Source organism: Natronomonas gomsonensis (assembly GCF_013391635.1).
In the GTDB taxonomy this organism is placed as follows: domain Archaea; phylum Halobacteriota; class Halobacteria; order Halobacteriales; family Haloarculaceae; genus Natronomonas; species Natronomonas gomsonensis_A.
In genome coordinates, this window is record NZ_JACAWU010000002.1 from 164913 (window position 1) to 219940 (window position 55028).

At 65.2% G+C, this 55028-nt stretch carries 61 protein-coding genes (2 of these 61 cut by a window edge); 35 read left to right on the top strand and 26 right to left on the bottom strand.

Going from position 1 to position 55028, the window contains the following annotated elements; genetic code table 11:
- On the bottom strand, positions 1 to 1528 hold the 5' portion of the coding sequence (locus HWX69_RS09070; RefSeq protein ID WP_178916804.1) for an MATE family efflux transporter. 50 nt of this gene lie to the left of the window's left edge; the window shows 1528 of its 1578 coding nt (coding positions 1-1528); it begins with the start codon at positions 1526 to 1528; its stop codon lies beyond the left edge, outside the window.
- 180 nt (positions 1529 to 1708) lie between these two features.
- On the opposite strand from HWX69_RS09070, the gene HWX69_RS09075 reads away from it, so the two are divergent.
- Positions 1709 to 2050 carry a DUF2249 domain-containing protein gene (locus HWX69_RS09075; RefSeq protein WP_178916805.1) on the top strand — a complete coding sequence of 114 codons (342 nt, stop codon included), beginning with the start codon at positions 1709 to 1711 and terminating at the stop codon, positions 2048 to 2050.
- An 84-nt stretch (positions 2051 to 2134) separates the two neighbouring features.
- Positions 2135 to 2806 (top strand): TMEM165/GDT1 family protein, encoded by a 672-nt coding sequence (locus tag HWX69_RS09080; protein ID WP_178916806.1) that lies wholly within the window; start codon positions 2135 to 2137, stop codon positions 2804 to 2806.
- Between the two features lie 27 nt (positions 2807 to 2833).
- Here the strand turns inward: HWX69_RS09080 and HWX69_RS09085 are convergent, their stop codons facing one another.
- Positions 2834 to 3667 (bottom strand): hypothetical protein, encoded by an 834-nt coding sequence (locus HWX69_RS09085; RefSeq protein WP_178916807.1) that lies wholly within the window; start codon positions 3665 to 3667, stop codon positions 2834 to 2836.
- 136 nt (positions 3668 to 3803) lie between these two features.
- Here HWX69_RS09085 and HWX69_RS09090 point away from each other — a divergent pair, with 136 nt between their 5' ends.
- Positions 3804 to 5600 (top strand): ATP-binding protein, encoded by a 1797-nt coding sequence (locus tag HWX69_RS09090; protein WP_178916808.1) that lies wholly within the window; start codon positions 3804 to 3806, stop codon positions 5598 to 5600.
- Between the two features lie 24 nt (positions 5601 to 5624).
- Here HWX69_RS09090 and HWX69_RS09095 read toward each other — a convergent pair whose 3' ends face one another.
- Both HWX69_RS09095 and HWX69_RS09100 read right to left on the bottom strand, forming a co-directional pair.
- The gene (locus HWX69_RS09095; RefSeq protein WP_178916809.1) at positions 5625 to 6506 is read right to left on the bottom strand and encodes a 3-hydroxyacyl-CoA dehydrogenase family protein; all 882 of its coding nucleotides are present in this window, start codon (positions 6504 to 6506) and stop codon (positions 5625 to 5627) included.
- A gap of 54 nt (positions 6507 to 6560) precedes the next feature.
- The gene (locus tag HWX69_RS09100; RefSeq protein ID WP_178916810.1) at positions 6561 to 7832 is read right to left on the bottom strand and encodes an MFS transporter; all 1272 of its coding nucleotides are present in this window, start codon (positions 7830 to 7832) and stop codon (positions 6561 to 6563) included.
- Positions 7833 to 7941: 109 nt separating this feature from the next.
- On the opposite strand from HWX69_RS09100, the gene HWX69_RS09105 reads away from it, so the two are divergent.
- The 6 genes from HWX69_RS09105 to HWX69_RS09130 all read left to right on the top strand — a co-directional run bounded on the left by HWX69_RS09105 (position 7942) and on the right by HWX69_RS09130 (position 14595).
- Entirely contained in the window at positions 7942 to 8361 is a 420-nt protein-coding gene (locus HWX69_RS09105; RefSeq protein ID WP_178916811.1) for a hypothetical protein, read from the top strand.
- Between the two features lie 47 nt (positions 8362 to 8408).
- Positions 8409 to 9500 (top strand): sensor histidine kinase, encoded by a 1092-nt coding sequence (locus HWX69_RS09110; RefSeq protein ID WP_178916812.1) that lies wholly within the window; start codon positions 8409 to 8411, stop codon positions 9498 to 9500.
- A 50-nt stretch (positions 9501 to 9550) separates the two neighbouring features.
- A complete protein-coding gene (locus tag HWX69_RS09115) occupies positions 9551 to 10729 on the top strand; it encodes an alpha-hydroxy-acid oxidizing protein (protein WP_178916813.1) in 1179 nt (392 codons plus the stop codon).
- A gap of 501 nt (positions 10730 to 11230) precedes the next feature.
- The gene (locus HWX69_RS09120; RefSeq protein WP_178916814.1) at positions 11231 to 11494 is read left to right on the top strand and encodes a hypothetical protein; all 264 of its coding nucleotides are present in this window, start codon (positions 11231 to 11233) and stop codon (positions 11492 to 11494) included.
- A 438-nt stretch (positions 11495 to 11932) separates the two neighbouring features.
- Positions 11933 to 12889, top strand: coding sequence for a transcription initiation factor IIB (locus HWX69_RS09125; RefSeq protein WP_156710402.1), 957 nt, complete (start codon positions 11933 to 11935; stop codon positions 12887 to 12889).
- Between the two features lie 122 nt (positions 12890 to 13011).
- Positions 13012 to 14595 carry a succinic semialdehyde dehydrogenase gene (locus tag HWX69_RS09130; RefSeq protein ID WP_178916815.1) on the top strand — a complete coding sequence of 528 codons (1584 nt, stop codon included), beginning with the start codon at positions 13012 to 13014 and terminating at the stop codon, positions 14593 to 14595.
- A 36-nt stretch (positions 14596 to 14631) separates the two neighbouring features.
- On the opposite strand, the gene HWX69_RS09135 is transcribed toward HWX69_RS09130, so the two are convergent.
- Positions 14632 to 16002, bottom strand: a complete 1371-nt coding sequence (locus HWX69_RS09135) for an adenylosuccinate synthase (RefSeq protein WP_178916816.1) — start codon at positions 16000 to 16002, stop codon at positions 14632 to 14634.
- Positions 16003 to 16260: 258 nt separating this feature from the next.
- Here HWX69_RS09135 and HWX69_RS09140 point away from each other — a divergent pair, with 258 nt between their 5' ends.
- Positions 16261 to 16566, top strand: coding sequence for a hypothetical protein (locus tag HWX69_RS09140; protein ID WP_156710406.1), 306 nt, complete (start codon positions 16261 to 16263; stop codon positions 16564 to 16566).
- A 30-nt stretch (positions 16567 to 16596) separates the two neighbouring features.
- Here the strand turns inward: HWX69_RS09140 and HWX69_RS09145 are convergent, their stop codons facing one another.
- The 3 genes from HWX69_RS09145 to HWX69_RS09155 form a co-directional block, all read right to left on the bottom strand.
- Positions 16597 to 18612, bottom strand: a complete 2016-nt coding sequence (locus tag HWX69_RS09145) for a DUF7527 domain-containing protein (RefSeq protein ID WP_178916817.1) — start codon at positions 18610 to 18612, stop codon at positions 16597 to 16599.
- A 263-nt stretch (positions 18613 to 18875) separates the two neighbouring features.
- Positions 18876 to 19418 (bottom strand): hypothetical protein, encoded by a 543-nt coding sequence (locus HWX69_RS18025; RefSeq protein ID WP_218644772.1) that lies wholly within the window; start codon positions 19416 to 19418, stop codon positions 18876 to 18878.
- Between the two features lie 154 nt (positions 19419 to 19572).
- Positions 19573 to 20160, bottom strand: a complete 588-nt coding sequence (locus HWX69_RS09155) for a sulfite oxidase-like oxidoreductase (protein WP_178916818.1) — start codon at positions 20158 to 20160, stop codon at positions 19573 to 19575.
- Positions 20161 to 20352: 192 nt separating this feature from the next.
- Between HWX69_RS09155 and HWX69_RS09160 the strand changes: the two genes are divergently transcribed.
- The 13 genes from HWX69_RS09160 to HWX69_RS09220 all read left to right on the top strand — a co-directional run bounded on the left by HWX69_RS09160 (position 20353) and on the right by HWX69_RS09220 (position 32001).
- Positions 20353 to 20565, top strand: a complete 213-nt coding sequence (locus HWX69_RS09160) for a ribbon-helix-helix domain-containing protein (protein WP_156710409.1) — start codon at positions 20353 to 20355, stop codon at positions 20563 to 20565.
- 75 nt (positions 20566 to 20640) lie between these two features.
- Entirely contained in the window at positions 20641 to 20919 is a 279-nt protein-coding gene (locus HWX69_RS09165; RefSeq protein WP_156710410.1) for a UPF0058 family protein, read from the top strand.
- A 96-nt stretch (positions 20920 to 21015) separates the two neighbouring features.
- Complete coding sequence (locus HWX69_RS09170) at positions 21016 to 22353, top strand: isochorismate synthase (RefSeq protein WP_178916819.1); 1338 nt, start codon at positions 21016 to 21018, stop codon at positions 22351 to 22353.
- Positions 22350 to 24119, top strand: coding sequence for a 2-succinyl-5-enolpyruvyl-6-hydroxy-3-cyclohexene-1-carboxylic-acid synthase (gene menD, locus HWX69_RS09175; RefSeq protein ID WP_178916820.1), 1770 nt, complete (start codon positions 22350 to 22352; stop codon positions 24117 to 24119). Before HWX69_RS09170 ends, menD begins: the two co-directional genes overlap by 4 nt.
- Positions 24116 to 24433 carry a hypothetical protein gene (locus HWX69_RS09180; RefSeq protein ID WP_178916821.1) on the top strand — a complete coding sequence of 106 codons (318 nt, stop codon included), beginning with the start codon at positions 24116 to 24118 and terminating at the stop codon, positions 24431 to 24433. The genes menD and HWX69_RS09180 overlap by 4 nt, the downstream gene beginning before the upstream one ends.
- A gap of 45 nt (positions 24434 to 24478) precedes the next feature.
- Positions 24479 to 25366, top strand: coding sequence for a 1,4-dihydroxy-2-naphthoyl-CoA synthase (locus HWX69_RS09185; RefSeq protein WP_178916822.1), 888 nt, complete (start codon positions 24479 to 24481; stop codon positions 25364 to 25366).
- A 206-nt stretch (positions 25367 to 25572) separates the two neighbouring features.
- Positions 25573 to 26241, top strand: a complete 669-nt coding sequence (locus tag HWX69_RS09190) for a hypothetical protein (RefSeq protein ID WP_178916823.1) — start codon at positions 25573 to 25575, stop codon at positions 26239 to 26241.
- 124 nt (positions 26242 to 26365) lie between these two features.
- Complete coding sequence (locus HWX69_RS09195; protein ID WP_178916824.1) at positions 26366 to 27307, top strand: 1,4-dihydroxy-2-naphthoate polyprenyltransferase; 942 nt, start codon at positions 26366 to 26368, stop codon at positions 27305 to 27307.
- Positions 27304 to 28302: a mandelate racemase/muconate lactonizing enzyme family protein gene (locus HWX69_RS09200; RefSeq protein WP_178916825.1), complete on the top strand. Its 999-nt coding sequence runs from the start codon at positions 27304 to 27306 to the stop codon at positions 28300 to 28302. Before HWX69_RS09195 ends, HWX69_RS09200 begins: the two co-directional genes overlap by 4 nt.
- Positions 28303 to 28317: 15 nt before the next feature.
- Positions 28318 to 29817, top strand: coding sequence for an o-succinylbenzoate--CoA ligase (gene menE, locus HWX69_RS09205; protein ID WP_178916826.1), 1500 nt, complete (start codon positions 28318 to 28320; stop codon positions 29815 to 29817).
- A 42-nt stretch (positions 29818 to 29859) separates the two neighbouring features.
- Positions 29860 to 30591, top strand: coding sequence for an NRDE family protein (locus HWX69_RS09210; protein ID WP_178916827.1), 732 nt, complete (start codon positions 29860 to 29862; stop codon positions 30589 to 30591).
- Positions 30592 to 30617: 26 nt separating this feature from the next.
- A complete protein-coding gene (locus HWX69_RS09215) occupies positions 30618 to 30980 on the top strand; it encodes a helix-turn-helix transcriptional regulator (protein WP_178916828.1) in 363 nt (120 codons plus the stop codon).
- A 91-nt stretch (positions 30981 to 31071) separates the two neighbouring features.
- A complete protein-coding gene (locus HWX69_RS09220; protein WP_178916829.1) occupies positions 31072 to 32001 on the top strand; it encodes a ribokinase in 930 nt (309 codons plus the stop codon).
- Here the strand turns inward: HWX69_RS09220 and HWX69_RS09225 are convergent, their stop codons facing one another.
- Genes HWX69_RS09225 through HWX69_RS09235 form a run of 3 tightly spaced genes read right to left on the bottom strand, consistent with a single transcriptional unit; the run spans position 32002 to position 34861 of the window.
- Positions 32002 to 32466, bottom strand: a complete 465-nt coding sequence (locus HWX69_RS09225) for a MaoC family dehydratase (protein WP_178916830.1) — start codon at positions 32464 to 32466, stop codon at positions 32002 to 32004.
- Positions 32463 to 32912, bottom strand: coding sequence for a PaaI family thioesterase (locus HWX69_RS09230; protein ID WP_178916831.1), 450 nt, complete (start codon positions 32910 to 32912; stop codon positions 32463 to 32465). The genes HWX69_RS09225 and HWX69_RS09230 overlap by 4 nt, the downstream gene beginning before the upstream one ends.
- A complete protein-coding gene (locus HWX69_RS09235; protein WP_178916832.1) occupies positions 32909 to 34861 on the bottom strand; it encodes a 3-hydroxyacyl-CoA dehydrogenase/enoyl-CoA hydratase family protein in 1953 nt (650 codons plus the stop codon). The genes HWX69_RS09230 and HWX69_RS09235 overlap by 4 nt, the downstream gene beginning before the upstream one ends.
- Positions 34862 to 35044: 183 nt before the next feature.
- Between HWX69_RS09235 and lrpA1 the strand changes: the two genes are divergently transcribed.
- Together lrpA1 and HWX69_RS09245 are read left to right on the top strand one after the other, a co-directional pair.
- Positions 35045 to 35470 (top strand): HTH-type transcriptional regulator LrpA1, encoded by a 426-nt coding sequence (lrpA1, locus tag HWX69_RS09240; protein ID WP_178916833.1) that lies wholly within the window; start codon positions 35045 to 35047, stop codon positions 35468 to 35470.
- 71 nt (positions 35471 to 35541) lie between these two features.
- On the top strand, positions 35542 to 36021 hold the full coding sequence (locus tag HWX69_RS09245) for an SRPBCC family protein (protein WP_178916834.1): 480 nt from the start codon (positions 35542 to 35544) through the stop codon (positions 36019 to 36021).
- On the opposite strand, the gene HWX69_RS09250 is transcribed toward HWX69_RS09245, so the two are convergent.
- Positions 36022 to 36915 (bottom strand): SDR family NAD(P)-dependent oxidoreductase, encoded by an 894-nt coding sequence (locus tag HWX69_RS09250; protein WP_178916835.1) that lies wholly within the window; start codon positions 36913 to 36915, stop codon positions 36022 to 36024. It lies immediately after the preceding gene.
- A gap of 72 nt (positions 36916 to 36987) precedes the next feature.
- Positions 36988 to 37848 (bottom strand): DMT family transporter, encoded by an 861-nt coding sequence (locus HWX69_RS09255; protein WP_178916836.1) that lies wholly within the window; start codon positions 37846 to 37848, stop codon positions 36988 to 36990.
- Positions 37849 to 37935: 87 nt separating this feature from the next.
- Here HWX69_RS09255 and HWX69_RS09260 point away from each other — a divergent pair, with 87 nt between their 5' ends.
- Entirely contained in the window at positions 37936 to 38829 is an 894-nt protein-coding gene (locus HWX69_RS09260; protein WP_178916837.1) for an EamA family transporter, read from the top strand.
- Between the two features lie 8 nt (positions 38830 to 38837).
- On the opposite strand, the gene HWX69_RS09265 is transcribed toward HWX69_RS09260, so the two are convergent.
- Positions 38838 to 39254 (bottom strand): GIY-YIG nuclease family protein, encoded by a 417-nt coding sequence (locus HWX69_RS09265; RefSeq protein ID WP_178916838.1) that lies wholly within the window; start codon positions 39252 to 39254, stop codon positions 38838 to 38840.
- An 86-nt stretch (positions 39255 to 39340) separates the two neighbouring features.
- Between HWX69_RS09265 and HWX69_RS09270 the strand changes: the two genes are divergently transcribed.
- Both HWX69_RS09270 and HWX69_RS09275 read left to right on the top strand, forming a co-directional pair.
- On the top strand, positions 39341 to 39535 hold the full coding sequence (locus HWX69_RS09270) for a methytransferase partner Trm112 (protein ID WP_156710009.1): 195 nt from the start codon (positions 39341 to 39343) through the stop codon (positions 39533 to 39535).
- A gap of 327 nt (positions 39536 to 39862) precedes the next feature.
- Positions 39863 to 40429 carry a DUF7524 family protein gene (locus HWX69_RS09275; protein WP_178916839.1) on the top strand — a complete coding sequence of 189 codons (567 nt, stop codon included), beginning with the start codon at positions 39863 to 39865 and terminating at the stop codon, positions 40427 to 40429.
- Here the strand turns inward: HWX69_RS09275 and HWX69_RS09280 are convergent.
- Complete coding sequence (locus HWX69_RS09280) at positions 40426 to 41517, bottom strand: DR2241 family protein (protein ID WP_178916840.1); 1092 nt, start codon at positions 41515 to 41517, stop codon at positions 40426 to 40428. The two genes, HWX69_RS09275 and HWX69_RS09280, sit on opposite strands and share 4 nt — an antisense overlap.
- A gap of 1 nt (position 41518) precedes the next feature.
- Entirely contained in the window at positions 41519 to 42409 is an 891-nt protein-coding gene (locus HWX69_RS09285; RefSeq protein WP_178916841.1) for a CbiX/SirB N-terminal domain-containing protein, read from the bottom strand.
- Between the two features lie 98 nt (positions 42410 to 42507).
- Between HWX69_RS09285 and HWX69_RS09290 the strand changes: the two genes are divergently transcribed.
- Positions 42508 to 42975, top strand: coding sequence for a DUF7523 family protein (locus HWX69_RS09290; protein WP_178916842.1), 468 nt, complete (start codon positions 42508 to 42510; stop codon positions 42973 to 42975).
- Positions 42976 to 43013: 38 nt separating this feature from the next.
- Complete coding sequence (gene cysS / locus HWX69_RS09295) at positions 43014 to 44495, top strand: cysteine--tRNA ligase (RefSeq protein WP_178916843.1); 1482 nt, start codon at positions 43014 to 43016, stop codon at positions 44493 to 44495.
- Positions 44496 to 44583: 88 nt separating this feature from the next.
- Here the strand turns inward: cysS and HWX69_RS09300 are convergent, their stop codons facing one another.
- Positions 44584 to 45069: a PadR family transcriptional regulator gene (locus tag HWX69_RS09300; protein WP_178916844.1), complete on the bottom strand. Its 486-nt coding sequence runs from the start codon at positions 45067 to 45069 to the stop codon at positions 44584 to 44586.
- A gap of 231 nt (positions 45070 to 45300) precedes the next feature.
- Here HWX69_RS09300 and HWX69_RS09305 point away from each other — a divergent pair, with 231 nt between their 5' ends.
- Positions 45301 to 45936 (top strand): DUF6517 family protein, encoded by a 636-nt coding sequence (locus HWX69_RS09305; protein WP_178916845.1) that lies wholly within the window; start codon positions 45301 to 45303, stop codon positions 45934 to 45936.
- 17 nt (positions 45937 to 45953) lie between these two features.
- Here HWX69_RS09305 and HWX69_RS09310 read toward each other — a convergent pair whose 3' ends face one another.
- The 8 genes from HWX69_RS09310 to HWX69_RS09345 form a co-directional block, all read right to left on the bottom strand.
- On the bottom strand, positions 45954 to 47177 hold the full coding sequence (locus tag HWX69_RS09310; protein WP_178916846.1) for a tripartite tricarboxylate transporter permease: 1224 nt from the start codon (positions 47175 to 47177) through the stop codon (positions 45954 to 45956).
- Positions 47178 to 47265: 88 nt separating this feature from the next.
- On the bottom strand, positions 47266 to 47604 hold the full coding sequence (rpl12p, locus tag HWX69_RS09315; RefSeq protein WP_178916847.1) for a 50S ribosomal protein P1: 339 nt from the start codon (positions 47602 to 47604) through the stop codon (positions 47266 to 47268).
- Between the two features lie 6 nt (positions 47605 to 47610).
- Positions 47611 to 48663, bottom strand: a complete 1053-nt coding sequence (locus HWX69_RS09320; RefSeq protein WP_178916848.1) for a 50S ribosomal protein L10 — start codon at positions 48661 to 48663, stop codon at positions 47611 to 47613.
- Entirely contained in the window at positions 48660 to 49298 is a 639-nt protein-coding gene (locus HWX69_RS09325; RefSeq protein WP_178916849.1) for a 50S ribosomal protein L1, read from the bottom strand. The genes HWX69_RS09320 and HWX69_RS09325 overlap by 4 nt, the downstream gene beginning before the upstream one ends.
- A gap of 126 nt (positions 49299 to 49424) precedes the next feature.
- A complete protein-coding gene (locus HWX69_RS09330; protein ID WP_348643001.1) occupies positions 49425 to 49853 on the bottom strand; it encodes a thiol-disulfide oxidoreductase DCC family protein in 429 nt (142 codons plus the stop codon).
- 69 nt (positions 49854 to 49922) lie between these two features.
- Complete coding sequence (locus HWX69_RS09335) at positions 49923 to 50414, bottom strand: 50S ribosomal protein L11 (protein WP_178916850.1); 492 nt, start codon at positions 50412 to 50414, stop codon at positions 49923 to 49925.
- An 84-nt stretch (positions 50415 to 50498) separates the two neighbouring features.
- Positions 50499 to 50699, bottom strand: a complete 201-nt coding sequence (locus HWX69_RS09340; protein ID WP_178916851.1) for a VNG_1110C family protein — start codon at positions 50697 to 50699, stop codon at positions 50499 to 50501.
- 62 nt (positions 50700 to 50761) lie between these two features.
- Positions 50762 to 50926 carry a hypothetical protein gene (locus HWX69_RS09345; RefSeq protein WP_178916852.1) on the bottom strand — a complete coding sequence of 55 codons (165 nt, stop codon included), beginning with the start codon at positions 50924 to 50926 and terminating at the stop codon, positions 50762 to 50764.
- A 96-nt stretch (positions 50927 to 51022) separates the two neighbouring features.
- Here HWX69_RS09345 and HWX69_RS09350 point away from each other — a divergent pair, with 96 nt between their 5' ends.
- Together HWX69_RS09350 and HWX69_RS09355 are read left to right on the top strand one after the other, a co-directional pair.
- Complete coding sequence (locus tag HWX69_RS09350) at positions 51023 to 52138, top strand: OBG GTPase family GTP-binding protein (RefSeq protein ID WP_178916853.1); 1116 nt, start codon at positions 51023 to 51025, stop codon at positions 52136 to 52138.
- Positions 52139 to 52143: 5 nt separating this feature from the next.
- Positions 52144 to 52608, top strand: coding sequence for a TIGR04206 family protein (locus HWX69_RS09355; RefSeq protein WP_178916854.1), 465 nt, complete (start codon positions 52144 to 52146; stop codon positions 52606 to 52608).
- On the opposite strand, the gene HWX69_RS09360 is transcribed toward HWX69_RS09355, so the two are convergent.
- Positions 52605 to 53705 (bottom strand): hypothetical protein, encoded by a 1101-nt coding sequence (locus tag HWX69_RS09360; protein ID WP_178916855.1) that lies wholly within the window; start codon positions 53703 to 53705, stop codon positions 52605 to 52607. The genes HWX69_RS09355 and HWX69_RS09360 overlap by 4 nt on opposite strands.
- Before the next feature lie 99 nt (positions 53706 to 53804).
- Between HWX69_RS09360 and HWX69_RS09365 the strand changes: the two genes are divergently transcribed.
- Complete coding sequence (locus HWX69_RS09365; RefSeq protein ID WP_178916856.1) at positions 53805 to 54566, top strand: VOC family protein; 762 nt, start codon at positions 53805 to 53807, stop codon at positions 54564 to 54566.
- A gap of 154 nt (positions 54567 to 54720) precedes the next feature.
- Positions 54721 to 55028, top strand: partial view of an archaeosortase A gene (gene artA / locus HWX69_RS09370; protein WP_218644773.1) — the 5' portion only. 646 nt of this gene lie beyond the right edge of the window; 308 of the gene's 954 nt are visible here — the first part of the coding sequence; its start codon is at positions 54721 to 54723; the stop codon falls past the right edge of the window.

The window sequence follows — 55028 nt, forward strand, 5'->3', positions numbered from 1 at the left end:
GTGGCCCGCCCCGTTCGGTGAGGTCCGCATCGCGCCACCCGCCGCGGATGTACCACCCGAAGGCGATGGCCGCCCCCGCGACGTTCGAGACGGCGAACGCCATCCAGATTCCCTCGTAGCCCATCGAGAACGCGGCGATGGCACCGAACAGCGCCCCGATGGGGTCGGCGACGACCGCCGGCAGCGTCGAGACCACGACATCGAGCAGCGTTCCCTCGTAGGTGAGTCGCTGGGAGGCCAGCGCCGCGACCGGCAACCGGATGACGCCGAGCATGGCGATGGAGACGACGGCGGCGGTCAGTGTCCGTCCGGCCCCGCGGAATCCGCCCTTGTAGGAGTGGAAGATGCCGGTGAAGCCGAACGTCGGCGCGACGTACCGGAGGAATAGCCGGCCGACCTCGACGACCTCGGGGTCATCGGAGAACACCGCGACGATGTTGCCGGCGCCGAGCCACGTCAACACGCCGACGCCCGCGAGGACGACGAACATCGAACGCGCCGCGAAGTGTGACGCCGATGCCGCCCTGTCCTCCTCTTTTGCGCCGATGTTCTGTCCGACCATCGTCTCGACGCCCCGACCGACGGCGATGGCGGGCAGGAAGATAACCGAGAACATCCGGACGCCGACGCCGTATGCAGCCACGACCACCGTCGGGAACGTCCCGACGATAACCAACATCAGGTTGACCGCGATGGCGTTGCCGGTGCCTTCGACGGACGCCGGAACCCCGATTCGGAGGAGCTTCTTGAAGTAACCGAAGTCCGGCGCCATCTGAGACAGATGTATCTCGACGCCGCGGGTGCCGCGGAACATGATACTCATTCCGATAACCGTCGCCATCGCCCGGGAGAACACGGTGGCGTAGGCGGCGCCGACGACGCCCAACTCCGGAAACACCCACCACCCGAAGATGAGAAACGGGTCGAGGATGAGATTGACGACCACCGTCACCAGCATGACGAGCATCGGGGTGATGGTGTCGCCGTATCCCCTCATTAGCGACATGAACACGAAGAAGGCGAACATGAACACCATTCCCAGCGAGATGATTTCGAGGTACGCTGTCGCCCCCGGTAGCACCTCCTCGGAGGCACCGAGCAACTCGAGGATGTCGCCGACGGCGAAGTAGCCGAACCCGCCCAACAGCACCGACGCGATGATGGCGAACGTCACCGTCTGGGAGGCGGCGAACTCCGCCTGGGCCTCCTCGCCGGCGCCGGTGTTTTGCGCGACGAGGATGCTCCCGGCGATGGAGATGCCCAACCCCAGCGAGATGAGGAAGAACACGACGGGGAATGCGAAGCTGATCGCCGCCAGCGCCTCCGTGCTGTAGCGACCCAGCCAGATGGTGTCGACGAGGTTGTACGCCGTCTGCAGCAGGTTCGTGATGACGATGGGCAAGGAGAGATAGAACAGCGGCTTGCCGATGCTCCCCGAGGTGAGGTCGAACTCCTCGCGGCTCTTGAACACCATCCCGACCCGCCGGCGAATCGCCGATACCAGTCGGGCCAGTCGGGAGTCGCCCATCAGCGCCTCACCCGCCGGTCATCGTCTGGTTCTGCGGTGGAGGCTCCGCACATTTCCTACCGTACCTAGCTGACCGTTCAGTCAAAAGGGTTGTGAACTGATTGAATAGTCAGTCAAACACGTCCCAGCGACTGAGACACGGTGGCTTCTTCTATGTGTGTCGCCGGCGACCCCTCGCGTATGCAAACGCTAGTCCGAAGGGGAGCGGCCGACGGCGAGGGGGCCGCCGAATCGACAGCCGAGGAAGACTCGGCAACGAAGAACACCCTCGATTTGCGGGAGCGGGAGGACCGACCGGTCGAAGCCGTCTTCGACGCCCTCGAAGACTGCGACGAAGGCGAGGGCCTCCTCGTTCTCGCGGCCGCGGCGCCGATTCCGCTGTACGACCGACTCGAAGAGCGTGGCTGGTCCTACGAGGCGGTTCGCTCCGATGCCGACGAGTGGCACATCCACGTCACCGCCGACAGCGAAGACCGGTCGGGCGAGCGACTTCGGCGCCCGCGCTGGAACGGCCACGAGTAGTGACCGAACTCAGTCGTCTGAGGGCACGTCACTTCGCGCCATCGTCTCGGTGTTTTCATACGGCGCCGTCTCGAAGCGCGGACGATGGCCGGGTGGATAGAGGTTGTCACGACTGCGTTTCTGCTGCAGTTGCTGGCGCTTCCCGGGGAGAAAGGACAGTTCGTTATCGCGGGACTCTCCACGCGGTACAACCCCTACTGGGTCGTCGCCGGCGCCGCCACCGCCTTCGGCGGATGGACGGCTCTCGAGATACTGCTCGGCGAAGCGCTCAAGGGCGCCCTTCTGGAGGTGTACCTCGACGCCATCACGGCCGGGCTGTTCGTCGTCTTCGCGGGGCTGATTCTCTACTCGCTGCACCGCGAGAGCGACTCCGGGGACCCGGCGACCCGCACCGACGGCGGCCCTCTCGGGGACGCTCCGGACGACGGTGGTGGTGGTGGCGACGACGAAGGGACCTTCGAGCAGGCTGGTGGCTACCTCACGGCGCTGTCGGTGATGGGCGTCGCCGAGTTCGGCGACAAGACCCAACTCGTCACCATCAGCCTCGCCGTCCAGTACGGCGCCCACCCCGGCATCTGGGTCGGCGAGATGCTCGCTATCGTCCCCGTGAGCCTGCTCACCGCACTCGTCTTTCACCGCGGGAGTCGGCGCTTCGACAGCGGATGGTTCCACTACGCCGCTGTCGTCGTCTTCCTGCTGTTCGCCGCCGACATCGTCTCCGGCTACGTCTTCGGGTTCTCGGTGCTTCCCATCTGAGACAGCATCACTCCGACTGAGACAGCATCACTCCGAGAGCCACGCTCCCGCTCGCGCGGCGACCGCCGAACGGAAGGCGCCAATCTCGACGGTCGATTCGGGGTGCAACAGCCGGTCGTGAACAGCCCGGAGAATCGACTCGACAGTTCGCTCGAGGAGGGCATCGACGGTCACCGGCCGCCCATCCGCCTTCAGCGCGGCTGCGACCCGGTCGAACCGACGATTGGTCGCGTAGCGCTCGGCCACCTCCTCGGCCGACATCGACAGCGGTTCGGGGTCGACGTCCAACTCGACATCGGGATTCGACACCATCGCCCGGTTGCCGGTCTTGTCACGGATCAGTAGCCCTGCGGCGGGGCCGTCGTAGTACGTGGAGTCCGGAATCGGCACCGTATCCGGGTCGAAACCGAGTGCTCTGACTTCCTTCTCGAAGGTGTTGACCGACTCCAGACCGAGCCGTTCGTACACGCCCTCCACTGCGTCCGGTGTCAGATAGCGGTCCCTGTCGGCGTCGAAGACGTCGACGCCCAGTACCGACGGCGTCCGATGCCAGTCGTAGTCGACCGCCTGGTGATGCATCGCGACGCCGAGAAACGTCACCGACGCCACGTCGTCGACGGCGCGCCGAAGCGCCTCGCGGTCGAGGGTCGCCCGGACGTGCCGAACGGCGTGTTCGTAGGGAAGCGGAACGTCGCCGTCGCCGAACCGTCGCTGGCCATCGCCGACCTCGACGACGCCGCTCGACTGGAGCCGAAACCGAAACGGCGCGCCGTCGAGCAACTCCTGTATCCAGAGGTGGCCGCCGTCGAGTAGCGCCTCGGGAGCGTCGCCGATTGCCGGCGTCGAGGGATGCGGCTTCACTGTCGGTCACTCTGCCGGCCGGCGTCTTGAGTTGTGGGGTCGACTCCACCTGTCGAACTTCCGCTGTCGATTCGGTCCGGTTTTTTATATGTGCGTGGTGGTAAGCGTTACCAGCGTGTCTCAGACGGTTCTGTGTGTGGGTGGGGAGGAATCGATTCGAGAGGGGTGTTCGTCCCTCCAGACCCATATTTCGGCTCGCGTGCTCTTCGAGCCGTCGCTGTCGGCGGCCCGCGGGGCGCTCCGAGAGCGGTCGGTCGACTGCGTTGTGTGTGAGACGCCCCTCCCTGACGGCGAGGGGATGGCGGTCGTCTCCGAAGTTCGAACCGAAGCCGCCGACGCTCCGGTGGTGCTGTTTCCATCTGAGGGTAGCGAACGCCTCGCGGTCCGAGCGCTTCGCACCGACGGCGTCGAGTACGTCCCCTCCGATGCAGACGACCGAGTCGAACGGCTCCTCGACGCCGTCGAGCGAGTGCTCACCGAGCAAGCGGCCGGAAGGGCGGACATCCGACTTCGGAGCTTCAAACGCGCCGTCGAACAGGCCGGCCACTCCATCTACATTACCGACACCGACGGGACGATACGGTACGTCAACCCGGCGTTCGAGGCGACGACGGGCTACAGCGCCGCGGAGGCGTTGGGTGCTCGGCCGGCGATACTGAAATCCGGCGAACACGACGATGCGTTCTACGAGAACCTCTGGGAGACGATTCTGGACGGCGACGTCTGGCAGAGCGAAATCGTCAACGAGCGCAAGGACGGCAGTCGATACGTCGTCAATCAGACTATCGCCCCGATTCACGTCGACGGCGAAATCGTCCGCTTCGTCGCGGTCAACGCCGACATCACCGACAGGCGGGCGTGGCGCCGCCGACTTCGAGCGCTCCACGACGCGACCCGTGAGTGGCTCGAACTCACCTCGCCGAACGACATCTCCGACCGCGCGCGTGACCAACTCGACGAACTGCTCGATGCCGAACTCGTCTCCGTGTACTGTACGACCGACGACGAGAGGACACTCGTCCCGGCCGCGAAGGTCGCCCGCGAGTCTTTCGCCGGATTCGAGCCATCCACCATCGACTCCACTGAGGACCGCCGATGGATCTCCTTCGAGAGCGGCGACCCACAACACCGCTCCGGCGTCGCCCATCCCGCCACGAGCGACGCCGTCGAGGAGTTGCTCCTTCCGGTCGGGGACTACGGACTGATACACGTCGCGACGACGGCGTCGTTCGACGACACCGACGTGGGAATCGCGCGCGTGTTCGCGGCGAACCTGGAAGCCGTCATCGACCGAATCGAGAACTACCGTGCCCTCGAACGGAAGAACGAACGGCTCGACGAGTTCGCCGGCGTGGTCTCTCACGACCTCCGGAACCCGCTTTCGGTCGCGCTCGGCTACCTCGATATCCTCGAAGAGCGCATCGGTGACGACGACGATGTAGACGAGATACGCCGCTCGCTGACGCACATGGACCGCATCATCGACGACGTGCTCTGGTTGGCCTCGGAAGGGAGAGAAATCGGAGAGGTGAGTCTGGTCTCGCTCCGGCAGAGCGCCGAGGAGTCGTGGGCGCTCGTCGACACCGCTGAGGCGACGCTTCGTGTCGAGTCGGACCTCCGGTTCGAGGCCGACGCCGACCGACTCCACCAACTGCTCGAGAACGCCTTCGCGAACGCGGTCACCCACGGCGGGTCGGACGTGACGGTAACCGTGAGCGCGCTCGACGACGAAATGGGGTTCTACGTCGCCGACGATGGGGCGGGCATTCCCCCGGAGAAGCGCGAAGCGGTGCTCGACCCTGGGTACACGACGAAGGAAGACGGGACTGGGTTCGGTCTCGCCATCATCCAGCGGGTCGCCGAGGGCCACGGCTGGTCGCTCGATATCGGCGAAAGCGAGGCCGGCGGCGCGCGACTCACCGTTCGGCTGTGAGGTTCGTACTCCGGAGACTCACTGTCAGTTCTCGGACTCGCCGCTGACGCCGACCGCTTCGCCGTCCTCCCAGACGTAGAACCCCTCGCCCGACTTCTTGCCGAGTTTCCCGGCTCGGACCTTCTTCTTGAGCAGCTGCGGCGGACGGAACCGCTCGCCCAACTCCTCGCGGAGGTACTCGGCGATGTCGAGTCGCACGTCCAACCCGACGAGGTCGGTGAGTTTCAGCGGTCCCATCGGGTGGCTGTACCCCTCCTCCATCGCGGTGTCTATGTCCTCGACGCTCGCGACGCCGCTTTCGACCATCCGAATGGCCTCGAGGCCGAGCGCGACCCCGAGCCGAGATGAGGCGAACCCGGCGCTGTCTCGAACCACAACGGCCTCCTTGCCCAGTCCCTCGACGTAGTCGACGGCGGTCGATTCCGTCACCGAACTGGTCTGTTCGGCGACGACGATTTCGACGAGGTCCATGATGTGCGGTGGGTTGAAGAAGTGGAGTCCGATCGCACGCTCGGGCGAGTCGAGGCAACTCGCCAACTCGGTGACCGACAGCGACGACGTGTTCGACCCGAGAATGGCGTCCTCAGGTGCGGCGGCCTCGACGTCACCGAACACGTTCTTTTTGAGGTCCATGTCCTCGGGGACGGCCTCGACGACGAGGTCGGCGGCCCCGACGGCCGACGCGAGGTCGGCGTCACCGGAGATACGCTCGAGCGTCTCTTCGCGTTCGCTTTCGGTCACTTTTCCGCGCTCGACCCCGCCGTCGAGGTTGGATTCGATGCCGTCGAGGCCGGCGGCGACCCGTTCGTCGTCGACGTCGTTCAACACCACGTCGTGGCCGGCCATCGCCGACACCTGTGCGATGCCGTGTCCCATGCTCCCTGCGCCGATGACGGTGACGTTCATGCTCGAACGCGGGAGTGCTGTCCCCGATAAACTTCCGTTCTCCGACGCAGCGTTTCAATCGGAGTCGGCGACACGGGCGGTGTCACTCGTCGGAGACCACAATAGGGGAAGCGAGACGACCAGCAGACACGCCGCCACGAGGCCGGCACAGAACAGATAGGTCGCTCGGTAGCCGGCGGTTTCGACGGCCGGAATCGCCACCAGCGGGCCGAGACTGAGCCCCACGTCACCCATCGTGTTGTAGACGCCGCCGAGTCGTCCCAACTCGTCGCCGGGCGTCACGTCACCCAGAATCGTCAACAGCGCCGGAGCGCCGGCACCGACGCCCGCGCCAGCTAACAGGATGCCGACGACCAGGGCGGGCAGGGCTGGAACGAGGGCGATGAGACCGAACCCGACGACCAAGGCGAGAAACGACGGTACGGTCAACAGTGCCCGGTTGCCGAGTTCGTCGGAGCGCTGTCCGGCCCACAGCGTCACGCCACCGGTGACGAGGACGCCGCCGCCCATGACGACACCGGCGACGCCAGCCGCCTCCAGCGGCCCGATTTCGAAGGCGAACGCCTCGGCGTACTTCGCGAGCGTCGTCAACAGGACGCCGCCCCACAGCAACTGCAGCGTGAAGTTCCCGACCCCGATGGGCAAGACGACGGGTCGACGGCGCAGGAGCGCGGGCACGTCACGGAGTCCGCCGCCCGAATCGTGGTCCGGCGTCACGTCGGGGAGGACGGCCGCAGCGACGACGCCTGCAATCAGCGCACAAGCGCCGGCGACGAGGAACGCCTCCTGGATCCCGACGAGGTCGGTCATGACGCCGCCGACGACCAGTCCAGTCGGGAAGCCAAGCGACTGGCCGCCGCGGACGTAGCCAATCCATTTCCCACGGTTGTCGGTCGTCGTGACGTGGGTGACGACGGCGAAGGCGCCGATGAAGACGAACGCCGATCCGACCCCCCACATCGTCCGCGCGAGGACGAACACGACGCCGGGGGCCGACACGTCTCCGAGCACCGGAAACGTGCCGACGGTAACCGGCGGCGTGTGTAAGCCGACGACGTAACCGAACGGGGCGAGCGCCTGCGTGAACAACCCGACTATCATCGGCGTGCGCGCGCCGACGCGGTCGATGATGCTTCCTGCGGGCGTGTTCATCACGAGACGAGCGATACGGTTGGCCGCGAGGACGAGCCCCAACATGACCGCCGTGATGCCGAGGAGGTCATCGAGCAGCGGCAGCGTCGGGAAGGCGACGCCGGTGGCGATACCGCCGAAGAACACGCCGCCGACGACGGCAAGCGACACCGCCCGCACGTCGTACTCGCCCATTCAGCGCCGCTCTGCGGCGCCCGGTCGCCGCACTGCGGTGAGGACCACCGCCGACACGACTGTTGAACTGTTCGCTGGATTCATATCGGTACACTGCCTCCCCGGGGTCATGGACTGTTCGGTGTGCGGCGCCGACAGCGAACTCCTCTACGAGTGTGAGCGATGCGACCAGCGCCTCTGTGCGACACACCTCGGCCATCGGTATCACGACTGTGCCCGCCGCCAGCCGGCCGACCGCCCCCCGAAGGACCGCACGGGGGAGCCGCTCGTCGAACGGCCCGACGCCCAACTGTACCCGGAGCGGTCGGTGCCGTCCGTCGAACCGCCCACGCCGCCCGGGGACATCGAACGCCCCGGCTACGAACCGAAGCGAACGTACGCGGGGTCGTCCGAACCGGCGGAGACGGTGGGCGAGTGGCTCCGCCGACAGACGTACCTCTCGCTGACGGTGAAAGTCGGTCTCCTCGCGGCCGGTCTGAACACGCTCGCGTTCGCACTCATCGGGGCGGCGCTGACGCTGCCGGCGTAGCGTCGTGTCGTATCTTTTAACTCAATTGGATATAATTGTGGCCTAAGATGGGTGGCTACTTCGGTGACCGAATCGACGGATCCGAACTCGTCGCTGCGTTGGGACTCGTGTTCGTCGTCGCCGGCGTGACTCTGTGGTCGCAGTCGGTGTTGCCGACCACGGTCTCGGTCGAGGCGGTGCTGTACGAACTCGTCGTTCACGTCCTCTTCGGCGGAATCGTCCTCGTTCTCGGCGTCCACATCGAGCGGAGCGAACTCTCCTCCGACGAACGGTTCACCGTCATGGTCTGGTGTTTCTCCGGCTTCCTGTTCTTCTTCGCGCTCGCCGTCTGGTCGGACCTCGGCTCGCTGCTCGCCGGTGAGTTCACCGCAGCCTTCGCGAGTCAGGTCGTCACGTTCGGTAGTATGGGCGGTGCCTTCGGCGTCATCGCCGGCGTCAATCACGGCCGCTCCGAGCGGAACCGCCGCCTCGCAGAGCGCAACGAAGACCAACGCGAGACGCTCGTGTTGCTCACGCGACTCCTGCGACACGACATCCGCAACGACATGATGGCCATCAACGGCCACGCCGACATCGTCGCCGACCACGTCGACCCCGAAGGGGAGTCCTCGCTGGAGATTATCCAGCGGCGAAGCGACGCTATCGTCCGTCTGCTCCGGGACACTGACACCCTCGTCGAGACGCTCGGCGCCGACCGGGAGTTCGAGCGGGTCGACCTCTCGACGGTACTCGACGACGAACTCGCCAGCATCGAAGACAGCTACCCCGAGGTCGACATCGATGCCGACGTGCCCGACGGGCTGTGGGTCGTCGCCGACGGACTCGTCCATCAGCTGTTCTCGAACCTGCTCGGCAACGCGGTCGCTCACAACGACCCCGAATCGTTGACCGTCCGCGTCGAAGCCGAACGGAACGGCAACACCGTCGAAACCGTCGTCGCCGACAACGGTGTCGGCATCCCCGAAGAGCACCGTGAGGAGTTCTTCGAGTTGGGCGAGCAGGGCGAGGGAAGCGACGGCGACGGCCTCGGGCTGTATCTCGTCTCGCGACTCGCGGACGTCTACGGCGGGAACGTGACCGTCGATGATGCCCCTGGAGGCGGCGCTCGGTTCCACGTCGAACTCCCGGCGGCCGACTGAGGGGGACCTGGCGGCCAAAGTATATTTCAGTCGGCTTCTACGGTCGGCCCATGAGCGAGTCAAACCGCGGCTCGGACAGACAGGTCGAGATTTTCATGGAGGGGATGGCCGGCGTGACGCCCGACGTGCCGCCATCGTTTGAGGAACTGGAGGAGGCCGCCCTGGCGGCCATGGACGAGAAGGCCTACGGCTACGTCGCGGGCGGGGCGGGTGGCGAACGAACCATCGGACACAACCGCGACGCCTTCGCGAAGTGGCGACTGTGGCCCCGAATGCTTCGGGATTACTCCGAGCGGGACCTCTCGACCGAGCTGTTCGGAACCGAACTGTCGGTGCCGGCGTTGCTCGCGCCCATCGGCGTCCAGTCTATCATCCACGACGAGGGCGAACTCGCGGTGGCCCGCGCCGCCGCCGACCTCGACGTGCCGATGGTCGTCTCCTCGGCGGCCTCCCACACGATGGAGGAGGTCGCCGAGGAACTGGGCGACACGCCCGGGTGGTTCCAACTGTACTGGTCGTCGAACGACGACGTGGCCAGGAGTTTCGTCTCCCGCGCCGAGGCGGCGGGCTACGAGGCGCTCGTCGTCACGCTGGACAACAACATCCTCGGGTGGCGCGAGCGGGACATCCGCGACGGCTATCTCCCCTTCCTCGACGGCGAGGGTGTCGCCAACTACTTTACAGACGAGGCGTTCCGGGATTTACTCGACGCCCCGCCGGAAGAGGCCGAACTGAGCGCGATTCGGACGTTCATCGACATCTTCGGCGACCCGTCGCTGACGTTCGACGACCTCGAGTGGCTCTGTGAGTACGCCGACATTCCCGTCGTCGTCAAGGGAGTGCTTCACCCCGACGACGCACGGGAGTGCATCGAACGCGGCGCCGAGGGCGTCATCGTCTCGAATCACGGCGGGCGACAGGTCGATAACGCGGTTACCGCCCTCGACGTGTTGCCGCGCATCGTCTCGGCGCTCGACGACGACGTGCCCGTCCTCTTCGATTCGGGCATCCGACGCGGCTCGGATGCACTCGTCGCCCTCGCACTCGGGGCTGACGCCGTCGGATTCGGCCGCCCCTACGCCTACGGCCTCGCCATCGACGGCGAGAACGGCGTCGAGTCGGTCGTGAAGAACTTCCTCGCCGACCTCGATTTGACGCTCGGCCTCATCGGCTACGACGACGTCGACGACGTCGACCGCGAGGCGGTCGTCCGAGCGAACGAACTGTGACGACAGGTAACTGAACACGCCATCGAATAACGTCCCTGTACGTCGTCGTACGAGACTGTACTCGCGCTATACGGGTGTCTGTGGTACACATAGCCACACAATTATTAATATCCATCCGATAGCTTGCTTTTCGTACACGGAGCGCAATCATGACCACCACCACTCACACTCCGCTGTATGCGGCCGCTTACGCCAAGCGGCGCGCCGCGAGTGTGAGCGGGTGGAACGCTCCGCTCGCATTCGGGATTCGCGCCGCATAACGAGCCTCCCCGGTTCGGCGGCGCGGCGGACTTCTTTCGACGCTACCTCCGGAGAGGTCCGTTCTCTCGGGTGCTTCCCGATTTTCCGCGCCGTCTTCGACCGGGAGCCACGGAGCCGTTCGCCGGTTCCGGGCCGGCTCGTCGCCGAATCGCGTAGTGGTGACGCTCCCCCGTTAGCCACGGCTGTGCCGTCCGCCGCCGACCGCGGCGGGCCTGTGGGTTCGACTCCCGCCGGGGGCCTATGTTAGCCCACGACCACCGAATCGAGTTGTCCGTCCGCGTCCCCCGGGGTGCGGCCGGCGATGTCGAAGGCGGCGTTCGCGAAGTCGTCGAGAAAGTCGACGGCGTCGCACGCGTCGAGAACGTCGAGCTCTGTGGCGTCCGTCCGGACGCCCTCGACCTCTACGTCGATGCCACGGCGACGGTCGCCATCGACGCCGACGTCGAGGCGCCCGAAGCCCACCTCGCCGACGGCTTCGGCGTCATCGAAGCCACCGTTCGATAGTTCCGTGCCGGCTGGGGCACGACGGGTTCGACCCCCGGCGGGACCCTTGGGGCGACAGCCCCGTGATTCGATGAGACATCCCGAACTTCGGCCCTCCGTTTCGCATCGCCCCGACGAACGTCCACCCCCTGGTACCGTCAGCACTGCGTTCGCCGTCGGTGTCGCGTTGCTGGCGCTGGGTGCGGTTGCACCGGTCGCCGCCGGCGCCTTTGCCGGTGTGTGTTTTGCAGCTGGCTGGCGCCAACGGAGGCGGTGACCGACCCACTCTTCGCAATAGACGACCCCGCCTGCGAACCGTCGGTTTCCCCGAGAATGACTGCTAGGTTGCCGCGTGAGGTGGCGAACACACTGTTTTGGAAGGATTTATAAACAATTTCGTGGCAACAAGCCGTGACTGCAAAGCATTTATATGTTGAACAAGCAAACCATATAAGCATAATGCCAGGGCCAACCCGTCAGCGAGAGCGCACCAGCGAAGACGAGGCAGAGACCGAACAAGAAACTGGCTGTCCCGAGTGTGAGTCCGATTCGCTGGTGCGGAGCGCCGACGGCGGGGGTGAACTCGTCTGCGAAGAATGCGGCCTCGTAGTGGAAGAGGAAAACATCGACCGTGGCCCGGAGTGGCGGGCGTTCAATCACTCCGAGCGGCAGTCGAAATCACGGGTCGGCGCGCCGACGACCCAGACGATGCACGACAAAGGACTGACAACGCAAATCGACTGGAAGGACAAAGACGCCTACGGTCGTTCGATTTCTTCGGAAAAGCGCTCCCAGATGCACCGCCTCCGGAAGTGGCAGGAGCGGATTCGAACGAAGGACGCCGGCGAGCGCAACCTCCAGTTCGCCCTCTCCGAAATCGACCGTATGTCCTCGGCACTCGGTGTGCCGCGGTCGGTTCGGGAGGTCGCTTCGGTTATCTACCGGCGCGCACTCGACGAGGACCTCATCCGGGGTCGCTCCATCGAGGGCGTCGCCACCGCCGCACTGTATGCGGCTTGCCGACAGGAGGGCATCCCCCGGAGCCTCGACGAGGTCGCCGAGGTCGCCCGCGTCGAACAGAAGGAAATCGGCCGAACCTACCGCTACATCGCCCAGGAACTGTCGCTCGGGCTGGAACCCGTCGACCCCGTTCAGTACGTTCCGCGGTTCTGCTCGGAACTCGGCCTCTCCGAGGAAGTCGAACAGAAGACCCGCGAGATAATCGAGGTCACGGCGGAGAAGGGCATGCTCTCCGGGAAGTCCCCGACGGGCTACGCCGCCGCCGCCATCTACGCCGCCTCGCTCCTGTGTAACGAAAAGAAGACCCAACGTGAGGTCGCCGAAGTCGCGCAGGTGACCGAGGTCACCATCCGGAATCGGTACCAGGAGCAAATCGAAGCACTCGGCATCCACTAATCGGCCACAGTCAACCGTTTTTTCGCTCGTTACGACAGTCAGCGGCTGCAACGGCCGAAAACACCCGAAGCGTTGTTTGAGGTTCCCGTACGGTTAACACGACGTAGCCTGTACGGGAGTGTATGACAGTATCGGAGACCGCAATAGACGGTGAAATAGATGTCGAACCCGACTTGCTGTCGGGGCTGGAATCGTACGTGACGCTGTCGGGGGCCCCCGAGGAACACTTCGACGTGGAGGCGCCGTACCGCGGCGTCGTCATCGGCGAACTGCCGGCGTGTGACGAGTCCGACATCGAGGTCGCCTTCGACCGCGCCGAGCAGGGTCAGAAAGCGTGGGAGGACCGAACCGTCGAGGAACGCGCCGAGGTGTTCAAGCGCTACCACGACATCGTCATCGACAACGCCGAGGAACTGCTCGACATCGTGCAACTGGAAAGCGGGAAGGCCCGCAAGCACGCCTACGAGGAGGTCCTCGACGTGGCGATGACGGCCCGCCACTACGCCTACCGCGCGGAGGGCTATCTCGAAACCGAACAGCGTGAAGGTGCCCTCCCAGGTCTCACCGAAACCGAGGTCAACCACCACCCCGTCGGCATCGTCGGGATGATTTCGCCGTGGAACTACCCCCTCTCGTTGGCCGTTTCCGACGCCATTCCCGCGCTGCTCGCCGGCAATAGCGTCGTCCTCAAGCCGGCCGAACAGACCTCCTACACAGCCCTGAAAGCAGTCGAGTTGCTTCAGGAGGCCGGATTGCCGCGGGACGTCTTCCAGGTGGTCACCGGCTTCGGACCGACGCTCGGCGAACCGCTTGTCGCCAACTCCGATTACGTTTGTTTTACCGGTTCCAGCGCGACGGGCCGCATCGTCGCCAGCCAAGCCGGCGAACACCTCACGAAGTGCTCGATGGAACTCGGTGGAAAGAACCCCGGCATCGTCTGTTCGGACGCCGACATCGACCGGACCGTCGAGGGACTCATCCGCGGCTGTTTCACCAACGCCGGCCAACTGTGTATCTCCCTCGAGCGGCTGTACGTCCACGAGGACGTCCACGGCCAGTTCGTCGAGGCGTTCGTCGACGCCATTGAGGACCTCCACCTCGGCACCGGCTACGAGTACGACGTAGACGTTGGGAGCCTCATCTCCGAGGAGCAACTGGAGAAGGTGACCGAACACGTAGAGGACGCCAAAGCCAACGGCGCGACGGTGCTGACCGGGGGAACGGGTCGACCCGATATCGGGCCGTACTTCTACGAACCGACGGTTCTCACCGACGTCGACGAGTCGATGGCGCTGTGTGCAAACGAGACGTTCGGTCCGGTCGTCGCCATCTACGAGTGGAGCGAGGAAGACGACGTCATCGAGCGCGCCAACGACTCCGAGTACGGTCTGAACGCCTCCATCTGGACCGAAGACCTCGATTACGGCCGCGAACTCGCAAAGCAAATCGAGACAGGGACGGTCAACGTCAACGAGGGCTACGCCGCCGCGTGGGCCTCCCTCGATGCCCCGATGGGCGGGATGAAGAACTCCGGTATCGGCCGTCGCCACGGTGACGAGGGCATTATGAAGTACACCGAATCCCAGACCGTCGCCGTCCAGAAACGGATGGGCATGACCGCACCGCCGGGTGTCCCTTACTGGCTGTACGCGAAACTGATGAACAAGACGCTGAAGTTCCAGCGACGGATTCCCGGGATGCGGTAGTTCGGGACCCGACCTTCGGGAGTAGCGACCGCGTTTTTAATACACGTCTTCGACTACGACGGTTTCCTCGCGGCCGGGACCGACACCGACCGCGTAGACGGGCGTGTCGAGTTCCGCGGCGATGTAGTCGAGGTACGCTCGAGCGTTCTCCGGAATCGCCTCGTACCCCTCCTCGGCGACGGCGGCCCAGTCGACGTCGTCCCACCCGTCGAAGGTTCTGAGGTTCGCTTCGCAGTCGCCCCACCGTTCGGTCGTCGTCGGCATCGTGAGCAGTTCCTCCCCGTCGAGCGTGTAGGAGTGGCCGACCTGCACCTCGTCGAGCCCAGCCAGCACGTCGATGTGGTTGATGGCGAGGCCCGTGAACCCGCTGACGCGGGCGGCGTGTCGGAGCATCGGCATGTCGAGCCAGCCGACGCGTCGTGGCCGGCCGGTGACCGTGCCGTACTCGCCGCCCTCGTCGCGGATGTACGTCGCGAGGTCGTCCTCGCCGGGGCGGCCGCCACCGTCGGGCGTCTGTCCGTCGACGGAGCCGAGTTCGGTCGGGAGCGGGCCGGTGCCGACGCGGGAGAGGTAGGCCTTGACGATGCCGACGACCTCCCCGTCGCCGACGACGCCGGGACCGACGCCGGTGCCGACGGACGCGGCACCAGCTGTCGGGTTCGAGGACGTAACGTACGGGTAGATACCGTGGTCGATGTCGATAGAGGTTCCCTGCGCCCCCTCGAACATGACATCCTCGCCCGACTCGAGGCGGTCGCTGAGGAACGCCCCGCAGTTGACGGTCATGTTCTCCTCGGCGAGCCGTTCGCCGTACTCGCGGTACTGTTCGAACAGCGCCTCGATATCGAAGGCGTCGGTGTCGACGTCCCCGCCGATTTCGAGGTCGTAGACGTCTTCGACGAGCGCGCGCTTCTGTGGGACGGCGTATTCCAGTCGCGTCCGCAACGTCTCGGCATCAAGCAGGTCACCGATGCGGATGCCGCGACGACCGGCCTTGTCCTCGTAGGTCGGGCCGATGCCGCGTCCTGTGGTGCCGGCCGCGAGGTCGTCGTCGGATTTCACGTCCTCTTCGAGGCCGTCGAGGACGCGGTGGTACGGCAGGATAGCGTGGGCGCGTTCGGCGACGCGCACGTCGGGGTCGAGGCCGCGCTCCCGGAGCGCGTCGAGTTCCTCGAACAGCGTCTCGGGGTTGACGACACAGCCGTTGCCGAGGACGCCCACTTTACCGCGGACGGCCCCCGACGGGACGAGCGAGAGTTTGTACTCGTCGCCCTCGAAGACGACGGTGTGGCCGGCGTTGTCGCCGCCCTGATAGCGCGCGACGACGTCGACGGCATCGCCGTACACGTCGACGATACCGCCTTTCCCCTCGTCGCCGAGCTGCGAACCGACGATGGTTACGGTCATCGAACGGCAGTTTCCGCCAGCGGGGTAAACAGATTACGGTCTGGTCAGCAGCGAAACCGAACGGGACGTTCCACGTGGACCGCCGCGTGCGTCAGACGGCGGTCGGACGTGACCGCGTTGACGCGCAGCGACGTGTGCCGTGGTCACAAGGGATTTATACTTTTACCGCAAAGATTCGTCAATCTCCCCGTTACACCGGGGTCATCCGCCGAACGGACAGCAACTTTTAAACCCTCCAAACACAAGTTAACAAATGCCATGATAGACCGGCTTGAGAAGGAAGTCGACATGTTGGAGCGCCATCTGCAGGTTTTGCGGATGGTCATCGAGAACGAGCCAATCGGCATCGTAAAGATGTCTAACGAGACTGGGTACCCCCACCACAAGGTCCGCTACTCGCTCCGCGTTCTCGAAGAAGAGAACCTCATCGAACCGTCGAGCCAGGGTGCGATTACGACCGAGGATACCGCGGACTTCGTCGACGACCTCGACGGCAAAATCGACGACATCGTCGAGAAGCTCGAAGGCATGAAGATTGACGACGTTCCGGAAATCGAGGGTTAAACGACCGCTTTTCTCTGTCTTCCAGCCAGCTTATAGCTCCGGTACCGTCAGGTGGAACGACTCCTCTCTCGACTCGACGAGACAGAGGTGAAACCCGTTCTTCCGTGCGAGTTTCACGTAACTCCGATACTTCTCGCGGCTGAGGAGGCTCCCGCTCGTGGCTTCTCGCGCCGTCGAGAGGGCATCCGGCTCGAAGAAACTCGACGTGACCGCGAAGGCGGCCGCCAGCGTCTCGTGTTCCTCACAGACGTCGGAAGCGTCGGTGACGAGCGGCCCCATCGACTCTCCACTTGTGGGGTCGCGACTTTCGTCGATGTTCGCGACGACGAGTGGGTCGCCCATCCGGTCGCGCGCGACGATGTCGAAGTCCACCTCGCGGCCCTCCTGGCCGTCCCCGACTCGTATCGTCTCGTCGAAGCCGATGCGGTCGATTTCGGGCAAGGCGTCGTAGAGGTGCCGCATCGCCCCCTCGGTTCCGGTAGACTGTATCTCGAAGAGGAGGTCCGTGACGAGCCACTCGACGAAGGCGTAGGGGACCGACGACCGCAGGAAGGAATCGAACGGCGTCCCCCCGACCGTCGCGCCCTCGCTCTCGAAGCGGGTGTGGTACTCGATGCGGAGGTTCTCCGCGAGCGCCTCGGGGTCGACGCTCCCGTCGTGGGCGTTTTCGAGGGTCGCACCACCGCGGGAATCCTCGCGAATGAAGAGGTTCGTCCCCTCGAAGGCCTCCATCGATGAGAGCGATACGGCGCCGCCATCCCTTCCGTCGGTGTCCTCCGTCTCCTGTTCCGCGATACGCTGCTGGAGTCGGTCCCGCTCGGCCTGTAGGGCATCTACTTTCGACCGAAGCGACGACAGCTCTGACTCGAACTCCTCGCGGAGCGCCTCGAGTTCGGCTTCGTTGCTGGAGGGTTCCGATTCGGTTTCCACCTCGTCGTCGGTTTCAGCCTCCGTCTTATCGGATTCGGTCTCTGCCTCGTCAGTGTCGGTCCCCGCCGCTCTCTCGTGTCGTCCGGCTTCCGAACCGGATTCGACCGACGTTTCCCTCTCGGACGCCACTTCGGAGTCGAATTCGGCGCGAGTCTCGGCGTCGACGGCGCTTTCGGTTCCCGACTCGACGATATGCGGGGTCGCTTCCCCGGCGCCGTCGCCGCTGTTTTCGGGGTCCACCGAGGGCACCGCATGCGTCGGCTCCTCGTCGGCGCCGTCGGCGTCGGTGTCCGTCGTCTCTGCGATTTCTGCAGTCTCCGGTTCGGAGTCGTCCTCGTCCGCCGACTGACCGTCGGTAGCGTCGACATAATCCCCGACCACTTCAGTGTCCTCGGGTTCGTCGTCAGTCGGTTCCCCGCCAACCGTGGTTTCTGCCTCGTGTTCGTCGCTCGCCTCGACGGCCTCGGCTTCGGTGTCCTCCGCTTCGAGTTCCTCGTCGGGGTCCGCCGTCTCGTCGCCATCGGCGCCCACGACCGCTGTCTCGTTCGGCTCCGGGGCGGGTTCCGGCAGTTCCACGGCGGGAAGTCGAACCGCGACCACGTCGTAGATACCGACCTCGCCTTCCGCTTTCGACTGTGCTTCCTCACCCGTTAGTAGGCGACCGCTCGGACCGAGATAGCCGAGATACGATGCCTCGCCGTCTTCGTACACCACGAAGTAATCGCCGCTGAGGACGTTCTTCGACAGTTCGACGTAGCCGGTGAATCCCCCCTCCGAAAGCGTCTCGTGGACCGTCGACAGCGGCGTCTCGTCGCTGAAATACTGGCCACGAACATCGCCGTCGAGAGTCAACATGGCCGCCAGTGCGGCGGTCGCCGGGTGGGGCGCTTCGTGTGTCCGTCCGCTCGCGTCCTCGAAGGCGTCGATGTCGCCCTCCCGAGGCGCTTCGTCGATGTCCGCTCGAACGGCCAGGGGGTCACCGTCTTCGAAGAACAGCCACGTCCCGTCGGCCTCGACGGCGCCGCTGAATCCACGGGAGCGCAACGAATCAATCCCCTCGAAGCCGCCGTCGAACGGCGACACCTCCCACTCCTCGATTACGGTGTGGGCATCCATACACGCCGAAAGCCACAGGAGGGGCATATAGCTACCGACCAACCTTTTTCTTCTTCGGGTTCGCGCTCCGCGCGAACCGCTCCTCGAAAAACGTTGATGAAAAAGGCGCGACCTCGGGCCTGCGGCCCTCGGCCGCGTGAACCGCGCGCCTGCGGCGCGCGGACGTTCTACTTACTCTTTTAGCTCTGGTGAAGCCCTCGTCGAGAGACATATCCGGACTTCGGCTCCGGTTAGTACAGAGCGTGAGTGTATCATACTCGCCGCTATTCAACGACCTCAAAGGGAGCGGCGAGTGCGATGCCTGCATCATGTTCGGAGAACCCCCAGTAGATGAACCGATACGTGGCTGGTGTGTGTATCGTACACCGTTGGAACGGGCCCGAGAATTCGTTGACGCTGAGTGTCATTTCCCATCGGAGTTCTTCGCCGGGCTCCAGAACCCGTTGAGACGGCGACCACTCGTACTCGTTGGGCACGCCAATGGTATTCCGCCACTTCCCGTCAGGGCTCAACCGCTGAATCATATATCGCGGTTTCCCCAGTGTGGTGAGTGGGTCAGTGGACTCGTTTGTGAGTGTCGCCACGAATTGCTCACCTGGCGAAATGGATTGTGGCACTGTCAACGACGCATACCGAAGATAGTCCACTATCAACCGTTTTCTGAACACCTCCCCGACGTGACGATAGCCCGAAGAGCAGACCTGCTGTTCGTTTCCTGTAATGGCATCAAGGCATCCAGCGAGGGCAATTGTCCCGGCTGAACCGCCGAGTGCGAGAAGCCGACGACGTGAGAGGGGAGGGCTCATAGCAGAATCAACTTCACCTCGTGGTATACCTTTTTTGCCACTACTCTCCCGTTGAACCGGATGTTAGACTCGCACTTCTATCGAACGATGGACTCGCTTCGCTGCGGCTGAAAACAACGTTCCGTACGTTCTGCGATACGCCAACACCAACTGTTTAGGCGTACCGCTCTTCCTCCCACGGATTCGCAGTGTTCGAGTAGCCGCGCTTCTCCCAGTAGCCGCGTTCGGATTCGGTGAGGAACTCGACGCCGGAGACCCACTTCGCACCTTTGTAGGCGTACTTGTGTGGCGTGACGACTCGGAGAGGGCCGCCGTGTTCGGCCGGAAGCGGCTCGCCGTCGAGCTCCCACGCGAACATGACCTCTTCGCGCGCACACTCGGAGAGCGGGAGGTTCGTCGTGTAGCCGTCGTGGGCGTGAAACATCACGTGGACGGCGTCGTCGTCGACGCCAGCGTGGTCGGTCAACGTCGGGAACGTAACGCCGTGGAACCCACAGTCGAAGCGCGACCACCCGGTGACGCAGTGGAAGTCCTGTTTCTGGGTCTGTGTGGGGAGTTCCTGTAGCTCCTCGAACGACAAGGAGAGTTCCTCGTCGACGGCGCCCCAGACCTCGAAGGTCCAGTCGTTCGGTATCGACGGGGTTCCGCCCTTCGAGAGCACTGGGAACCGACTCGTCTCGCGCTGTCCGGGCGGGAGCCGCTTGCCGTCGAACTCGACGTGGAGGTCCGTCACGTCTTTCATACTGGGTGATTCGGGGTCGCTTGTAGGTAGGCCTATCGCTCCGCAAGCGGTTTGCGAAACGGCTCGTCGAAACGATAAAATTGATGCTCATTTCGGTAAGGATTATTTGGGTAACCTGGGCTTCGGTTTTCGAGTAGCGAAAATTTCCCCGTCAGAGTTAAATACCCCATCCCCGAACGTTCGAACGTTCCGATGCCGAAGGTACAACTCACTGTCCCGGAACATCTCGAAATGCAAATCGCCCAACTGGTGGAGAAGGGCGAGTTCGTAAACCGGGAAGAAGCCATCGAAGAACTGCTGTCGACCGGGCTCCGAGCCTACAAGACGAGCGGTCCGATGGACGACGAAGAACCGGGCTTCGAAGAGGACGGGATGATGGGACACGACGACGAGTACGTCTTCTAGCAACCCGTTCGGCGCTGTTTTCGTGTGGCTGGTTCCCGCGAAAGCGTTAAACGGTCCCTAACAGTATCCACGAATATGCACAAAGACGAACTCCTCGAACTGCACGCGAAGATGGTATCGATAATGGGTCACTTCCAGGACATGGACGAAATCGATTCGTCTGTGTTCGACCCCTACGAATCACTCGACGTGACGCCCGACGATGTTCACAAATCGAAGAGCGAGCACAAACACGCCGTGTTCGTTCTCGGTAACGCCTTGGCTAACGTCATGAGCGAAGACGAGTTCTCCGATGCGGGCCGCATCGGCAAGCGGATGAAGGAACTCGCCGACGACGCGGAATCGAAGCTGTAAGCCGACTCTTCTCGAGCGTCGCGGGGCCGTCCGGGATTCCGGCCGGTGCGTGCCCGAACACGTAACCTAAAACGGTGGGGGTCTAACGTGGTGTCAATGGAACCGTTGCGGAGCGAAGAGACGGCCCCGGAATCGGCGGGGCTCGTCAGTCGGTCGAGGCGGGTTCGGGAAGCACCGACGCCCAGAGCGGCTCTAACGGCGGCAGAGTCACCACGGACGCTTTGGGCTGCCCCAGGCGAGTCGACGGTCGTCGGCAGCGGCGCGGCAGCGACCATCACGGCGGACGGCCCCGGCCGTTTCGACGCGATTCGAGAGGCGGCGACGGAACTCTTCTCCGTCGGCGACGTTCACGCCGGGACGCTCGCGGCCCGACCCCGCGTGTTCGGCGGGTTTTCGTTTCACGACGAACACGTCGGGGAGGGGCCGTGGGAGGGGTATCCCGGTGCCCGATTCGTGCTCCCTCGCGTGCAAGTCACCTACACCGACGACGAGGCGTGGGTGACGGTCAACGCGATCGACGCCGGCGCCGCCGACGTCGAACGCCGACTCGACACCGCCACCGAAGCGCTCCTCGACACGTCGGAGCCAGCCGTCTCCGCGGGACCGCCGGGCGTCGAAAGCCGGACACGGACCACCTCGAAGGCGGAGTGGCGCGACAGCGTCACGGCTGCTATCGACCGCATCGACGCCGGCGAGCTCCGAAAGGTCGTCCTCGCACAGGCACTGGAGGCTCGTCTCGACGCGCCGCTGTCGATTCCCGACGCGATTGCCCGACTCGGCGACACCTATCCGAACTGTTTTCGGTTCCTCTTCGAACCGGAGGTCGGCCGTTCGGGGTTTTTCGGTGCGACGCCGGAGCGACTCGTCGGCCTCCGGGGTCGAACGGTCGAAACGGGCGCCATCGCTGGCACGACCGGCCGCGGCGACACCCCGGAAGAAGACGAGTGGCTCGCCGAGGAACTGCTGGCAGACGAAAAGAACGTCCACGAACACGAACTCGTCGCCGACGCCATCCGGGAGCAACTGGAACCCTATGCAGCGTCCATCCGCGCGGGCGAGCGTGGCATCCGTCGGTTGGCGACCGTCCAGCACATCGAGACGCCGATTACCGCCGAGTTGGCCGTCGACGAACACGTCCTCTCGCTCGTCGAGGCGCTACACCCCACACCGGCGGTCGGCGGACTGCCCCCGGACCGCGCACTGGATACCATCCGCGACACCGAACCGTTCGAACGTGGCTGGTACGCCGCGCCTGTCGGGTGGTTCGACGCCGCCGGCTACGGCTCCTTTGCGGTTGCCATACGGTCGGCAGTCGCCCGTGAGGATGTCGCGACGCTGTTCGCTGGCGTCGGCATCGTCGGTGACTCCGACCCCGACCGCGAGTGGGACGAAGTGCAACTGAAGTACCGGCCCATCCTCGACGAACTCGAGTGACCGAGATGAACGTCAACACGCTGTGGGGGGAGGTCATCGCCGACGAACTGTCGAAGGCGGGTGTCGAGGCGGCAGTACTGGCGCCGGGAAGTCGTTCGACGCCGCTGACCGTCGCCGCCGCCGAACACGAGGGTATCGAGACGTACTCGCTTCTCGACGAGCGGTCGGCGGCGTTCTTCGCTCTGGGTCGAGCCAAACGGACCGGAACACCGACGGCGCTCGTCTGCACCTCCGGGACGGCGCTGGCGAACTTTCACCCGGCGGTCATCGAGGCCGACCGCTCCCGCGTTCCGTTGCTGTTGTTGACGGCGGACCGTCCGCCCGAACTGCAGGACAGCGGTGCCAACCAGACCATTGACCAGGAGCGACTGTACGGCGACGCGGTGCGTCAGTACCGGAAGCTTCCGGAACCGGAACCTGCGGACCGAAAGCTCCGGTCGCTTCGGACCGCACTCGCGCGGGCGGTCGGCACCGCGACGGGGGGCGAACCCGGACCCGTTCATCTCGATGTACCGCTCCGCAAGCCGCTGGAACCGACCGCTGGTGGGAAGGCGGCCCCGCTCGGCGTCCCCGACGGCGCGGTGCCTGGGGGGTTCGTCGACGACCACTCACTCGCCGTTGAGGGCCGCGAGGGGTCGTTCGTCGAAGTGACGCGTGGTCAATCGACGCTATCCGCTGCGGACCGACGAAACCTCGTCGAGGTAATCGAAACCGCGGATTCCGGAGTCGTCGTCTGCGGTCCCACCGACCGCTCGGCGCCCGCTGTCGATGCACTCGCCGAGTTGGCCCGGGCCAGTGGATTCCCCGTGTTTGCCGACCCGCTCTCGGGGATTCGGTTCGGCGGACACGTCGACAGCGATGGCGTAACCGTCTGCGGTGGGTACGATTCGTATCTCGCTGCAATCGAGGCGACGCCCGACGTGGTCGTCCGTTTCGGCGCCTCTCCGACCTCCAAGCCGCTCCGGAACTACCTCGCGCGGTCGGGGGCCCGTCAGTTCGTCGTCGACCCGGCCGGGGGATGGCGCGAGGCGACGTTTACCGCGACGGACCTCGTCGTCGCCGACGAGACGTGGGTCGCGAGTGACCTCGCGGCCCGAGTCGAACGCGAACCCGGACCGTACGCCGACCGACTCCGAGAGGCCGAGGCGGCGTACTGGCAACTCGTCGCCGGCGCGGAACCGGAGGAGGGTGCGGTCCTCACCGATGCCGTCGAGGCCGCACCGGATTCGACGACGCTGTTCGTCTCGAACTCGATGCCCGTCCGGGACCTCGACCGGTTCGGTCGTCCCCGACCGGCTGATTTGACCGTTCTCGGAAACCGCGGCGCCTCCGGCATCGACGGCATCACCTCGACGGCGCTCGGGGCGGGGTCGGTCTCCGACGACCCGCTCGTCCTCGTGACGGGTGACCTCGCGTACTACCACGACATGAACGGCCTGCTCGCCGTCGGTCGCTGCGATGTCGACGCGACCGTTGTCTGCATCAACAACGATGGGGGCGGCATCTTCCATCTGCTCCCAATCGAGGCCCACGGCACCTTCGAGGAGTGGTTCCGGACGCCGCACGGACTGGACTTCGAACATTCGGCGGAGTTGTACGACCTCGAGTTCGCGCGCACGGGCGACCGCGAAGGGTTCCGGGAACTGTACGCCGACTCCCTCGCGAGCGACGGGACGCAGGTCATCGAGGTCCGTACTGACAGCGACCGCAACCACGCCGACCGGACGGCACTGCAGGAACGCGTCGTCGAGGAGCTCTCGCAGTGAGCGACCCGCGCGTCGGTCCGTGGCTGTTCACGACGGTGACGGCGATGCTCGCTGGGTTCGCCGCGCTCGTCCTCTCGGGAATTCCGCTTGTGGTCGGCGCCGCAGTCATCGTGGCGACGGTGGCGGCGACGGCCGTCGGTCGTTCGGAGTTGCCCTCGCCGGCGCGGATGGGGGACCGCCGGGCGGTCGGGGCGGCGACGCTGTTCGCGGTCGTCCTCGGCGCCGGGGTTCTGGGCGGGGAGCCGACGACCGGGCTGCTCGTCGGGATGGGGCTGTACCTGACGGTGTGGCTGCTCGGCGTGAGCAGTTGGTGAGTTGCGGTCGGGTGGCTTTTTGCTGGCGCCGGTCCCACCTCCGGCATGGTATCGGACATCTTCGATTCCGCGCGCTGGGAACCGGTCACCGACGACTTCGAGGACCTCACCTACCACCGGGCGGAAGACAGCGGCGTCGTCCGCATCGCCTTCGACCGCCCCGAGGTCCGCAACGCCTTCCGACCGGAGACGGTCGACGAGCTGTACACCGCCTTAGAACACGCCAAACGGCAGACGGACGTGGGCTGTGTGCTGTTGACCGGCAACGGCCCGTCGCCGAAAGACGGCGGCTGGGCGTTCTGTTCCGGCGGCGACCAGCGCATTCGTGGCGAGGCCGGCTACGAGTACGAATCCGAACCCGAAGCCGAACAGCAGGACGCGCCGCGACTCCACATCCTCGAAGTCCAGCGGCTCATCCGTCACATTCCGAAGCCGGTCATCGCCGTCGTTCCCGGGTGGGCCGTCGGCGGCGGCCACTCCCTGCACGTCGTCTGTGACATGACGCTGGCCTCCGAGGAACATGCCAAGTTCCTCCAGACCGACCCGGACGTGGCGTCGTTCGACGCGGGCTTCGGGTCGGCGTACCTCGCCCATCAGGTCGGTCACAAGAAGGCCCGGGAGGTGTTCTTCCTCGGGAAAACCTACTCCGCCGAGGAGGCCGTCGAGATGGGGATGGCGAACGAGGCCGTCCCCCACGAGGAACTCGAGGAGACGGCCCTGGAGTGGGGCGAGCGTATCCTCTCGAAGTCGCCGATGGCGATTCGAATGTTGAAGTACGCGTTCAACCTCGACACCGACGGACTCGTCGGCCAGCAGGTGTTCGCGGGCGAAGCCACCCGACTCGGCTACATGACCGACGAGGCCCAGGAGGGACGTGACGCGTTCAACGAGAAACGGGACCCCGAATTCGAGAAGTTCGACTGGTACTACTGACGCGTCGTCCGTTCGTCACTCGGTGACACTCGGATGCAATAATTGGTTCTGACGTTGTTTTATCCTACCTGGCTGTGGAACGACGAGTCGAACAGGCCGTCGACGAGGTAACTGAACGCTCCATCCGTATTCTCAAACCATTTCTTGGTATTGAGTGGTATTTGGTGGTAAGAGTTATATAGTCGGGACGCGTTAGTTCAATTACAATGAGCCAAAACGACTCCGCGGTCAGCACGATGTTCAGTTTCCAGCGCAGCACCCTCGAACAGACCCAGAACGCCATCGAATCCGGCGTCGAGTTCCAGCAGAACGTCAACGAGCGTCTCGTCGAGAGCTTCGACACGACCCGAGAGTTCTCGGAACGCAGCAGCGATATCGTCCGCACGGGCATGGACGCCTACTTCGACGCCGTCGAAGCGGCCGTCCCCGGCGACCAGGACGTTCTCGTGGACATCCGTGAGACCCTCGACGAACAGCTCGACGAACTCGAAGCCAACCAGTCCGATGCCTTCGACGCCCTCGAGGAGAACCTCGACGACGGCCACGAGTCTGTCGACGAACTCCTCGAGGACTTCCTCGAAACCCTCGACGAGCAAGTCGCCCAACTGCTCGAGGCCAGCGAGGACCTCGAAGACCAGACCGTCGACGCCCTCGAGAACCTCCAGGAGTCCATCGAGGACCTTCAGGAGCAACTCGACGAGCGCTCCGAGGAGTTCCAAAACCAACTCGACGAGCAACTCGACAGCATCCAGGAACAACTCGAGGAAGGCGCCGACACGCTGCAGGAGCAGATCGACGACGTCTCCGAGCAGGTTCAGGACGCCGCCGAACAGGTCGAAGACGCGGCCGACGACGCGACCGGCAGCTCGGCGTAAGCGGTCTTCACGACTCCCGACACTTTCTCCGTTTTTTCACCGCAGATAGCGCTGCTGTCCGATGACCGCGAGCCATCGGCTCGGACCACCCGACATTATACCCCTCCCGGACGCAGCACCGACAATGACTGAGGCGGTTTCACCCGCGAAAGCGTGGCTGATGGCGGCCCGCCCGCAGACGTTGCCGGCGGGAGCGGCGCCGGTCATCGTCGGGACGGGGCTGGCGATTCACGACGATTTCTTCGCACCGGTGTCGGCTGCGTTCGCCCTCGTCGGGGCGTTACTCCTCCAAATCGGGACGAACTTTGCCAACGACTACTACGACGCCGTTCGCGGCGCCGACACCGAGGACCGCGAAGGGTTCACCCGCGTGACCGCCGGCGGCATCATCGCCCCGCAGTCGGTCAAGCGGGCGATGTACGCGACGTTCGGTCTCGCAATCCTCCTCGGCACGTACCTCGTCTACCTCGGCGGCGTCCCCATCCTCGTCATCGGCCTCGCCAGCGTAGCCGCGGGCATCACCTACACCGGTGGCCCGCTCCCCTACGGCTACCGTGGCCTCGGCGACGTGTTCGTGTTCGTCTTCTTCGGTCTCGTCGCTGTCGCGGGGACGTACTACGTTCAAGCAGTCACCTACGCCGCCGAGCCGTTCCCGCTGTGGCTTCCCGAGGGAACTGTGCCACTGGCGGCCGTGGTCGCCGCACTCCCTGTCGCGGGGCTGTCGACTGCCATCCTTGTCGTCAACAACATCCGTGACCGCGAGACCGACGCCGCGGCCGGAAAGCGGACGCTCGCCGTCATGCTCGGTTACCGACTCAGCCGCATCGAGTGGACCGCGTTGGTCGGAATGGCCTACGCCGTTCCGGTCGTCTTCTGGGCCGCCGGATACGGCCTCTCGGTCCTTCTTCCGCTGTTGACCGCACCGCTCGCCGTCTCCCTCGGCGGGACGGTCTGGACCCACACCGACGGTGAAGCGCTCAACCCGGCCTTAGAGCGGACGGGCCAACTCCTGTTTGCCCACTCGCTTGCCTTCGCCGTCGGCCTCGCGGCACCGGCGTTGGTATGAGAGTAGAGCGCTTTTCCCTCCCGCTTGCCCACCCGCTCGACACCGCCGCGGGCCGCATCGAGCGTCGAGACGGGTTCCTCCTCGAGGTCGATATCGACGGTATCGAGGGACTCGGAGAAGCGACACCGCTTGCCGGCTGGACCGAATCGCTTTCCGAATGTGCCGCCGCCCTGCGGTCGGTCGAAGACCCACTCGATGCTCTCACCTCGCTCGAAGCGAGGCCGGCCGCACGACACGGGGTTTCGCTGGCGGTCCTCGACGCTCGCGCGCGGACGGCCGGGAAACCGCTGTATCGCCATCTCGGTGGCGAAACGCGCGTCGAGAGCGTCCCGGTCAACGCGACTATCGGGGACGGAACACCGGCGGACACTGCCGCGGCCGCCCGCCGTGCTGTCGTCGAGGGGTATCCGGCGCTGAAAGTGAAGGTCGGCGCACGCTCGCTCGCAGTCGATATCGAGCGACTCGAGGCGGTCCGGGAATCCTGTCCCGATGTCGAACTCCGGGCCGACGCCAACGGCGCGTGGGACGAGCCGACCGCCGAGCGCGCCTTCGAGGCGTTCGAGGCTCTCGATGTCGCCTTCGTCGAACAGCCACTGCCCGCCGAGAATCTCGCAGGTCACGCTGGTCTCCGTGGCGGCGAGGTCGGCGTCGGCCTCGATGAGGGACTTCTCGAACACGGTCTCGCCGCCGTCCTCGAAGCGGATGCGGCGGACGTCGTCGTCTGCAAGCCGATGGCGCTGGGCGGCGTCGACCGAGCGCGGGAAACTGCCCTGAAGGCACGCGATGCCGGTGTCGACCCTGTCGTCACGACGACCATCGACGGGGCAGTCGCGCGTGCCGGTGCAGTCCACCTCGCGGCGTCGATACCCGATAGACGGCCCTGCGGGCTGGCGACCGGCGATTTACTCGCCGAGGACGTCCGGGCGGATATCGCAGTGGCCGAAGGTGGGTCGATATCCGTTCCACAGGGAAAAGGCAATATTCCCCCCTCGTGAATCGGGCGACGGACGATGCGAGATTGGCTGGCCACACGAGCGGATGGGACGCCCGAGGCGACGGCGGTAGCCGCCGGTGGCGACGTGGCGACGCCCCGGAGTTACGCCGACCTCAACGAGCGGGTGGAAGTGCTGGCCGGCCGCCTCGCCGCCCGTGGCGTCGGCGTCGACGACGCCCTCGCCGTGTGTGCCGAGACCCGCATCGAATTCCTCGAAGCCGTCCACGCCGCACAGCGACTGGGGGCAGTTCTCGTTCCGCTCAACGCACGGCTGACGGCCGACGAACTCGCCGTTCGTCTCGAACGAATCGACCCCGCGGCCGTCGCCTGCGAGACCGACACCGAGCGCCCCGTCACCGACGCCATAGAAGCGATTGAAGCGAACGACACCACTGTTCTATCATTCGACGAGCCGACCGCTGGAGCCGAACGCCTCGAGAGCGTCCGACCGGAACCGTTCGACCTCCCGGAGTGGGAACCCGACCACCCGCTGGTCGTCATGTTCACCTCGGGGACGACGGGCGACCCGAAGGGAGTCGTGCTCACACTGGCGAACGTGCTGGCGAGTGCGACCGCCTCCGCGTTCCGCCTCGGCGTCGGCGGCGCCGACTGTTGGCACGTCACGCTCCCGATGTATCACATGGGCGGGCTGGCACCCGTCTACCGGTCGGTGCTGTACGGTTCTTCTATCTCGGTCCAGCGCGGCTTCGACCCCGAGCGGACCGCCGAGGCGATGCGTCGAGCCGACGCCACGTGCGTCTCGCTGGTTCCGACGATGCTCGAGCGGATGCTCGACGCCGGTGAGTTCCCAGACTGCCGATTCGTGCTGTTGGGCGGGGCCGCCTGCCCACCCGAGTTGCTCGCTCGCGCCCACGACCGGGGTGTTCCGGTTGCTCCGACTTATGGGATGACCGAGGCGGCCTCCCAAATCGCCACCGCGACGCCCGAACAGTCACGCCAACACCCCGATACGGTCGGCAACCCGCTCATGTTCGCGGAGGTGACCGTCGTCGACGACGCCGGCGCGGTGTGTCGCCCCGGTGAGACGGGCGAACTCGTCGTCGCCGGGCCGATGGTGACGCCGGGGTACCTCGACGACGCGGCGACGCGAGAGGCGTTCACCAACGGCGGACTCCGGACTGGCGACGTGGGCCACCGCGACGAGGCCGGCCGAGTGTACGTCCACGCTCGCGTCGACGACACGATCGTCACCGGCGGGGAGAACGTCGACCCGAGCGAAGTCGTCGCCGCGCTCCGAGACCACCCGGCCGTCGACGACGCGGCCGTCGTCGGCATCGACGACGTGGAGTGGGGCGAACGCGTCGCTGCATTGGTCGTCCTCGTCGACGGCTCGGAGGTTGCACCCGACGCCCTCCGGGAGCAATGCCGGGAGCACCTCGCCGGCTACAAACTCCCGCGAACCGTTGGCTTCGCCGACTCGCTGCCGCGGACGGCCTCGGGTACCGTCGACCGCGAGGCGGTTCGAACGGCCCTGGAAGCGGTCGACGACGCCTGAACCGGAGGCGGCTTTATTTTCGAGGCGAACCTACCGCCTACCGTGTGTACACTCATCGTCGCGTGGCAGGTCTTCGAGGAGGCGCCCATCTGTGTCGCGGCCAACCGCGACGAGGCGTTCGGACGCCCGTCGACGCCGCCTGCGGTCCGGGAGGGCGACCCCCGAATCGTCGCCCCTCGCGACGAAGAGGCCGGCGGGACGTGGCTCGGCTACAACGAAGACGGCGTTCTCGTCGCCATCACGAACCGGTGGGTCGAGGGGGAAGGCGAACGCTCCCGTGGCCTCCTCGTCGACGACGCGCTCTCGGAACCGACCGCACGCGCCGCCATCGAGCGCGTCGAAAGCGAACTCGAGGCCCGCGAGTACGCCCCCTTCCATCTGCTCGCAGCCGACGGCGAAGATGCCCTGCTCATCGAGTGGGGCGACGTACACCGAGTGACGGAATTCGACCCCGGCGTCCACATCGTCGTCAACGTCGGCTTCGACGGCGAGTGGTTCGTCCCACCGATGCGACCCGAAGCGGGACGCCAGCAGGCGAACAACGCCGAACGCATCCGGGCGGAACTCCAGCCGAGAGACGGCGAAACAGCCGAAGCGTGGACGCATCGGGCCGGCGAGATACTCGGCGACCACGAGTTCGGCGCTTGTATCCACCGCGACGGCTTCGGCACCCGGTCGTCCTCGCTCGTCCGACTCGGCGACGAACGGGTCTTCGAGTTCGCCGACGGCCCGCCGTGTGAGACGCCGTTCGAACCGACCGAAAGCAGGATTTAAACGGCTCGCCGGCGGAAGGGAGTACAATGAGTACCACCGCCGACGAGGAGCAGGAGCTCACGGAGGCCGAACGAGCGGGGCTCGAACTGATTCGGTCGACCGGTGGCATCCACCAGAGCGACTTCTGGAAGGAACTCGACGTCGACTCCCGGAAGGGAAGCCGCATCATCGACTCACTCGAGGAGAAGGGCCTCGTCGAACGGGAGGACACTGTCTACGAGGGCCACAACACCTACTACATCACGCCGATTCGGGACCCGAAAGACCTCGATTTCTCGCTGCTGATGGCTGGCGACATGCTCTCCCCGTTCGTCGGCGACGAGGAGGCCGACGCCCAAAGCGACGCCTTCTCTCACTGGGTGATGAACCTGGCCTACGAGGAGTACTAACAACCCACTTTCTGCACACTCCGGCGCGGCAAACCGCTCGTATCGCGGGTCCCGTCATCACGCTTTTGAGCACCGCCGCTGTCGGTTCGGTATGACGGACGCCCCTCGAATCGCCGCCGTCGGCTCCTACAACCACGACATGTCGGTCACCGTGCCGTCGCTTCCGGTTCCCGGCGAGACGGCCTCCGGCGAGGATTTTCAGGAACACGCCGGTGGCAAAGGGTCGAATCAGGCCATCGCTGCCGCCCGCAGCGGTGGCGACGTAGCCTTCGTCGGATGCGTCGGTAACGACCGCTTCGGCGAGTCCGCCCGCGAGCTGTGGGTCGAGGAGGACATCGACGCCGCAGTCCGATCGGTCGAAACTGCAACCGGCGTCGCACTCATCCACGTCGACGAAGCCGGTGAAAACGCCATCGCCGTCGCCAGCGGGGCGAACGACGAACTGGACGCCGAGGCGGTCCGGTCGGCCGACGGCGACCTCGCGGGCAGTGACGTGTTCCTGTCACAGTTGGAGATACCGCTTGAAGCCGTGACCGAAGGAGTCGCTATCGCCACCGATGCCGGCGCCGACGTCGTCTTGGATCCTGCCCCGCCCCGTGACCTTCCCGACGACCTCCTGGCGAGAGTCTCCGTCCTCACGCCGAACGAAAGCGAGGTCCGCCTGCTGGCTGGCCACGAACCCGACGCCGATATCGGCGAGGAGACGGCCGCACGAGCCGTTCTCGCCCGCGGACCCGACGCAGTGGTGGTGACGCTGGGCGCCGACGGCGCGCTCGTGGTGACCGACGACGACGCCACAGCGGTCGACCCGATTCCCGTCGACGTGGTTGATACGACCGGCGCCGGCGACGCGTTCAACGGCGCCTTCGCGGTCGCTCGCGGGAACGGACTGAGTCTGCTTGCAGCGACCGAACGTGGTATCGCTGCCGGCGCACTCGCCTGTACCGAACGCGGCGTCGTGCCGTCGCTGCCCGAACGGAGCGCCATCGACGAACTGATAAAACGAGGGCGGTCGGCGTGACTACTTCATCAGCGAGGTCATCTCACAGGAGACGACCGTCTGGTCGCGCTGATTCTTGATTTCGACGGCGTTTTTGACCGTCCCGTTGCCGGGTCCGTCGGGCTTCTCGCGGGTCTCCAGCACCTCGGTTTCGACGCGGATGGTGTCGCCGATGTACACCGGCTGTCGGAACCGGAGTTCGTCCATACCGTAGAAGGCGACGACTGCCTCCCGCTCTTCGACGGTTCGAGACTGCCACAACAGCCCCGTCGCCGCACTGACGACGAGCATACCGTGGGCGATTCGCTCGCCGAACATGGAGTCACCCATCCGCTCCTCGTCGGTGTGAAGGTGGTTGAAGTCCCCCGAGACGCCGGCGAAGTTCGTCACGTCGGCCTCGGTGATGGTTCGTCCCTGCGTGACGTCCGTGTCTCCCTCTTCGATATCGGCGAAGACGCTCACGTCTTCGGTGTCTTGGTGGCTCATTCTCTGAACAGCCTGTAGCTGGTGCCGCCGGTGGCGACGGTTTTCGTTTCGCCCTGGTGGACGGTCGTGACCTCGCTTTCGGTGAATCCAATCGACCCGCCGGCCCTGACGACTTCGGCTTCGACGCGGAGGTCGTTGCGGGCGGGCCGGACGTATCGGACGTTGAGGTCGGTCGTCGTCAGCCGCGCGGTCGCGGGGTCGTCGAACCTCGACCGCAGGGCAAAGCCGGAGGCGGTGTCGATGACCGTCGCCGTGACGCCGCCGTGGACGGTACCGGAGGCGAGGTTGGCGAACTTCTCGTCGAACGGCAACTCGAAGACGACGCGGCCGGGTTCGACGACGTCGATGTCGAGGTTCAGCCACTCGAAGAGGCCGTGCTCCCGGAGCTCACGCTCTAGGGTGTCGTCGCGTTCGCCGTCCGACGCGCTCGCCTCGCAGTCGCTCATTTCCCCTCGAACTCGGGTTCGCGGTCCTCCATGAACGCGGAGGCGCCCTCCATCATGTCGTCGGTCGACAGCAGCAGGCCGAACGCCTGCGATTCGAGTTCGAGGCCCGCGGAGATGTCCTGGTCCCGACCCTCGTTCATCACCTTCTTGGCCTTCCGGAGGGCGATTGGCGGGCCGGAGACGAGGTCGGAGACGTACTCCTCGACGGTCTCCTCGAGTTCGTCGTCGTCGACCGCGCGGTTGATGAGACCCCACTCCTCGGCGAGTTCGCCGTCGATGCGGTGGCCGCGGAAGACGAGTTCCTTCGCGCGTGCCTCGGTGAGCATCCGCATCGCGCGCTGGGTGCCGCCGCCGCCCGGGATGAGGCCGAGGTTGATTTCGGGGAAGCCGAACTCCGAGTCCTCGGTGGCGATACGGAGGTCACAGGCGAGTGCGAGTTCGTTGCCGCCGCCGAGACAGTAGCCGTCGATCTTCGCCAGCGTCGGTCGCGGGAAGTCGTTGACCGTCTGGAAGACGGGCGTCACCTCGACCTCGTGGGGTTCGATACCCGCGAAGCCGGTGATGTCGGCGCCGGCACAGAACGCGCGGTCGCCCGCGCCTTCGAATGTGACCGCCCGGACCTCGTCGACGTCGACGTTCTCCAGGAGGTGGACGATTTCGTCCATCATGTCGGCGTTGAGCGCGTTCATCCGGGCCTGTCGGTCGAGTTCGATTTCCAGCAGGCCGTCGTCGTTCAGCGAGTGGTTGATGGTCGTGTAGTCGCGCTCGGCGGAGTCGCCGTAGTCGAAGAAGCCTGCTCCTGCGTCCTCGCCGGTGTTGCCCGCTTCGACGAGTTCGCGCAGGTAGTCGGCGGCATCGTAGCGTTCCTCGCCGTACTCCTCGTGGAGGTCGTCGAGTTTCTCGAGGACGGTGTCGAGACCGATTTTATCGGCCCGGCGACACGGCCCCTCGGGGAAGCCGGCGCCGAGTCGGAGACCCGTGTCGATGGCTTCCGCGGTGGCTACATCGTTGCCGATGAGTTTCGCGGCCTCGTTGACGATTCGGGATTCGATGCGGAGCCAGTCGACGTCCTCGCCCTGTCCGGCCTCGTAGGTCGTCCCCTCGCCGTCCTCGTAGTCGTAGTAGCCCTTCCCGGTCTTCTGGCCGAGTTCCTCGGCTTCGACCTTCTCCTCGACGATGGGCGGGATGGGTTTGCCGGCCTCCTTGCGGACGTGGTAGCCGATGTCGATACCCGTCATGTCCGACAGCTCGAACGGCCCCATCGGGTAGCCCCGCTGGTGGACCATCGCGGCGTCGATTTCTTCGACGCTCGCGACGCCCTCGCTTGCCATCCAGGCGGCCTCGTCGCCGAACGGACCGAGCACCGAGTTGACGACGAAGCCGTTGACGTCCTTGCGGACGTAGATCGGCGTCTTGTCGATAGATTCGACGAACTCGTAGGCCGTCTCGGCGGTGTCGTCGGTCGTCTCGTCGCCGTAGATGACCTCGACGAGTTCCATCTTCACCGGCGGGTTGAAGAAGTGCATCCCACAGACCTGCTCGGGGCGGTCGGTGGCGGTGGCGATTTCGGTAATCGACAGCGAGGAGGTGTTCGACGCGAGGATGGCACCCTCGGGTGTGTACTCGTCGAGTTGCCCGAAGATGTCCTTCTTGATTTCCATCTGCTCGGGGGCGGCCTCGATGACGAGGTCGGCGTCCTCGGTAGCGGTTTCGAGGTCGACTGCGGTGTCGATTCGGTCCATCACGTCCGCAGGTGCCTGGTCGATGAGGCCCTTCTCGGCGAGCTTTTCGAGGGACCACTCGATGTCATCGTAGCCGTCGTCGACCAACTCCTGTTCGATGTCGCGCATCGTAACCTGATACCCCGCCAAGGCAACGACCTCAGTGATACCGTGTCCCATGCTCCCCGCGCCGAGAACCGTCACGCGGTCGATGTCGTCGATAGTCATACGGCCGATTCTGCTGTCGGCAGGGACTTAAGGATACCCCATGCTGTTACCGTTGTTAGGAATTATTCCTGACTGGTCAATAGTTGTAAACAGAAAACGAGTGTTGTTTCGACCTTGCTTCGCCACGCCGGACCGGTTTTCTTCTTCGGAAGATATTTTTTCACGGACAGAAAAGATACCCCCATGAGCGCGGAGACGGAGGACCGAATACTCGCCGTCCTCGAGGACGACGCCCAGGCCTCCTACGCCGAAATCGCAGACCGTGCGGAGGTATCGAAGCCGACGGTTAGAAAGTACATCGAGAAACTGGAGTCCGAGGGGGTCATCGTCGGCTACTCGGCCGACATCGACCCGAAGAAGCTCTCCGGGAAATCCATCGCCTTGGTCGGTATCGACGTGGCGAGCGAACGCTACGTCGAGGTGACCCAAGAGCTGAAAAACCTCGATGCGGTCGAGTCGCTGTACACCTCCAGTGGCGACCACATGCTGATGGCCGAGGTGCGTGCCTCGGATGGCGACGCAGTCGGCGATGTTATCCGCGAGGACATACTCGCACTCGATGGCGTCGAAGCAGCCCACCCCTCCTTCCTCCAGGAACGGCTGAAGTGACCGGCTCTCTCGGTCAATCCGTCGATTTCCGCCGCCCGTGCCGTTTTGCCGTTGGCGCCCCTCTGTAAGGTATGGCTACGTACCGACGCGAGACGTTCGTCGACGCCCCCTTCGAGGACGTGTGGGCGTTTCACTCCACTATCGACGGGCTCGACGCACTGACGCCCGGCTTCATGAACCTCGAAATCGAGCGCGTCACCGGTCCCGACGGCGAACCGGACCCCGAGATTCTGGAGGTCGGTTCCCGAATCGAGCTGTCCATTCGCCCCTTCGGCGTCGGTCCGCGACAACACTGGACCTCGGTCGTCACCGAACGCACCGAGGAAGACGGTGCTGCGATGTTCCACGACGCCATGGAGGAAGGACCGTTCCCGACGTGGGAACACACCCACCGGTTCTTCGCCGACGGCGACGGAACCATCGTCTCCGACCGCGTGGAGTACGAACTCCCCGGCGGTGCCCTCGGACGTGCGGCGTCGCCGCTCGGGTGGGTCGGTTTCGAGCCGATGTTCCGGGGTCGACACAAGAAGACGAAGGAACTGCTGGAGTAGCTACCAGCCGCTGTTCAGCCGCGTCGTCTCGAAGCCGTCGGTCAACTCCGACCAGCGCTCGGCTAACTCCGTAGCCGACCAGCCGTCGTCGCTGTCCGTCGACAGAGTTCGCTCACGCTCGGGGTCCGAGACGATGGAGACGCGGTCGCCGGCGACGGCCAGCGTACAGCCCGTGACGCCTTCGGCGGCCTCACTCGACAGGAAAACGGGAACGCCCGTAACGTGTTGGGGGCCGAGGTCCTCGGGGTCTGCGGCGGCCATCGCCGGCAGGTCCTCGGTCATCCGAGTGACCGCCGTCGGCCACATCGCGTTGACGCGAACGTCGTACTGGTCGAGTTCCAGCGCCGCGGTTCGCATCAGGCCGAGAATCCCCGCCTTCGCCGCCGAGTAGTTCGCCTGCCCGACGTTGCCGACGGAGACGCCGCTGGAGAGACAGACGAACGACCGCTCCCGGTCGAAGCCGCCCTTGGCCTTGTGTCGCTGCCGCCAGTGGCTGGCGGCGTTCCGAAGCAGCGAGAAGTGGCCCTTCAGGTGAACGTCGACGACCGTGTCGAACTGTTCTTCGGACATCTTGAACAACATCCCGTCGCGCAACACGCCCGCGAAGTTGACGATGCCGTGGACGGCGCCGTACTCCGAGACGGTGTCCGCGATGAGTTCTTCGGTGTAATCGAGGTCGGTCACGTCCCCGAAGTGGGCGGTCGCCTCGCCGCCGGCGGCTTCGATGCGTTCGACGGTTTCCTCGGCTGGCTGTTCGTCGCTACCCTTTCCGGAAACGTCGACGCCGAGGTCGTTGACGACGACCGAGGCTCCCTCATCGGCCATCGCAACGGCCGTCTCTTCGCCGAGTCCGTGTCCGCCGCCGCAGACGATACACACCGTGTCTTCGAGCATGTGCAGGCGGTTCTCCCCGCGGTGTCTATAGCGTACTGCCGCGGACTGCCGGTTCGTTATGCCGGCGGTCGGCTACCGTCTCGTGACGAGGACGACGCCGACCAACACCAACCCACCGCCGACCAACACGACGACCGAGACCGGTTCGGCGAGGAACGCCGCCCCCAGCGCGACCGTCACGACCGGTTCGACGGCGCTGAGAATCGACGCCGGCCCGGCGCCGATTCTGGACAGTCCCGCGAAGAACGCGAAGATGGGAATCGCCGTCGCCACGACGGCGATGCCGACGACGGCTCCCCATCCCACGCTCGTCGACGGAACCGAGAGGCTGTTCGTCGCGAGGCCGATACCGAGGAAGGTCACCGCGGCCGCCGGCAGGACGTGTGCGGTCAGCGTCGGCGCGCTCACGTCCGTGAGCGTCGTTCGACTCACCGTGATGTACGTCGCGTAGACGACGGCCGCCACGAGGACGATACCGACGCCGCGGGGGTCGGCCGCCGCGGGGTCAGCCCCCGTGATGAGTGCGATGCCCCCTAGCGTGACCAACAGGGCGGCGACGCGCTGTCTGTCGACCGGTTCGTCGAGAAACGCGGCCGCCAACACGAGGACGAAGACGGGGTAGGTGTAGAGGACGATGCCGACCATTCCGGCGGTCATGAACTCCAGTCCGACGAAGTACAGGCCGCTCATCGCGGCGTAGCCGAACGCGCCGAGTGCGACCCCGACCAGCAGGTTCCGCCCGGATAGTAGCTGCAGCTCGCCTCGAATCGCGAGAATGCTCCAGACGAGGACCGTCGCGAGAGCGAACCGGAAGAACAGCACGGTCGGTATCGACAGCCCCTCCTCGCCCGCGACGACGCCGAGGACGCCCAGCGTACCGAAGCCGGCCCCCGAGCAGAGTACGAACAGCGCGCCGACGCGGGAGTCGTCCATACCGTCGTCTTCAGTCGACCCCGCAAATCGGTTGCGGAACCGTCGCCGTCCCGGAACCGACAAGTCGGCTCCCCCACCACGTCGAGTGTGCTCGCGCGACTCGAATCACGGACGCCTCCACTGGCCGCCCTCGCCGTCGCCATCCTCGCGGTGTCGACGAGTGCCGTTCTGGTCCGGTGGAGTACGGCCCCGTCGGTCGTCCTCGCGTTCTACCGAGTCCTGCTCACGACGCTTCTCGTCGCGCCCTTCCTCCTGACGCGGTACCGGGGTGAGTTCGCGCGATTTCGCCCTCGTGACCTTCTCGTTGCGACCCTGACTGGCGCCGCACTCGCCTTGCACTTCGCCGCGTACTTCGAGAGCCTCTCGTGGACCAGCGTCGCCGCCAGCGTCACGCTCGTCCAATCCCAACCGCTGTTCGTCGCGGTTGGTGCGGCGCTGGTGTTGAGCGAGCGAATCGGCGCGCGGAAAGCCCTCGGTATCGCCGTCGCCGTCCTCGGAATCGTCGCCATGTCGGCTGCGGAGTTCCTTTCTGGCGCCGCAGTCGCGGGGTCCCGTCCGCTGTACGGCAACTCCCTCGCCGTCCTCGGTGCGGTGATGGCCGCCATCTACGTCCTCGTCGGGCGGTCGCTCCGTCAACGCGTCGCACTCGTTCCGTACGTCCTCGTCGTCTACACCGCCTGTACGATTACGCTCCTGGTCGTCGCGTTGGTCGACGGCCAGCAGTTGACTGGCTACGGGCGACGGGAGTGGCTTATCTTCCTCGCGATGGCGGTCGGTCCGGGTCTCTTCGGCCACACCGTCGTCAACTGGGCACTCGAACACGTCGAGTCTTCGGTCGTGAGCGTCTCGCTGCTCGGCGAACCCGTCGGCGCAACAGTGCTGGCACTCGTTTTTCTCGGCGAAGCGCCGGGCGTGACGACGGTCCTCGGCGGTGTCGTGGTGCTTTTCGGCATCTACGTCACGTCCTCCGCGCGGGCATGAGTCGAGATTCACTCCTCGGATACGTCACGGTGGACGCTGGCAACCGTCCGTTGTAACTCGCCACCGTCGGCCCCGTAGGCGAGGTGACTGGGACAGTCACAGTCCGACGCTCCGAACCCCTCGACGGGGCCGTCGGGCAGGCGCTCGGCGACGGCACACTCCACGTCCGCACCGACCGTCCGAACGTCACCCCGGAGCGCTGCCGCCTCCTCTCCTAGCAGGTAGTCGACGTGCCAGTGGCGGGTCTCCCGGTCGCCCGCCGCGAGTTCGTAGTGGCGGTCGACCCGCGAGAACCCGCCCGACCCGAGTGCGCTGCCGGTGTAGGCGTACCAGCCGGGCCGAAAGCGGTGTTCGCCGAGGGCGCCGACCTCGATGGTCGCGGCCTCGGGGAGTTCGACGAGGAGCGTGTAGGTGCCGTCGGCCATGAGCGAGTTTCGACGGCCGGAGGCAAAACCCCCGCGGACGGCCGGGACCCGCCATACTTTTGGCCGGTCCCCACGCAGGTAGGTTCATGAAGGAGTCGCTGATGGACATCCTGTGCTGTCCGCTGGACAAGAGCGACCTCGAACTGGAGGTCATCCGCGAGAACGACGACGAGATTCTGGAGGGTCGACTCGTCTGTACCGAATGCGGCGAGGAGTATCCCATCGAGGACGGCATCCCGAACCTGCTGCCGCCGGACATGCGGGACGAAGCGGCCGCGTAGGTCCCTTTTCCAATCGACGTTCTTCGACACAGTATCAGCCGAAGTGATGTTTACTGTCCGCGCGAGCGCAGCGAGCGCGGTTCTCCGAGCCGACCGGAGGGAGGCGTCGGTAGCGCGCACGGACTGACGCGAGCGAAGCGAGCGGAAGGAGTACGCGCTATTTTCCCCCACGTTTTTGCCGTCATCAAATCGCGTAGCGATTTGATTGCCCATCAGATTCCACAGGAATCTGATGACCGCGGAGGCGTGTTCGCCCTCGGCGCACCGCCGGAGCGTGCAAAAAGTGGGAGGCGAGTATTTTTAACCTCACCGGCCGACCCCCTGCCCGTGACTCGAACGCTCGGCGTCGACATCAATCGGTCGGGCCTCCACACGCTGGACGCGCCGACGACGTTCGAAGCCGACGGGCCGTTCGTCGTCGAACTGCGGAACCACGGTGAGGCCTCCCACGTCCACCTCCATCTCGACGATACGCTCTCGGAGATCGCACGCATCGAGGCGTCGAACCACTACGTCGAATCCGAGGAGGCTCGCGGCGTCCAAGTCGAGGTTCGACCGCGACCGGAGTGGCCACGCGAGAGCATCCGCGGGAAGTTGAAAGTCGTCACCGCCCACGGCGGTGAAACCCACTTCGTCGACGTGATTTTCGACCGGACGCCGGAGAAAGAGCCGGTCGAAGTCGACCCGGACCTCTCGAAGCCGCAGCAGACCGACGATTCGTCGACGCCGTCGACGAACCTCCGGGCGTTGCCGGTCGTCGTCCTCGCGGCAATCGCGCTGCTGTTGGCCGTCGCTGCGCTGATTACGGCCGACGGAATCAACTTCGTGATGGGCGCCTTCGCCGTCCTCGCGGGCGGTCTGTGCGCCGTCGCGGCGTACTATCTCCTCGGTTAGTTCTCCTCGTCATCGGTCGGGACGCCACAGAGCCGTCCCTCGTCGTCGAACCGCTTGGCTCTGAGGAACCGCGTCCGATAGCGGTTGGCGCCCTCGTACACGTCGGCCTCGCGGATGTCGTCGGCCTCCCCGTCGGCGACGGCGTCGATGATGTCCTCGATTTGTTCCTTCTCGGAGGGCGTCAACTCGAACTCGTAGGTTTTCGACTGTTCGCCCTCGAGTTTCGTCCACTGGCGGGCCGCCGCGATGACGAGCGAGCAGGGTTCCCGGCAGGGGAAGGCGCCGTCGCCGCCGTCGACCGCGAGGTCGGTGTCGTCGTCGTACTCCCACTCCCGACGCTTGAGACACTGAGAATCCGCACAGCAGGCCTCCGCCACCCAGTCGACGTGTTCGTGGCCTTCACCTCGGTCCCACGTCTCGACGACGCCGTAGATGCCCGTCTGTCGCTCCATCGTCTCCGTCCAGTTCGAGACGTCGAGGTCGCCTTTTCGCTCGAGATACCAGTTGGCGACCGTCGCAGGGTAGACGATGTCGACGGTCCGGGCCAACGCCCGACCGTCGAGGTCGAGAAACGCCCACCCAGTCGGGAGCGTCGGAGCGGTCTTCAGCGGCCGGTATCGGCCTCTGTCGTCGCGTTTGACGAGTTCGCGCGCTTCAAGCGGGTCGGTGTGGACATCGAGGGACGCGGTGTCGGCGTCGGCGTCGTCCTCGTGGCGGAGCGTGTAGGTCCGGTCGCCGTCGTCGCCGAGACCGATTTCGATGGCGAGTTCTCCCCACGATGCCTCGATGCCGCCGTCGGCGAGTGCCTCGTACCGTTCGGGCACCGGGCGGTCGTCGGCGCCTTCGAGCCATCGGAGGTACGCCGTCTCCGCTTCGGGCCGGTCGCGCTCGTTCCAGTAGTGCCAGTTCGAGACGAACCACGGGTTCTCGGTCGCATGCTCGCGGAGTCCCGATTCGGCGAGTCCCTCGTGGGTCTCGCCGGGCAGTTCGAACGTGTAGGCGTCGCCGTCGGCGGTGACGCGGAGGCCGTCGCAGTCGACGCCCTCGTCGGCGGCCGCCACCAGGGCGTCGAGTTGTGCGTCGTTCACGTCAGTCCCCCACGCTCGCGTTGCTGTCGGCACCCGCCACGCGCGTCCGGCGGCGGATTTCCTCGATTGCGTTCCCGACGTTGGCGCCGGCGTCGGCGGCCCGCTCGATGATGACGTCGGCGGTCAGCGCCTCGGTGCCGACGGCGCCGGCGTACCAGATGCGGTGGCCATCGACTTCGGCGGGCGTCTCCCACCCCGTCCGGTAGTCTTCGGTCAGCCCCATGTCCTCGGGGATGTCCTCCTGGGTGTGATAGCCGTCGGCGACGAACAGCGGGACGACGACGATGTCTTCGCTCTCGAAGAAGTCGGTCACGTCGTCGATTTCGGGGTCCTCGTCCATGAACAGCGCCTTCACCTCGTCGAAGCGGCCCATCTCGCCGATGCGCTCGGCGTGGTACTCGATCGCCTTCGCGGAGTTCTCGTTGCGCTCGGTGCCGTGGCCGACGACGGCCAGTCCGAACCCCTCTCCCACGTCGGGGTCGTCGGTCACCGTCTCGGCTCTGCGGACGATGACGTCGCTCATCGCGTCGTGGGTGCCGACGGGACCGCAGTAGTGGACCGTCTTCTCCACGTCGCCGGCCTCCAGCGTGCTGTGGGTCGCACTCGTGCCGTCGGAGTCCCACTCGGCTACGTCCCAGTCGTCGAGGCGGAGCTCTCGGGGGATGACCTGCTCGGTGAAGTACCCCTCCGAGATGAACAGCGGGACGACGTACACTTCCTCGCTTTCGATGGTCCGAAGCACCTCGCGGAACGACGGCTCTTCCTTCCAGAAGGCGGTCCGGACCTCGTCGAAGACGCCGGCCGCACGCACGGTATCGGCGTGCTCGTAGGTGGGCGTACTCGCGTCCGGGTTCAGATGCGACCCGTGGGCGACGATGACGAGCGCTTGCATACCCGAAGGCACGGCCAGCGCGCTCTTAGGGGCTTCGCAACCCGAAGGTCGGGTTCGGGGACCGACATCGGTTTGTCGCCGCGCCGAGTGCGACCGACATGACCGTCGCTGCCGACACCCGCGAGGCCGTCCGCGAACACCCCTTTCTGGAGACTGCCCTCCGGGCCGGCGTCGTCAACTACACCGCCGCCGCACGCTTCCTCAACGTGGGGGACGTCGAGGCCGTCACCGCCGCGCTCCGACGGTACGCCGAGGAGTTAGCGGAGTACGAACCCCCGAACCGCCGCGCCAGCGTCTCGATGAAGTCGGGTGTCGGTCCCGCCGACGGGGACACCGAGGCCTTGCTCGTCGTCGGCGACACCGCCTTCGCTGCGGACGGCGGCGACAGCACCGCCGTCGTCGCGTCGGGTGATGTCGATGCCGATGCTCTCGCCGACGTACTCGGACGGCTCCGGACCGCCGAAGTCGGTGTCGAGGCGGCCGCCGGCACGGAGGGAACGCTCGTCGTCGTGGTCGGCCACCGGGACGGCGCCAACGCCGTCCGGGCCGTCGAGGACGCGTTATAACGACGCATTGAAACCGACCCGGGGAGTTCCCTCCGACAATGACTCTTCGTGTGCTGAACACGCTCTCCGGGGAGCGCGAACCGTTCGAGCCGGCCGACCCCGACGACGTACTGCTGTACTACTGTGGACTGACCGTCTCGGATGCGGCCCACCTCGGACACGCACGCACGTGGACGCACGTCGACGTCATCCACCGCTGGCTCGAACACCTCGGCTACGGCGTCCGCCACGTCGAGAACATCACCGACGTGAACGAGAAAATCGTCGCCCGAATCGGCGAGGACGACCTCGGCGACAGCGAAGGCGCGGTCGCCGAACGGTTCGTCGGCCAGTTGCTCTCGGATATGCGCGCGCTGAATCTCAAGCGGGCGGAGGTGTACCCGCGGGTTTCCGAACACGTCCCCGAAATCATCGACCTCATCGAGACGCTGGTCGAGAAGGGCTACGCCTACGAGTCCAACGGGTCGGTGTACTTCGACGTGACCGAGTTCCCCGACTACGGCAAACTCTCGAATCAGCGACTCGAGGACGTCGAGGCACAGGGCGTCGACGAGGAGCGCTCGGAGAAACGCCACCCGGCGGACTTCGCGCTGTGGAAGGCCGACGGCGTCAGCGAGTCCGCCGTCGCGGAACACCGCCACGACGACCGCACCTACGCCGTCGACTCGCCGGCCGGCGAGACGTGGGAGTCGCCGTGGGGCGAGGGTCGTCCCGGCTGGCACATCGAGTGTTCGGCGATGTCGATGACCCACCTCGACAGTTCCATCGACATTCACATGGGTGGTCGGGACCTCGTCTTCCCACACCACGAGAACGAAATCGCTCAAAGCGAGGCGGCCACCGGCGAGCAGTTCGCGAAGTACTGGCTGCACGCCGACCTCTTCCAGATGGGCGACGAGAAGATGTCCTCCAGCCTCGGCAACTTCATTCCCGTCTCGGAGGCCGTCGACCGCTTCGGGACGAACGCCCTGCGGATGTTCTTCGTCTCGGCGTCGTACAACTCCACGCAGACCTACAGCGACGACGCCATCGAGGAAGCCATCGAACGCTGGGAACGGCTCGAAAACGCCTACAGACGCGTCGTCGATGCCGTCGACTCGCCGGACGCCCACACGAAAGTCGAAAGCGACCTCCGCGGCGCAGTCGAGGAGACTCACGAGGCGTTCACGGAGGCGATGAACGACGATTTCAACACTCGCGAGGCGCTGGCGGCGCTGTTCGACCTCGCCTCCGCCGCCAACGCACACCTCGACGAACGCGACGACTACGACTACCGGGCGCTCCGTCGGACCGTCGAGACCTTCGAGGAACTGGGCGGGGACGTGTTCGGCTTCGATTTCACCGGCGACGGCGATGGCGAGGCGACGCTGGCGGGCGAACTCGTCGAACTCGTCCTCGACGTGCGGGAAGCCGAACGGGAGGCCGGAAACTACGAACGCGCCGACGAACTCCGTGACGACCTCGAAGCTCTCGGCGTCGAGGTACAGGACACCGACGACGGGCCGACGTATCGGCTCTGAACTCGCGCGCCTTCGGCTCACGACTGTCGAAACATCGTAGCGAAAGCAGAAGTCGGTTTCCGCACCGAATCCGGAGGAGGGTTGGAGGTTATTCGTCAGTCGGGTCGATTTCGTCGAGCGCCTGTTGGAACACGAAGCCCAACGCGAGGTGCTGTTGCATCGCGTCTTCGAGCGTCTCTCGGACCGCTTCGCGGTCGTCGATGCGGTACTCTTTGGTCTGGATGAGTTCGTGCATCTCGAGGAGGCCATCCTCGTCGAGGTCGTGAAGCGCCGGGTAGACGGTTCCCGGACTCAGATCGGCACCGAAGAATCGGGTGAGGTCCTCCATGATGCCCTTCCCGTGGGCGTCGTCGGTTCGAAGCCCGACGAGCAACAGGAGCAGCGGGGAGAGGGACTGTTTCACGAGTCCATCGTCGATGTTCAGACAGCCTTCGGGCGCGAGCGTCCCGGAGGTGTCGGTCACGAGCTGTTCGGTGCGTGCAGCGGGGTCGCCCGTACCGTTGCCGCCGCCGTCTTTTGATAGTTTTCCAACCAGTTCCTGTAACTCCGCCTCGGACTGCTTTCGAGAACTCATGCGGCCACCTCCGGTGTGCAAAGCATATTCTTCACTAGTTATGATGGTATATAAATTCCCGGAAATTTCTCATTATTTGTTCATAACTTGTGTTTGCTATCATCGTCTCCGTCCGCTGGAGACAACGGACCGTCGGGTTTGGCGGCGTGTGACCGCTGAGAACGCGTGCCGTGAAATACGTTGCCACGACGGCCACGTAACTTATACACCACCGACATGATACCGTCGAGTATGAAACGACGCACGGTGCTTGCCGGCGTTCCCTCGGCACTGCTCGTGGGTAGTATGGCAGGTTGTACCGACCTCATCACCGGCGACGAGGCCCGGTTCGAGGCGGCAACGGCGACGGTTTCCGAGCAGGCCCGCTCGGACACGGACTACGAAGAACAGTCCGTCGAAGAGGACGTACGAGAGCGGAACTTCGAGCAGGTCGACCGAACCGTTAAGGTTGTGAACATGCTCGCGGAGTACTCCCGGTCGGTCGACATCGGCCTCGGTCTCAGTGGGGAACTCGCTCGGTTCACCGTCCTCTCCACCCCGCAAGTCGAAATCGCCGGCAAGGCGTTCAACCCCATCGACGATTTGGACAACAAGGAACTCGCTTTGCGGCTCCAAGAGCAGTACGACGGCATCGACAACGTCCAGCCCGTCGACGAGCGCGACGGGTCACTGCTCGGCGAGACGGTTACCGTCTCTCGGTTCGAGGCCGAAGCACAGACGAACGGCGAGAGCGTCGAGGTCTTCATCCACATCGCACAGACCCAAAGCGAGAGCGATTTCGTCGTCGCGCTGGGCGTCCACCCGAAGGATATCGAGGAAACCGACCGAATCGACCGCCTCCTGGAAGGCGTCCAGCACCCGGCCTGAAACTCTGACGGCTCTTTTCACCCGACTACGATTGGCCCGATGAGTACGCCCATCAAATTCGCCCGTCTGGCACCGAACCGCGCGGGAACCAACCCGACAATCGTCGCGGCGACGTAGGCAGCCACGCCAAGCCCTCCTGCGAACAGCCACGAGAGTCCGGCGAGTCCGACCAACACGGCCACCGAAAGACGTGTTGGGTCCATTCGACCGACGGCCAACAGATACCGGTCGCCCACCGCCGGGACGGCGACGAATCCGACGGCCGCCGCGACGCCCACGGCGACGAGCAGGTGCGGAAGCGACAGCGGGACGCCGGCCGATTCGACAGCCACGAGGACGCCCGTTCGTGGGGCACCGAGTGCGACCAGCGCGAACAGCGCGAAGACGCAGTTCGCCGTGTTAACACCCGAAGTCGTGACGACGAACCCGCGGGCACCGTGACGGCCCGGAACGGCGAGCAACGACAGCGTCGACGCGATAGCGCTCGACACTGCGGGAACGTAGCCCACGACGGCACCGGAAAGCGTTCCGAGGCCCGCCAGCCCGGCGACAGACCCCTTCGACAGCGCGACGCCGGCGTCGTCCTGCGGTGGTACGCCGTCCCCGTCGAGCGCATCGAGCAGTACTGGCGCCCCGAACAGGCCGGCGAACAGCGGCGCCAACATGCCGCCCGCCGACAGCGGTGCCTCCGGAGAGAGTTCCAAGGTTCCGAGCCCGAGTAACGCACTCGCCGTCAGCGAACCCACGGCGACACCTTTCGCGAGGAGGCCGCGCTCGGTGAGCACCAACGCCGCGACTACGCCGAGCAAGACGACCGTGAGGTTCGAACGCAGCGTCGGCCAGACCGCGGCCATCGCTCTCGTCACCGGAATCGCCAGCGGTGCCGCGAGTGCCACTGCAGCGCCGCTGCCGAGCGCCGAGAGTCGCAACGCCTCGTGGCCTCGCCCCTCCAACACGAGTCGATGCCCCGGGAGTGCAGTAACGGCCATCGCAGCGTCGGGGACACCGAGGGCCAACGCGGGTACGATGTCGAGAAACGTGTGGACGACGCCGGCCGACAGCATCGCCATCCCGACGTACAGCGGCGGCCCCGGAACCGACGGGGCGACGCCCGCGAGGACGAGCGCCATGTTGTTGGCGTGGAGGCCTGGAACGAGACCGCTCGTAGTTCCCAGGGCGACGCCACCCAACACGAAGCCGAGCGCGACGGCGGTTTCACGGGGCGTGAAGACGAGTTCCATCGCGGAGAGTTGGTCGCGTCCCGATAGGTAAACCCTCGGCCGGTGCTGCCGCTGTGCAGTCGATAAAATGAAGAAGGTGTGTCCGGAGTTAGCCGAACAGCTCGCCGAGGCCTTCGCCGCCGTCGTCGTCGTCCTCGTCTTCCTCTTCCGCTTCGGCCTCTTCGGCTTCTTCTTCGGCGTCCTCGTCGGCCTCGTCGGCGGACTCTTCCGCCGCACCGCCCGCGGCGCCACCGGCACCGCCGGCGGGAACGGCCGCGGCCGTCTCGATGGCCTCTTCGATGTCGACGTCCTCCAGCGCGGCGACGAGCGCCTTGACGCGGGATTCCTCGACATCGACGCCCGCTGCGTCGAGTACGTCCGTCAGATTGTCTTCGTTGAGCTCTTCACCGGTCTCGTGCAGGATGAGTGCTGCGTAAACGTATTCCATTGTAAGTCACCCGAACATGTCGCCAAGGGCGTCGCCGCCGTCACCGTCTTCGGTGTCGTCGGCGTCCTCGGCATCGCTTTCGTCAGTTTCCGCTTCCGTTTCGTCTTCGTCGGCCGTCTCCTCGCCCTCGCTTTCGGGCTCGCTACCCGTGTCGGCAGGCTCTTCGACGCCGCGGAGTTCCTCCGGGAGGGCCTCCTCGTCGTCGATGACCGCTGCGAGCGCGCGGACCTGTGCGTCCGCCTTCGAGACGAGGTCGTCGGCGAGGTCGGGGCTCTCCACTGCGGCAGAGATGCCCACGGACTTGGCCTCGCCGGCGGCCTTCGCCAGCATCGACGGCGCCGTCTGGGCCGTCGGGTACTCGGCGTTGAGCGAGAGGTTCCGCGCCGCTGCGGCAGCGGACTGGATGTCCGCTTCGTACTCCTCGACGTCGATGGCGAGTTCCTCCGGCGCGAACAGCACGCCGTCGGAGAACACGCCGCGGAGGTCGAGACCGACCTCTTTCGGCTCGATGCCGAGTTCGCCGAGCACGTTCGCGAGGTCCTGTGAGACCTCCTCGCCGGCCGACAGCACCGTCGAGTCCTCCATCACCTTGATGGAGCCCTCGTCGATGCGGGCGTTGGCGCCGATGGACTGGAGTTCACCCACGAATGGACCCGGGTCGACACCCGTGTCGCCTTCGGGGATGACGATGTCGTTCGGCGCGACTTCTCCGGCGTTGATGGGTGCCGGCGTCTTCGACTCCTCGAGCTGTTTGTACAGCCCGAAGGGGTTGTCGTTCGTGCCGATGAGTCCGACCTGCCCGGCGACGTGCTCGGTCAGGTCCTCGAGGCCGTCGTCGACCTCTTCGAGCGCCCGCTCCATGAGCGTGTTCCGCGAGACGCGCAGGGCTGCGGTGCCGTGCAGTTCACGGCGCATGTCCTGCAGTTGGCGGCTCGGGATGCCGGTGACGTCGACGATGCCGACGGAGTCGTAGCGTTCGAGGAACGCGACGATGTCGTCGACTTCCTCCCGTTTCCACTCCGGAATCGTCTCGGTTTTGCGTTCGGCTTCGGCGCTCATGCGGGCACCTCCACGGCCGGCCCCATCGTCGTCTTCACGTAAATCGCGTCGATGTTCTGCGGGCCCTTCTCGAGGTCCGTGAACAGTCGACGGATGATGACGTCGATGTTGTCGGAAATGTCCTCGGCAGACATGTCCTCCGCGCCGACGCGCGTGTGGAACGTCCGTCGGTCGCGGGAGCGAACCTGAACGGTGTTCTTCATCCGGTTGACCGTCTCGACGACGTCGTCGTCGGGCTGCAGGGGCGTCGGCATCTTACCACGGGGACCGAGTACGGTACCCAGATAGCGACCGATGTCCTGCATCATGTCGGCCTCGGCGATGAAGAAGTCAGTGTCGTCCGCCAAGTCTTTCGCCGCGTCGTCGTCGTCTCCGAGGTCTTCCAGCTCGTCGCCGTCCAGGACGTCGTCTGCGACGTCCTGGGCGCGAATCGCTGTCTCACCTTCGGCGAACACGACGATACGCGTGTCCTGGCCCGTACCCGACGGTAGGACGATGCTCTCGTCTACCCGGTTGTTGGGGTCGTCTAGGTCTAGGTCGCGCAGGTTGATAGCGAGGTCGACCGTCTCACGGAAGTTCCGCTCGGGTGCCTCGTCGAGTGCGCGAGATACTGCGTCCTGTATCGAATCTGCCATCGTTCACCTCCGTAGTCGCAGCCACGTGGGCTACTACGGTGTGAAACAGGCTACGCCTGTCTCGTATCGAGCGAGGAGTATGACGCACTTAAGGCCGTCGAACCGCTTTCGGCGTGCCGACGCCTCTCACTCCTCGAGGAACCGCGATTCGAGGCTCTCGTCGGGCATCATACAGGACTCGCGCTTCCCGAACCATCCGTAGCGGTGGTCGGCGACGAAGTCGTAGATACGGTCTCGAACGAAGCGCGGCAGGACCACTGCGGGATACAGCGCCGAGTACGGAAGCCCGAGGCCCTTCAGAACACGTAACGCTGCGGTCGACTTGGTGTAGTAGTTCTCACCATCGACGAGGACGAAGGTGTCGAAATCTTCGGTGGGCAGGTCGTGGGCTTCAAGCAGTCGCTGGCCGGCGTCGGATTGCAGGGCCGAAAACTGGAACCGCCCCTCCGGGTCACGCTCGATGACCCACTGGACGAGGCCGTTACAGAGGTTACAGACCCCATCGAACAGCAAAACCGGGTGACCCTCCAGAGCTGTCGCTTCGTCGTCGTTCACGTCTCTATCGAGGAGTGGCGCAGTCAAAAGTTCGCGGTGTGACTGCTGGACGGATAATTACCGCCCGGATTACGCTGCGGCTTCGGATTCGGCAAACGTGTCGTCGAACTCGCCGTCTTCCAGTCGCTGCTTGTAGGTGCGTGCGTCCTCGCCCTCGATGGTGACGCCGAGCGAGACGCAGGTGCCGGCGACCTCCTTGGAGGCGCCGCGGGCGTCGTAGGCCAGCAGGTCGGGGAGTTTCTGCTCGGCGATTTTCTTCAGCTGCTCTGCGGACATGTCGGCGACGAAGTCCTCCTGGGGGACGCCGCTGCCGGTCTCGAAGCCGAGTTCGTCCTTGATGAGCGCCGCCGTCGGCGGCACACCCACGTCGATGCTGAACGACCCGTCGTCGTCGTAGTCGACGGTGACGGGCACTTCCGTGCCGTCGAACGCCGCGGTCTGTTCGTTGATTTCGTTGACGACCGCCTGCACGTCCACGGGGGTTGGGCCGAGCTCCGGGCCGAGCGGCGGTCCGGGGTTGGCCTGCCCGCCGGGGACGAGCACTTCGATAGTTCCAGCCATATCGAAACGAACTATCGCCGCGACTTTAAGGGTTGTCGATTCACTCCGGCGTGTGGTGCAGTCTCAGCCATCGCCGGTCGTCTCCTAGGGGAGCGAGATACCCTGTCGAACCAGATACTCGCTGACCTCCTTGATGACGACGGGGCTACCGATGATGCGGGCAGCGTTTCCCTCGTCGTAGACGGTGACGGTGAACTGCGCTTCGAGGTCGGCTTGCACCCCGTCCAGCGACGCCCACGGGAGAACGATCTGGGTGCTGTCGCGGAGACTGGAGGGGCTTGCCATCGAGAAATTGTTTCTTGTACCCGGTCATTAAATTGTTGAAACCCGTCCGAACGTGGTTCGAATCAGGCGTTGACGAGCAGGAGACCGAATATCGCGGCGACGATGAGGATACCGCTCACCTGCCGGAAGCCGTAGCCGAACAGCGTCGAGAAGACGAAGTGGAAGACGCCGACGAAGGCCAATCCGACACAGATGAGGCTGTAGGCGAGTTTCTTCTTGCCCTCCATACCGCCGCTTATCGCTGTCGCGATATAATCCCCGCGCTCGGGGCGAGTGAGGCACAACCGAACGCCTTTTTCGGCACCGACGACAGTACTCGCGTAATGGGGCTCAAAGAGGAGATCGAGGCGATCGAAGAGGAGATCGCCAACACCCCGTACAACAAATCGACCGAACAGCATATCGGTCGGCTGAAGGCCAAACTCTCCGAGAAAAAAGAGGAACTCGAACGCAGACAGTCCTCCGGAGGCGGTAGCGGTGGCTACGCCGTCGAGAAACACGGCGACGCGACCGTCGCGTTGGTCGGGTTCCCCTCCGTCGGCAAATCGACGCTCCTCAACGCCCTCACGAACGCCGACAGCGAGGTCGGTTCCTACGAGTTCACGACGCTCGATGTCAACCCCGGCATGCTGGAGTACAACGGCGCGAACATCCAACTGCTCGACGTGCCCGGCCTCATCGAGGGTGCCGCCGAGAACCGCGGCGGCGGCCAGGCCGTCCTGTCGGTCGTCCGAACCGCCGACCTCGTGTTGTTCGTCCTGTCGGTGTTCGAGATTCAGCAGTACGAGCGCCTGCGCGAAGAACTGTACAAAAACAAGGTTCGCCTCGACACCGAGCCGGTGCAGGTCAACATCCGCAAGAAGCACAAAGGCGGCATCAACCTCACCACCTCCGACCGGGTGACCCTCGACGACGATACTATCATGGGCGTCCTCCGGGAGTACGACTACGTCAACGCCGACGTGACCATCCGCGAGGACCTCACCATCGACCAGTTGGTCGACTCACTACAGGCCAATCGGGAGTACCTCCCGTCGATGGTCTGTGTCAACAAAGCCGACCTCATCGAACCCGACTACCTCGAAACCGTCAACGAGCAGTTGCGGGACCACGACATCGACCCCGAGGAAGCGGTCTTCATCAGCGCCGAAGAGGAGAAAGGACTGGACTCCCTGAAACAGACTATCTGGGAGGAACTCGGCCTCATCCGCATCTACATGGACAAGCCGGGGCGCGGCGTCGACCGCGAGGAACCGCTCATCCTCACCGAGGAGGAAAACACCGTCGACGACGCCATCGACAAACTCGGCGGGAGCTTCGACGAGCGGTTCCGGTTCGCTCGGGTCACCGGTTCATCGGCAAAACACGACGAACAGCAGGTCGGGAGGGACCACGAACTCCACGACGAGGACGTCCTGCGAATCGTCGCCCGGAAGTGATCGCCGTGAGCGACGACTCGGCCGCACGTCGCAGATTGCTCGCCGTAATCGCGGTAGGGCTGCTCCCGTGGACCGTCCTCCTCGTCGGCCAGACGACGTTCGTCTTCTCGTTCGGACTGGTGAGTCTCGACCCGCTCCATCTGACCAACGTCTACGAGTTCCTCTTCGTCTACACCGACGCCCTCCCACGTCGACTGCAAGCGTGGCCGGCCGGAATACTTCTCTACACGGGCGCGCTCGCAAGCGCGGTGTCCGGCCTCTGGGATTTCGAGGACCCTCGGCTCACCGGCGGCCTACTCGCATTCGCCGGCGTCGCCCATGCACAGGTGTCCTACGGACTGTTTCGGACATACGCGCTTCCACTCTCGGAGTTTCCGGTGATTCCGCTCGGCGCCATCGCCTCCTGGACCGTCGTGTGGTGGTACTACTGGCCGCTGGCTCGACAGAAAGGCCTCGGCCCGCTGGATTAGGACTCGGTTTCAGTTGGGGTTGAGTCCTCGGAAACGCGCCACGTTCCGTCGACAGCGACGCGGACTCCATCGACCGAAACGTCACGCGTCGTCGCCGATGTGCCGATTTCGTTTTCGATCGTGGCCCGGTCGGGCACCTCTCCCTCCGGATAGACGGCCGCGAGGGACGCCGTTCCCTCCTCGGGTCCGAGCGTGAAGGAACTCACGAGGCCTGTTGCGGATTCGAGCACTGGGCCGCTCTCTACGAACTGACCGGTGTCGGCCTCCTCTCCGCCCGCACCGCCCGATTCGGGGTCGATTCCCCACGCACCCAGCGTGACGTGGCCGTTGCCAGCGGTCTCCAGTGCCCACCCGCTGTCGTCGGCCTCGCCGAACCGTTCGGTTTCGCCGGCGATGGTGTCGAGTACGGTGTCGAGGCTCGATTCGCTGTCCAACAGCGTGACGAGCGTGTCCTCGCGGACTGCGAAGGCCAACCCCTCCGTCGAGAGAAAGCCCTCGCCGGTGCCCTCGTACACCTCGAAGTCGCCCCGCTCCTCGCCGGGTTCGAACCCCTCGGAGGCGGCGACGACGGCATCGGCGTCGAAGGAGCCACGGAAGACACCGACGCCGTCGACGAGCAGCATCGAATCGACGCGGAGTTCGTTCCCTGAATCGGGAGTCGCCGTCGACGAATCGGTGTCGTTGTCGGCGGTTTCCTCGGGGAGTTCCCCATCGCCAAGGGGGCCGAGAAGCCGGTCGGCGAACCCATATGGAACGAGTCCGAACCCGAGGCCGATGCTCCCTATGAGGAGACCGGCGGTGGGGTAGGCGACCAGCGGGTCGACGTTCACCGGCGCGGTGTCGGAACCGATGTCGATGTCGACGGCGTCCGGGAGCTCCTCGGCGTAGGGGAGTTCTTCCTCGCCATCGTAGCGTCGGAGCCACTCGGCGTCGATGTGGACGAAGAACACGCCGGCGTCGTCGTTTGCGCCGTCTTTGGGCGTGCTGTCGTTGTATGCCGGCGTTTCACCGCCGTCGAGAACGCCAGTACAGCCAGCAACTGTCGCCAGCGGGAGGGCGGCCGTCGCTTTCAGTACGTCGCGTCGGTGGAGGTCCATGCGTTCAATGACCCGACGAGACCGTATAGGTCATACGGCCGACGGTGGCCGACTGCCGCCGCCGCTACGTTTTCCTGTCGCGGACTCGTCGGTCCGAGTATGCACGCGACACTGGACCACGTAATGATGCGCGTCGAGGACTTAGAGGAATCCCTGGAGTTCTACACCACCCACTTCGACTACGAGGAAAAGGGCCGCTGGGAGGCCGACACGTTCACGAACGTCTTTCTCGGCCCCGAGAACGTCCACGAGGAAGGTGCGCTGCTGGAACTCACCTACAACCACGATGGACGCACCTACGACATGGGCGACGCGTGGGGGCACATCGCGGTCCGCGTCCCCGAGGACGAACTGCAGGAGTCCTACGACGAACTGATGAAAAGCGGCGTCGAGGACTATCGCGACCCCGAGTCCTGCGACAACCGCTACGCCTTCGTGAAAGATCCCGACGGCCACGAAATCGAGTTGGTCAAACGCGACCACGGCGAGAAGTGGAGTCTCGACCACACCATGCTCCGCGTCGAGGACGCGGACGAGGCCATCGGCTGGTTCAGCCGGAAACTGGAGTACGACCTCTTCCGCCGGGCCGAGTTCGACGACTTCGCGCTGTACTTCATGAAGCCCGAAGACGCCGCCGAGGAGGCGATGAGCGTCGAGTTGACCTACAACTACGACGGCCGGAGCTACGAGATGGGCGACGCGTGGGGCCACGTCGCCGTCCGATGTGACGACCTCGATTCGACGTGGGAGACGCTGATGACCCGCGACGCCGCCGACTACCGTGACCCCGAATCCTGCGACAACCGCTATGCGTTCACGAAGACGAACGACGGGCACGAAGTGGAAGTAGTCACGCGGTAGTCGACCCTAAGCGGCGACGGAGTCGCCGTAACCGTCTTTTTTCTCCCACAGCCACCGACGTCCCACCACGGAGCAGCGGCGCCGTCCCGTGGCCGTGCGCTCGTCGCGCCTTCGACGACAAAACATATACTCGTCGTCCTGTATTGCTTCGACAATGAGTCTCTCCGCGCTCCCGACGAGTGGCCCATCGGTGTTGCCGGTCACCGACGTGCTCGCGTGGATTATCGTCGCTGTTTTCTTCGCCGGCGTGCTCGCGGAGTCGACGGACCGCCGTGCGGCGGCCCGAAAACTGACCGCGGGCGCGTGGGGGCTGTTTTCCGTGTTCTGGCTGCTCCTCATCCACTTCTACGTCTTCGTCCACCGGAGCATCGTCGAGACGGTGTTGGTCGCCATCGCCGTTCCGGCGTGTCTGTACGTCGGCTGGCGGCTGTATCACGGCCGAGATTCGCTGCTCGTGGTCTC

What these genes read in the sequence shown, in the direction of transcription:
- HWX69_RS09075 (WP_178916805.1), top strand. Translation starts at nt 1,709, where the DNA reads ATGCAAACGCTAGTCCGAAGGGGAGCGGCCGACGGCGAGGGGGCCGCC.
- HWX69_RS09080 (WP_178916806.1), top strand. Translation starts at nt 2,135, where the DNA reads ATGGCCGGGTGGATAGAGGTTGTCACGACTGCGTTTCTGCTGCAGTTG.
- HWX69_RS09095 (WP_178916809.1), bottom strand. Translation starts at nt 6,506, where the DNA reads ATGAACGTCACCGTCATCGGCGCAGGGAGCATGGGACACGGCATCGCA.
- HWX69_RS09100 (WP_178916810.1), bottom strand. Translation starts at nt 7,832, where the DNA reads ATGGGCGAGTACGACGTGCGGGCGGTGTCGCTTGCCGTCGTCGGCGGC.
- HWX69_RS09105 (WP_178916811.1), top strand. Translation starts at nt 7,942, where the DNA reads ATGGACTGTTCGGTGTGCGGCGCCGACAGCGAACTCCTCTACGAGTGT.
- HWX69_RS09110 (WP_178916812.1), top strand. Translation starts at nt 8,409, where the DNA reads ATGGGTGGCTACTTCGGTGACCGAATCGACGGATCCGAACTCGTCGCT.
- HWX69_RS09115 (WP_178916813.1), top strand. Translation starts at nt 9,551, where the DNA reads ATGAGCGAGTCAAACCGCGGCTCGGACAGACAGGTCGAGATTTTCATG.
- HWX69_RS09120 (WP_178916814.1), top strand. Translation starts at nt 11,231, where the DNA reads ATGTTAGCCCACGACCACCGAATCGAGTTGTCCGTCCGCGTCCCCCGG.
- HWX69_RS09125 (WP_156710402.1), top strand. Translation starts at nt 11,933, where the DNA reads ATGCCAGGGCCAACCCGTCAGCGAGAGCGCACCAGCGAAGACGAGGCA.
- HWX69_RS09130 (WP_178916815.1), top strand. Translation starts at nt 13,012, where the DNA reads ATGACAGTATCGGAGACCGCAATAGACGGTGAAATAGATGTCGAACCC.
- HWX69_RS09135 (WP_178916816.1), bottom strand. Translation starts at nt 16,002, where the DNA reads ATGACCGTAACCATCGTCGGTTCGCAGCTCGGCGACGAGGGGAAAGGC.
- HWX69_RS09140 (WP_156710406.1), top strand. Translation starts at nt 16,261, where the DNA reads ATGATAGACCGGCTTGAGAAGGAAGTCGACATGTTGGAGCGCCATCTG.
- HWX69_RS09145 (WP_178916817.1), bottom strand. Translation starts at nt 18,612, where the DNA reads ATGGATGCCCACACCGTAATCGAGGAGTGGGAGGTGTCGCCGTTCGAC.
- HWX69_RS18025 (WP_218644772.1), bottom strand. Translation starts at nt 19,418, where the DNA reads ATGAGCCCTCCCCTCTCACGTCGTCGGCTTCTCGCACTCGGCGGTTCA.
- HWX69_RS09155 (WP_178916818.1), bottom strand. Translation starts at nt 20,160, where the DNA reads ATGAAAGACGTGACGGACCTCCACGTCGAGTTCGACGGCAAGCGGCTC.
- HWX69_RS09160 (WP_156710409.1), top strand. Translation starts at nt 20,353, where the DNA reads ATGCCGAAGGTACAACTCACTGTCCCGGAACATCTCGAAATGCAAATC.
- HWX69_RS09165 (WP_156710410.1), top strand. Translation starts at nt 20,641, where the DNA reads ATGCACAAAGACGAACTCCTCGAACTGCACGCGAAGATGGTATCGATA.
- HWX69_RS09170 (WP_178916819.1), top strand. Translation starts at nt 21,016, where the DNA reads ATGGAACCGTTGCGGAGCGAAGAGACGGCCCCGGAATCGGCGGGGCTC.
- HWX69_RS09185 (WP_178916822.1), top strand. Translation starts at nt 24,479, where the DNA reads ATGGTATCGGACATCTTCGATTCCGCGCGCTGGGAACCGGTCACCGAC.
- HWX69_RS09190 (WP_178916823.1), top strand. Translation starts at nt 25,573, where the DNA reads ATGAGCCAAAACGACTCCGCGGTCAGCACGATGTTCAGTTTCCAGCGC.
- HWX69_RS09195 (WP_178916824.1), top strand. Translation starts at nt 26,366, where the DNA reads ATGACTGAGGCGGTTTCACCCGCGAAAGCGTGGCTGATGGCGGCCCGC.
- HWX69_RS09200 (WP_178916825.1), top strand. Translation starts at nt 27,304, where the DNA reads ATGAGAGTAGAGCGCTTTTCCCTCCCGCTTGCCCACCCGCTCGACACC.
- menE (WP_178916826.1), top strand. Translation starts at nt 28,318, where the DNA reads ATGCGAGATTGGCTGGCCACACGAGCGGATGGGACGCCCGAGGCGACG.
- HWX69_RS09215 (WP_178916828.1), top strand. Translation starts at nt 30,618, where the DNA reads ATGAGTACCACCGCCGACGAGGAGCAGGAGCTCACGGAGGCCGAACGA.
- HWX69_RS09220 (WP_178916829.1), top strand. Translation starts at nt 31,072, where the DNA reads ATGACGGACGCCCCTCGAATCGCCGCCGTCGGCTCCTACAACCACGAC.
- HWX69_RS09225 (WP_178916830.1), bottom strand. Translation starts at nt 32,466, where the DNA reads ATGAGCCACCAAGACACCGAAGACGTGAGCGTCTTCGCCGATATCGAA.
- HWX69_RS09230 (WP_178916831.1), bottom strand. Translation starts at nt 32,912, where the DNA reads ATGAGCGACTGCGAGGCGAGCGCGTCGGACGGCGAACGCGACGACACC.
- HWX69_RS09235 (WP_178916832.1), bottom strand. Translation starts at nt 34,861, where the DNA reads ATGACTATCGACGACATCGACCGCGTGACGGTTCTCGGCGCGGGGAGC.
- lrpA1 (WP_178916833.1), top strand. Translation starts at nt 35,045, where the DNA reads ATGAGCGCGGAGACGGAGGACCGAATACTCGCCGTCCTCGAGGACGAC.
- HWX69_RS09245 (WP_178916834.1), top strand. Translation starts at nt 35,542, where the DNA reads ATGGCTACGTACCGACGCGAGACGTTCGTCGACGCCCCCTTCGAGGAC.
- HWX69_RS09250 (WP_178916835.1), bottom strand. Translation starts at nt 36,915, where the DNA reads ATGCTCGAAGACACGGTGTGTATCGTCTGCGGCGGCGGACACGGACTC.
- HWX69_RS09255 (WP_178916836.1), bottom strand. Translation starts at nt 37,848, where the DNA reads ATGGACGACTCCCGCGTCGGCGCGCTGTTCGTACTCTGCTCGGGGGCC.
- HWX69_RS09265 (WP_178916838.1), bottom strand. Translation starts at nt 39,254, where the DNA reads ATGGCCGACGGCACCTACACGCTCCTCGTCGAACTCCCCGAGGCCGCG.
- HWX69_RS09270 (WP_156710009.1), top strand. Translation starts at nt 39,341, where the DNA reads ATGAAGGAGTCGCTGATGGACATCCTGTGCTGTCCGCTGGACAAGAGC.
- HWX69_RS09285 (WP_178916841.1), bottom strand. Translation starts at nt 42,409, where the DNA reads ATGCAAGCGCTCGTCATCGTCGCCCACGGGTCGCATCTGAACCCGGAC.
- HWX69_RS09290 (WP_178916842.1), top strand. Translation starts at nt 42,508, where the DNA reads ATGACCGTCGCTGCCGACACCCGCGAGGCCGTCCGCGAACACCCCTTT.
- cysS (WP_178916843.1), top strand. Translation starts at nt 43,014, where the DNA reads ATGACTCTTCGTGTGCTGAACACGCTCTCCGGGGAGCGCGAACCGTTC.
- HWX69_RS09300 (WP_178916844.1), bottom strand. Translation starts at nt 45,069, where the DNA reads ATGAGTTCTCGAAAGCAGTCCGAGGCGGAGTTACAGGAACTGGTTGGA.
- HWX69_RS09305 (WP_178916845.1), top strand. Translation starts at nt 45,301, where the DNA reads ATGAAACGACGCACGGTGCTTGCCGGCGTTCCCTCGGCACTGCTCGTG.
- HWX69_RS09310 (WP_178916846.1), bottom strand. Translation starts at nt 47,177, where the DNA reads ATGGAACTCGTCTTCACGCCCCGTGAAACCGCCGTCGCGCTCGGCTTC.
- rpl12p (WP_178916847.1), bottom strand. Translation starts at nt 47,604, where the DNA reads ATGGAATACGTTTACGCAGCACTCATCCTGCACGAGACCGGTGAAGAG.
- HWX69_RS09320 (WP_178916848.1), bottom strand. Translation starts at nt 48,663, where the DNA reads ATGAGCGCCGAAGCCGAACGCAAAACCGAGACGATTCCGGAGTGGAAA.
- HWX69_RS09325 (WP_178916849.1), bottom strand. Translation starts at nt 49,298, where the DNA reads ATGGCAGATTCGATACAGGACGCAGTATCTCGCGCACTCGACGAGGCA.
- HWX69_RS09335 (WP_178916850.1), bottom strand. Translation starts at nt 50,414, where the DNA reads ATGGCTGGAACTATCGAAGTGCTCGTCCCCGGCGGGCAGGCCAACCCC.
- HWX69_RS09340 (WP_178916851.1), bottom strand. Translation starts at nt 50,699, where the DNA reads ATGGCAAGCCCCTCCAGTCTCCGCGACAGCACCCAGATCGTTCTCCCG.
- HWX69_RS09345 (WP_178916852.1), bottom strand. Translation starts at nt 50,926, where the DNA reads ATGGAGGGCAAGAAGAAACTCGCCTACAGCCTCATCTGTGTCGGATTG.
- HWX69_RS09350 (WP_178916853.1), top strand. Translation starts at nt 51,023, where the DNA reads ATGGGGCTCAAAGAGGAGATCGAGGCGATCGAAGAGGAGATCGCCAAC.
- HWX69_RS09360 (WP_178916855.1), bottom strand. Translation starts at nt 53,705, where the DNA reads ATGGACCTCCACCGACGCGACGTACTGAAAGCGACGGCCGCCCTCCCG.
- HWX69_RS09365 (WP_178916856.1), top strand. Translation starts at nt 53,805, where the DNA reads ATGCACGCGACACTGGACCACGTAATGATGCGCGTCGAGGACTTAGAG.